We start from the raw sequence: 54,773 nt of genomic DNA, 5'->3' as shown, positions 1-54,773 counted from the left end.
TACGGCGACGAGGCCGACATCGGACTCACGGTGGTCGGCTCGAAGAACCGTTCGGGCGAGTACCGACGGCTGCTCGGGAGTGTTCGAAAATCCGTTGGATTTTCGAGCCAGTCAGAACGCGTCGCGTTCTGACGACGTGGCCGAACGGGTCGTGAACCTATCCGAACGCCCGGTGACGGTTGTCAAGTCCCCGGTCGACGAGTAGCGGGCCCCGATCAAGTCGCACGTCGATTCTCTACGCGGCGCTCGCAAATCGCGGAGCGAACACGGCACTCACCGTTCCGACTCGGTTACGCCGAGCATGCTGGCGACCGGTCTCGCGAAGCCCGCTTCGACGACGACAGTGACGAGAATAACGAGAAAGACGGTGCCGAGCAGCAAGTGCGCTCCCGAAGGGTCGGACGGAGGCGCCTCCGTCCGCAGCCGGACGGCGAACAGCGTCGCGACCGACGCCGGGATGATCCCCCGCGGACCGACGAAGCTCATAAACGCCCGTTCGCTCGTCGTGAAGCTGACCCCGGCCGTCGAGACGAAGACGGCCAGCGGACGGATCACGACCATCAGGACCGCGACGACCGCGAGCCCGGCGACACCCAGTGCGAGGAGCTCCGCGAACTCGAGCAACGCCGCGAGCGTGATGAAGACGAACGAGAGGACCAGAAACGTCACATCCCGTATGAACTGCAGGATCTCCTCCTGATCGGGCAGTTCGAGGCTTCCAAGGGTGAATCCCGCAGTGGCGGCGGCCACGATCCCGGCCTCCGAGAACACCGAGTCAGCGGCGGCGAACGCGACGACGGCACCGGCCAGCGCGAGCAACCGGGCCGTCTGCGGCGCGGTCTCCGGTGGGTGTTCGACCTGTGTGAGGAGGTACCAGACGACCCCAGCGACCACGAGTCCGACGATCACTCCCGTCGCGAGACGCTGGACGAAGAGCCACACGTACCCGCCCGGCGAGAGGTGCCGGGCCGTCATGGCTTTGAAGAGGACGACCGCCAGCACCGCGGCCGTGACGTCGTTTACGATCCCTTCGACTTCGAGCGTCGTGGCGACCTCCTCGCGGACGGGAACCACCGCGAGAATCGGCGCGATGACCGTCGGCCCGGTGGCGACCAGCAGCGCGCCGACGAGAAACGCGATGTCCCAGCTCGCTCCCAGCAGGAGGCCCACGGTCAGACTCGTCCCGACGAACGCGATGACCGCTCCGATCGTGATCATCCGGCTGACCACCTTCGACGCCTCCCGGATGGCCCCGTACTCGAGGCGAAACGTACCCTCGAAGATGATGATGGCGACGCTCACGCCGACGATGGTCGAGAGCGCATCGCCGACGACGTCGGGCGGTATCAACTCGAGGCCCTCGGGACCGATGGCGACGCCCGTGAAGATGAAAAACAACACGCTCGGCACGCGGTACTTCGCGGCGAGAAACTGCGCCGCCACACCGAGGCCGACGATGGCCGCGATAAGGGCGACGACGTCGAGGCTGACGTGAATGGACACCGGTTCATCGACCTCCGGGACGGGGAGGACAACCATCCGTACGCCACGCGCCGGACAAGCTACGGTTCCACGGGTAGTTCCCGACCCAGACGACTTCCATGCAACGTGCTCCCACACCCAGTCACAAATATCCGCAGACTCGGCGGCAGCTGACTGCTCTCGAGTGTCGCCGGTGTCGGACCGAGAGTCGGTCGGACCCACATCGGTCCGTAACAGGCAGGAGAAGTGGATACCGACTGCTTCGACTGAATCGCCTCGCACTCGCGGTGGCGTGTACTGGCTGGCGGCGAGCAACGAGCGAGCCGTCAGCTAACACTGTGCGAGGTCTTCGAGAGTAGCGCGGGACCGACAGTCCCGCGTACCCTGCGAACGGGCACTCCGTGCCCGTGAGCAAATAACACGAGCGAACGGCTTGGCAGAGCGTGCTCTGCCAGTGGATGAACGAGCGACTGAAAGGAGTGAGTGAATCGGCTGGGGAGGGCGTGGCAATCCCGCGTGTTCGTGTAAGCAGGACTGCTCCCGTGAGAACTCTCGCGAAATCCCCCGCCCTTTCAGTCCCACCCAGTGGCGGTTGACCGGTGCTGCAGACTCGAGGCCGGACGCTCCATACGCACTCTGTACGTAACGAACCGGGCGATTCGTATTCACGACCCCACACTGAGTGTCGACCGAGGACGGGTCACGAGAGCGACCCCGTTTTCGCGTTCGGTCGTCGAGCCGAACGCTTAGGGGTCGGCGAACCGACGGTATCGCTATGGACCACGAACGGCTCCGGGCGGACATTCCGGCCCTCGAGCGCGCCAGCTACTTCAACACGGGCGCGGGCGGACCGAGCCCCCGGCGCGTCGTCGAGGCCGCCGAGTCGGCCCTCGAGGACCACGAGTACGAGGCGCCCGTCGAGGACGGGATGTACGTCGCGGCCGGGGAGAGCCACGAGGCGACGAAACCCGCCGTCGCCGACCTGCTGGGCGCGAGCGAGGACGAGATCGCGCTCACCCAGAGCACGACCGACGGGATCAACCGCGTCGCCGGGGCGGTCGACTGGGACGAGGGCGACGTCGTCGTTCGGACCGACCTCGAGCACCCCGCCGGGATCCTCCCCTGGCGCCGGCTCGAGCGCGAGTGCGGCGTCGAGGTTCGCGTCCTCGAGACCGAGGACGGGCGGGTCGACCTCGACGACGTCAAGCGAGCCGTCGCGGACGCGACGCTGTTCGAGTTCAGCTCGATCACCTGGACCCACGGGACCCGGCTTCCGGTCGGCGAACTCGTCGGGATCGCCCGGGACGCGGGCGCGACGGCGCTGGTCGACGCCGTCCAGTCGCCCGGCCAGACCGCAGTCGACGTCCGCGAGTGGGGCGCCGACCTCGTCGTCGGCGCGGGCCACAAGTGGCTGCTGGGACCGTTCGGCGCGGGATTTCTGTACGTCCGCGAGGGGGTCGAGGACGACTACGTCCCGAGCGCGATCGGGTATCGCAGCGTCGTCGACCCGGGCGAACCCGACTACGAATACGCCCCCGGCGCGGGACGGTTCGAGGTCGGGACGACCAGTCCGGCGACCGACGCCGGGCTCCGGGAGGCGATCGCCCTCCACCGGGAACTGGGCGCCGACGCGATCGAGTCCCGCATCGAGACGCTTACCGACCGCCTCAAGGACGGGCTGGCCGAGGACCGACTGCTGAGTCCGCGTTCCTTCGAGTCCGGGCTCGTCACCGTCGACGTCGACGACCCCGAGGCGACGGTCGAACGACTCGCCGACCGGGACATCGTCGTCCGCTCGCTCCCCTATCCGGAGGCGATCAGGATCTCGGTCCACGCGTTCAACACGCGCGATGAGATCGACGGCCTGCTCGAGGCGCTGTAGCGGTCACTCGAGGGCGGCGTCGTCGGGGTCGCGAGCGACGACGACGGGCGTCGGCGAGCGACGGACGACGTTCTCGGCGACGCTGCCGAGCAACACCCGGGAGATCCCCTCGCGGCCGTGGCTGCCCATGACGATCACGTCGTACCCCTCCTTCTCGGCGTACTCGACGATCCGATCTTCCGGCTGTCCGGTGCGGATCTCGGTGTCGATCTCGCGGTCGCGCTCCGCAGCGAGTTCGCGGGCGCCCTCGAGGATCTCCTCGGCGTACTCGCGGGCCTTCTCGGTGGTCGGCAGCCGGACCTCGGGGCCTTCGAAGGCCTCCCAGTACCCCTCCGGGATCTGGATGACGTGGAGCGCGGTGACGTCGGCGTCGGGGAACGTCTCGAGGGCGAACTCGAGGGCGGTCGCCGAGGGCGGCGAGCCGTCGTAGGGGACGAGGATGCGGTCGTTCATGTCGAGCGTCGACGCTACGCCGTCCCGCCGCATAGTGGTATCTACCGGTATCGATACCGACACGTTCGATCACGGCCGGCGGCGCGGTCGCCGACCGATCGGCGCCGGAGTCGACACGAGTCTTCCGGGCGGGACCGAAGGGGTACCGTTTTCCCGTCGGCTACGGACGGTGTTGGTCCCCGACGCCGGCCCGTCCCACCGAGCTACCGAACGATCGTCACCGGAACCGGCGCCCGGCGGGCGACCGTCTCCGCCACGCTGCCGAGCAGGATTCGGGAGACCCCCTCTCGGCCGTGACTCCCGACGACGACGTGATCGACGTCTTCAGTCTCCGCGTACTCGAGGATCGTCCGGGAGACGCCACCGACCTCGACGGCGGTCTCGAACGCGATCGACTCGAGGACGCCGGCCTCCCGGAGGCGTTCGCGGGCGTCCTCGCAGAGTTCCTCGCCGCGTTCGCGGGCGCGGTCGAGCGCCTTGGGGTCGTAGTAGTAGCCGCCGCCCGCGTACGATCCCGGATCGGGATCGACGACGTGGAGCACGGAGATCCGGTCGCCCGCGTAGTTCTCGGCGGCGTGATCGAGCGCGGCCCACGACGACTCCGACCCGTCCAGCGGAACAAGCACGTGTTTCATGCTCGAAGCGACGGGGGCCGAACGGAAATGAGTCCGTGACGGTTCCCGGGGAGAAGGAACCGCTGGAGCCGAGTTCGCGCGCGCGTCGGACCGTCCGTCGCAGATTTCGGCCGCCAGCGGATCGTTCGCTCCCCCGAACCGTCACCGACCGGTGAACTACGATTATGTGTCTCTCCGGCGTAGGTTCGGCGATGTTCGACAGGATCCTGGTTCCGGTGGACGGCTCCAAGCACTCCAGACGAGCGCTGTCGGTCGCCGCGACCGAGTTCGAGACGGACGAGATCGTCGTCCTGCACGTCCTCGACCCGTTCCGAGTCGCCTCGACGACCGAGGAGGCGGTCTGGAACAGCGACTACATGGACGAGCGCGAACGGGAGGCCGAGGACCTCCTCGAGGAGTACGCCGCGCTCGGTCGGGAGTACGACGTCCCGGTCCGGACCGAACTCGCGCGGGGTTCCCCGGCGCGGGCGATCGTCGGTATGATCGACGAGTTCGACGTCGATCACGTCGTCGTCGGCAGCCGCGGCCGATCGGGAATCGGCCGCGTGCTGTTGGGAAGCGTCGCCGAGACCGTCGCGAAGCGGTCGCCGGTCTCGGTGACGATCGTTCGCCCCGAGGAGTAGCGCCGCGCCGGACTACGGCTCCGAGGGAACCTCCGTGCGCCCCGACAGCGTCTCGGGCTCGAGCTGGAAGTCCCGGAACCGCAGCTCCTCGCGGGGTTGCTCGAAGACGTCGATCTCGGGGATCGAGATCCCCCACATCCCCTGCACCGTCGTCGACTCGTACGACGCCTCCTCGACCGCCTCGAGCCGCCCCGTCGCGACGGCGCTGCGCCAGCCGTCGTCGGTTTCCCGGTACGTGACGAACGACACCGGACGGTCGACGAGCTCGGCCTTTCTGCCCTCCGGTGGCAGCGAGAGGCGAAAGTAGAAGGCCTCGAGGTCCTCGTTGTAGCCGTAGGAGACGGGGATCGAGGCCGGCGCGGCGTCGGCGCCGAACGAGAGGACGCCCGTCCCGCCCCGTCCGAGAAATCGGTTCAGCTCGGACTCGCTCAGCTCGAGCCAGCGTTCGTCTGCCATACACGACCGCACGGCTCGTGTGGAGAAAATACCCCACCACGACGACCCGAACGGTTCGCTCGCGGAGAACGCGGTCGATTCCGGCGGCGGCCGACCGCCCCTCGAGTTTATCGTCTGGGCCGTGGACGGGCGGGTATGACGTTCGTCGTCCCGTTCGACGGATCGGAACTCGCGGCAGCCGCGCTCGTCCGCGCGCTCGAGTACGGACGCGCCCTCGGCGAGGAGGTCGTCGCGGTCAGCGTCGTCCCCGAGCGGAAACGCTACGCGGTGGAGAAGGGATGGATCGACGACGACGAGCCGTTCGACCCCGAGCGGATCGTCGCCGACCTCCGGGAGCGCGTCCGCGAACTGGCGCCGGAGGCGTCGTTCGAGGCCGAGCGCATCCGGGAGTTTCCGCCCGAGGACCGCCTGGCGACCCACATCGAACGACTCGTGCTCGAGCACGACCCCGGGGTCGTCTTCCTCGGCAGCGACAACGTCGGCCGCGTCGTGACGCCGCTGACCAGCGTCGGCGTGCACCTCGCGGCCGAGGACGCCTACGACGTGTTCGTCGTCCGCCACCCCTCGCCGCCGACGGTCGCGGGGATCGAGCCCCACGAAGCGTTCTACGAGACGGAAGAGTGATCGCGATGCGCCAGCGCGACGTGGGGCCGTCGGTGGTCCAGTTCGGCGACCGCGCCGCGGTCGCCGTCACCTGACGGTCAGGACCGGTCGCGTGGTCCGTCGCAGGACGCGGGCGGTCGTGCTCCCGAGCAGGTCGCCCGTCGCGCCGCCGCGACCCCGCGTCCCCATCGCGATCAGGTCGGCCTCGACCCCCGCGGCGTACTCGAGGAGTTCCTCGTCGGGCGCGCCCCGGAGGACGTCGGTCTTCGCCGTCAACCCCCGCTCGCGGGCGTCCTCGGCGACGGCCTCGACGGCGTTTTGGCCGCCCTCCTTCAACAGCCCGACCACGCTCCGGGAGGTCTCCTCGAGATCGTAGCTGGTCGTGTCGACCACGTAGGGGACGTAGACGGACGCGCCGTAGATCTCGGCGAACTTGAGGCCGCGCTCGGCGGCGCGTTCGGCGGCGTCGCTGCCGTCGGTGGGAATCACGACGCGGTCGTACGAGATCGCGTCGACGGACTGGCCGTCCTCGGACGGAACGGCTATCACGGGGACGTCCGCCCGCTCGATCACGCGCCCGACGGTGCTCCCGAGCCGGACGTCGGGTCGATCGCGGGTGGCCATCACGATCAGGTCGACGTCCTCGGCGGTCGCGTACTCGAGGACGGACCGGTGCGGCGCCCCCTCACGGACGGCGCGGGTCGCCTCCAGGCCGAGATCGGTGGCGTGGCCCCTGACCCGGGCGGTCGCCTGCCGACTCCGCTTTTCGGCCCGTCGGCGGAGTTCGTCGCGGCGCTTCCGATCGAGGCCGACGGGTTCGTCGCCGGTGTCGACGACCGAGAGGACGTGGATCGTCGCGCCGAAGCGTCGGGCGAACTCGAGTGCGCGATCGACCGCGCGTTCGGAGCCTGAACTGCCGTCGATCGGGAGAAGGATCGTCGAGTACATCCGAACCGTCACGTCCTACGTCGCCAGGATACAAGAAACGCTACCGGCCGAGCGACGGTCCGGTCCCCGTCCGCGCCCCGACCTATTTGCTCCGCGGCCGCGTCGGGGAGCACCATGTCCGCCCCCAGGTTCGGCCACGTCGGTCCCGCCGATCTCGCGCTGTTTACCGATCGGTACGAGCTGACCATGATGCAGGGGTACCACGAGACGGATCACGACCCGCTCGCGACGTTCTCGGTGTACTTCCGATCGTTGCCGTCGGATCGTGGCTACGCCGTCGCCGCGGGCCTCGAGCAGGTGCTGGCGGCCCTCGACGCACTCGCGTTCGGCGACGACGCGCTCGCCTTCCTCGCCGAGCAGGGGTTCGACGACGACTTCCTCGCCGAACTGGAGTCGTTCTCCTTTCCCGGCGAGATCCGCGCGCTGCCCGAGGGGACGCTCGTCTTCCCGAACGAACCACTCCTCGAGGTGACCGCGCCGCTTTTCGAGGCCCAGTTGCTCGAGACGCTGGTGCTCAACCAGGTCGGCTACCAGACGCTCGTGGCGACGAAGGCCGCGCGGATGGCCGACGTCGTCGCCCGTCACGGCGACGATCAGGATCTGGTCGACTTCGGCTCCCGGCGGGCACACGGCGTCGATGCGGGGCTCAAAGCCGCCAGGGCCGCCTACGTCGGCGGCTTCGACGGCACCTCGAACGTGCTGGCCGGCGAGCGGTTCGGGGTGCCGACGTACGGGACGATGGCCCACTCCTGGGTCCAGAGCTTCGAGACCGAACGCGAGTCGTTCGAGGCGTTCGCCGACAGCTACGGCGACGACGCGATCTACCTCGTCGACACCTACGACACGGTGACGGGAGCCGAGCGCGCGGTCGCCGTCGCCGACGAACGCGACGTCCGGCTGGGCGGGGTGCGCCTCGACTCGGGGGATCTAGTCGAACTCTCGAAGGCGGTCGACGACATCGTCGGCGACGCGGGCATCGTCGTCTCCTCGAGCGTCGACGAGTTCTTCCTTCGCGAGTTCTTCGACGCGGGCGGCGTCGCGACCGCGTTCGGTCCCGGGACGGCCCTGACGACGAGCAAGGACGCCCCCAGCAGCGGCGTCGTCTACAAACTCACCGCCGTCGAGCGCGACGGCACCCTCGAGCCGAGCATGAAGCTCTCGCCGGGGAAGGTGACCTACCCCGGGCAGAAGGAGACCTACCGGGTCGAGCGGGACGGCTCGTTCGTTCGGGACGTCCTCGCGACGCGCGACGAGTCGGTCGAGGGGCGACCGCTGCTCGAGACGGTCGTCGAGGACGGCTCGCTCGTCGCCGATCCGCCGACCCTCTCCGAGGCCCGCGAGCGAACGCGGCGTCAGCTGGAGTCCCTCCCCAAGCGCTATCGACGCGTCACCGACCCCGATACCTACGAGGTCCGGATCAGCGACGGGCTCGAGGCGCTCGAACGGCGCACGAAACGGGATCTTATCGACCGTGAACGGTGAGAAGCGACGGGACCCGCCCCCGCACCGCTCCCGCGGTGACGGTCGGCACGGGAGCTCCCGGCGGTCTCACCCGCCCGTCTTTCGGCCGGTGAGCTCGTCGATCTCGAGTTCGTACACCGACCACTCGAGCGCGTCGAGGTCCTCGTCGAAGATCCGCGGCTTTCCGAACCGCTCGCGCACCGTCGCCTCGTCGAACGCCTCGAGTTCCGCGTCGGACAGCTCGCGCATCGGTCCGACGGCGACGACGCTCCAGGACTCGTCGGGCGGGTCGTCGGCGTACAGCAGCACGCAGGCCTCGGTCGTGTCGTCGACGTAGGAGAGCTTCTTGCTCTCCCCGTCGTCAGTGAGCCGAACGAATACCGCCCCGTCCTCGTAGTGGATCCCGACCGGAACCGCGTAGGCGGCTCCCGCACTCGCCAGCGCGAGCACCCCGGTCTCGGTCGTCTCGAGGGCCTCGCGGACCTCCGAGTCGGTCATCCCGAACGTGTACACGTACCCGATTCTATCGAACGACATACGGGACGTACGCGTCGCTACCGCATGAATGACTCCCGCGTCGCGGGTTCCTCGCTCGGTTCGCTTCGATCCCCGGTCAGATATCCGCGCGTCGGAACAGCAGCTGGCTCGCGACCAGCAACGCGACGGTCATCCCGACGAGGACGACGACGCCGACGGGGTCGAACGTCCCGTCGAGCAGGATCTCGTTGGGGTCGTAGTACCGCATCGGAGCGACCGCGCCGAGCTCCGCGTAGTCGGTTTCGACCAGCAGCGACTCGACGAGAAACAGCGCGAACGTCGCGCCCAGGGCGGCTCGCTGGGCGACCCCCACGCGGTCGAAGACGACCGAGCACACCAGCCCGATCCCGGCGCAGGCGAAGAGGTAGGGGATCGACAGCAGGTGGACGGCGACGACGTCGGCGACGGCCAGGGGTTCGTCGATCAGCCGACTCCCGACGAGGAGGACGATCGGGGTGAGGAGGTTGACGACGACGATCGGGACGCCGACGGCGAGGAACTTCTCGGCGACGAGCCGGGCCCGGGAGATCGGCATCGCCAGCAGCGTGTCCATCCGCCCCCGGTCGACGTCGTCGGCGATCGTCCCCGCGGCGACGTAGGCGACGTACAGCCCCAGCAGGACGATCCAGCCGAACGTGTACAGCTCGAACGCGAGAAAGCCCTCGAGCGACGTCATCGTCTCGATGCGAAACACCCGGAGCATCTCCTCGGGGTAGGCCTCGAGCAGTTCGTCCCCGCCGAAGGCGCCGCTGAACGAGGGGTAGACCCAGACGACCATCGCCGCCAGCAACGCCATCCCGATCGAGAGGTAGACGCTCCCCTTGAGCCGGTTGCGCCCCTCGTAGCGGGCGATCTCAAACACCGTCCGCCCCCCCGTAGAACCGCATGAAGACGTCCTCGAGGGGCGCCTCCTCGATCGAGAGGTCGATCAACTCGTACTCGCCGAGCCGATCGAGGACGGCGTTGATGTCGCCGGTAAAGGTAAAGAGACACTCCGTGAAGGCGGTCGACGGGTCGACGCCGTCGACGTCGTCTGCGACGCTCGTCTCGAGGTCGTGGACTCCCTCGATCCCGAGCGCGTCGGTCGGGATCGGCTCGGCGCTGCGGATCCGGATCACCTTCCCGCTGCGTCGCAACAGGGCGTCGACGGGCTCGATCGTGACGAGTGCGCCCTCGCGGATGATCCCAACCCGATCGCACAGGCGTCGGACCTCGCTCAGGTTGTGCGAGGAGAAAAACACCGTCGCGCCCCGCTGGCGTTCCGCGCGGAGGAAGTCGGCGAAGCGCTGGCGCATCAGCGGATCGAGCCCGTTGGTCGGCTCGTCGAGGATCGCCAGGTCCGGGTCGTGCATGAACGCCGTCACGATGCCGAGCTTCCGGGCGTTGCCCTGGGAGTACTCGCGGACGCGGCGATCGAGTGGCGGGTCGAACAGCTCGAGCAGTTCCGCGCGTCTGCTGTCGCCTTTGATGGCGGCGTGCAGATCGAGGACGTCGGCGCCCGTCCGCTGCTCGTCGAACCCGGGCTCGTCCGAGAGGTAGCCGATCCGCCGCTTGGCCTCGAGCAGCGCGGACTCCTCGGCGACGTCGCGGCCGAGCACCCGCGCCGTCCCGGCGGTCGGCGAGACGAACCCGAGGAGCGTCCGGATCGTCGTCGTCTTCCCCGCGCCGTTCGGACCGAGGAACCCGAAGATCTCACCCGTCTCGACGGTAAACGTCAGCGAGTCGTTCGCCACGACGTCGCCGTACTCCTTGGTCAGCCCCTCGAGTTCGATCGCGGCCATACCTGACGGTACAGCGGGGCGAGATATAGTAGTCGGTGAACTATCTCGGCAACCGACACTACCGGACGGACCGTCGTCGGCTCCTCGCGCGAAACCCGTCGCTCTCGGCGCAACGGCCGCGAAGCGAAAACGACGCTACTCGAGGGCGACGCGGCCGTCCGAGCGGACCGTCACGTCGTAGCCGCAGTACGTGAACGACAGCGAGCCGTTCCGTCGGGCGGAGCCGGCCGTCGGCACGAACAGCTCGTCGAGCGCGGCGGCGTCGACGGCCTCGTGGAGCGAGGGCTCGAGGTCGGTCGGGTCGACGCCCTCGGCGTCGGCGACCGCCTCGACGACGCGGACGCTGGGAGGACGGGGGACGATCCCGCCGGAGGCGGTGTCGGATTCGGACATTAGACGAGGAGCTGGACGTCCGACTCGGCCATGTGTTGCAGCGCCGTCGCCGCGCCGACGCCGGTCGTTACGCCGTCGTAGAAGTCGTCCTCGTCGTAGTCCATCAGTTCGACGGTCATCTGGCAGGCCTGCAGCTCGACGCCGCTTTCCAGGGAGAGCTCGATCAGCTCCTCGATCGTCGCGGTGCCGTTGTCGTCGATCTTCTTTCGCATCATCTTCGTGGCCATCGAGTCCATCCCCGGCAGCGCGGCCAGCGCGTTCGGCATCGGCATGTTGGGGTTGCCGACCGCGCTCAGCTTCAGGTTCTTCGAGTTCTCCTCGTGGAGGATATCCAGCCCCCAGAACGTGTGGAAGACGATCACGTCCCAGCCGAAGGCGGCTGCCGTGCTCGCGAGGATCAGGGGCGGGTACGCCATGTCGAAGCTGCCCTTGGTCGCGACGATCGTCATCTTCTTCTGATCGTCCTCGACCGCGGTCTCGAGGCCCGCGACCTGCTCTTCGAGCTCCGCGATGCGGGCCTCGAGTTCGGCCTCGGTCGTCGGATCGGCGTCCTCGGTCGGCGCGGATGATTCCGTGCTCATCTCAGGCCGTTTTCTCCACGTAGTGGGTGTACAGGTCGTCGTCCTCGATCTGCTCGAGGAGTTCGACGCCGTCGGTTCCTTCGGCCCAGCCCTGAATGTCGCTCACGCTGCCGGAGTCGGTCGCGAGGACCTCGAGGACGTCGCCCGCCTCGAGGTCGTCGATCGCCTGCTTGGTCTTCACGATGGGCATCGGGCAGGACTGTCCTTTCACGTCGAGCGTCTCGGTTGCGGTTGGTGTCGAGCTCATGGTGATCTTTGTGCTCTGTATTGGAGCTATCACACAATATCCGCTGCGACCATAAAAGGGTATCGATTATTGCGCAACTCTCGAACAGCCGCCCGGTGCGGAACTCCGCTATACTATCTGTTTCACCGTGTGTACGCGTTACTCCCTGGTGTCGCTCGAGAGTGGGTCGGTTTCCGCTCCCCCTATATTGTGAGTTGTGGGAAATACTATGCAAACCCTTATGTGAGTGCGGCCGGTACTGATGGGTGTAGAAATGGACGACATGGACTTTCCCACACCGGACGCCGAGGTCGAGTCGATCGCCCCGAGCGAGTTGAAGGCTCGCATCGACGGGGGCGAAGCGGTGACGCTTCTGGACGCCCGCATGGGCAGCGACTACGAGGAGTGGCGCATCGACGGCGAGAACGTCGAGTCGATCAACGTCCCCTACTTCGAGTTCCTCGACGAGGAGATCGACGAGGACGTTCTCGCGAAGATCCCCGACGACCGCGAGGTGACGGTCCTCTGTGCGAAAGGCGGCGCCAGCGAGTTCGTCGCGGGCGCGCTGAAGGATCACGGCTACGACGTGAACCACCTCAAGGACGGGATGAACGGCTGGGCGCGCATCTACGAGGCCGTCGAGGTCGAGCGCTACGACGGCGCGGGAACGCTGGTCCAGTACCAGCGCCCCTCGAGTGGCTGTCTGGGCTACCTCGTCTACGACGACGGCGAGGCGGCCGTGATCGACCCGCTGCGTGCGTTCACCGACCGCTACCTCGAGGACGCCGACGAACTCGGCGTCGACCTGAAGTACGCGATCGACACGCACGTCCACGCGGACCACATCTCGGGCGTGCGCACCCTCGCCGCGGAGGGCGTCGAGGGCGTCGAGGGCGTCGTTCCCGAGGCCGCCGTCGACCGCGGGGTCACCTACGCCGACGAGCTGACCCTGGCCGAGGACGGCGACGAGTTCCGGGTCGGCGACGCCACCGTCGAGACGGTCTCCACGCCCGGCCACACCTCCGGGATGACCTCCTATCTGATCGACGGCGAGTTGCTCGCGACCGGGGACGGCCTGTTCGTCGAGAGCGTCGCTCGCCCCGACCTCGAGGAGGGCGACGAGGGCGCCGAGGACGCCGCCCGACAGCTCTACGAGTCGCTGCAAGAGCGCGTGCTCGCGCTGCCCGACGACACCCTCGTCGGCGGCGCCCACTTCAGCGATTCGGCCGTCCCAGCCGAGGACGGCACCTACACGGCACCGATCGGCGAGCTTCGAGAAGAGATGGCCGCGCTGACGATGGACGAAGACGAGTTCGTCGAGCTGATCCTCTCGGACATGCCGCCCCGTCCGGCCAACTACGAGGACATCATCGCGACGAACCTCGGCCAGCAGGAGGCCGACGACGAGGAGGCGTTCGAACTCGAGCTCGGCCCGAACAACTGCGCCGCCAGCCAGGAGTCGCTGGCCGGTGACTAACTCCCACGATCACCCGAATGGTACCTGAACTCATCGCACCCGCGCTGTACGAGACCCTGTTTCCCGTCGGGATCAGTCGCTACGCCGTCGGGGGACTGCTCGTCGGCCTCGGCGCCGTCGTCATCTACCTCGGAACCGGCATCCCGGCCGGCGCGAGCACGTTCCTCGAGTCGACGCTGTCGTACGTCTCGGGCCAGTCGCGGTTCCAGCGCTACGTCTCCTCGCGGGACTGGCGGGTCGTCTTCACGCTCGGAATCGTCGGCGGCGCGGCGCTTTACGCGCTGACCTTCCAGTCCGGACTCGTCTCGAGCGGACTGTACGAGGCCGGATCGACCGGCCAGCTCCGCGACGTCGGGGGCGTCACGATCTGGCTGACCGAGGTCCAGCCCTGGCGGCTGTTCCTGGGCGGGATCCTCGTCGGGGTCGGCACCCGGATCGGCAAGGGCTGTACCTCCGGACACGGCGTCTGCGGCGTCGGCTCGGCATCGAAGACGTCGATCGTCGGCGTGATCACGTTCCTGACCGTCGCGATCGGAACGGCCCAGCTCGTGATGGCACTGGGGGTGAGCCCGTAACCATGACCGACCGACACCCGCTGTTCATGCCGCTGATCTTCGTCGGCGGCCTGATCTTCGGCTTCGGGCTCGGCTTCAGCCACATGGCCCGCCCCGAGGTCGTCCTGAACTTCCTGCAGTTCGAGGACTTCGGACTGCTGTTCGTGATGGGCGGCGCGGCGGTCGTCTCCGGGATCGCCTTCGCGCTGGCGCCGAGACTGTTCGACCGCGCGCCGTTGACCGGCGACACCTACGGCCGACGGCTGAAGTCGTTCGACCGCAACGTCCTGATCGGCGGTGCGATCTTCGGCGTCGGCTGGGGGCTGTCGGGGATCTGTCCCGGCGCTGCCTACGCCAGCCTCGGCGTCGGCAACGTCACGATCCTGTGGGCGATCGCCGGGATGTTCGTCGGCGCCTACGCGCAGGGGTACTGGCGCAGCCAGCGCGCCGCGTCCGAGACCGCAACGGCCGCCGACTAACCGTTTTCACGCTCCAACTATGGACCCCGCAACGATACTGCTGTTCGTCGTCGCGGCCGTCTCGAGCCTGTTTATGGCCTGGGTCATCGGCGCCGGCTCGAGCGGCGCGACGCCGTTCGCCCCCGCGGTCGGCGCCAACGCGATCGGAACGATGCGGGCCGCCTTCATCGTCGGCATCCTCGGCTTCGCCGGGGCCGTCACGCAGGGGGCGAGCGTCTCCGAGGCCGTCGGTCTGGATCTGATTCAGGGCGTCACGCTACCCGTCTCGAGCGTCATCGTCGTTCTGCTGATCGGTGCGGGGCTGATGGCGATCGGGATCTCCACCGGCTACCCGATCGCAACGGCGTTTACCGTCACCGGCTCGGTGATCGGCGTCGGGCTCGCGCTGGGCGGCGATCCCGCCTGGGCGAAGTACGTCGAGGTCGGCGCCGTCTGGCTGCTGACCCCGTTCGTCGGCGGCGGACTCGCCTACGCCATCGCCAGCGTCCTCCCGCGTCCCGACGTCGCCGAGCGCGACAGCGTCCCGGTACTCGCGGGCTTCGTCGGCGCCGTCGTCGCGAACCTCGAGTTCGCGTTCTTCGAGCGGGGGACCCTCGTCGCCACGAGCGCCGGCGCCCTCCCGCTCGAGGGTCCCGTCGTCGCGGGCGCGCTCACGCTCGGCGCCGGCGTCCTCGCCGCGCTCGTCGTCCGGTGGGACGTCACCCGCGACGAGGCGGGCGGGCTGCGGCGATTCCTGCTCGTCCTCGGGGGGCTCGTCGCGTTCTCCGCGGGGGCGAGCCAGGTCGGACTCGCCGTCGGCCCGCTGCTTCCGTTGCTCGACGAGGCCTCGATGGTGTCGCCGATCGTCGTCCTGCTCGGCGGCGGGGTCGGAATCCTCGTCGGCTCCTGGACGGGCGCACCGCGGATGATCAAGTCGATTTCCCAGGAGTACGCCTCGCTGGGGCCGCGCCGGTCGATCGCGACGCTCGTCCCCTCCTTTCTGATCGCCCAGACGGCGGTCCTGCTGGGCGTTCCGGTCTCGTTCAACGAGATCATCGTCAGCGCCGTCATCGGCGCCGGGCTGGCCGTGGGCGGCGGCGCCGGCGTCAGCCCCCGAAAACTTGGGGTCACGGTGTTCGCCTGGATCGGCTCGTTCGCGCTCGCGTTCGGCCTCGGGTACGGGACGATACTCCTCTCGAACGCGTGACGTCGGCCCGGAACACGGACGCCGCGTCGTTCCACGAACGGGTTCGTGCGGCCGGTTTCGCAACTATTAGGCGCGCGAGCAACCAACTCGAGGCTATGGAAGATCGATTTCTCCGGGCGGCCCGCGGCGAGCGAACCGACCGGCCACCGGTGTGGATGATGCGACAGGCGGGCCGGTACCTCCCGGAGTATCGCGAGTTGCGCGAGGACTACTCCTTCCTCGAGGCGATCTCGACCCCCGAGATCGCGACCGAGATCACCCTTCAACCCTGGGAGCGGTTCCGGCCCGACGGCGTCGTCATGTACTCCGACATCCTCACCGTTCTCGAGCCGCTGGCCTTTTCCTACCACCTCGAGTCCGGCGTCGGCCCGGTCGTCGAGAACCCCGTCGAGTCGCCGGCCGACACTCGCCGGGAACGAGGCGACGTCGAGGAGGAGCTGTGGTACGTCGGCGAGCTGCTCGAGCGACTGGCCGACGAGCTCGGCGAGCGGGCGGCCGTCCTCGGCTTTACGGGCGGGCCGTTCACGCTCGCGGCCTACGTCTGTGAGGGAACTCCCTCGCGGACGTTCATGGACGTCCGCCGTCTGCGCGCGGAACACCCCGAGGCGTTCGAGCGACTGCTGCGGGCGTTCACCGACGTGATCGTCGACTACGTCCGCTACCAGGTCGAGTCGGGCGCCGACGCGATCCAGCTGTTCGACACCTACGCCGGGCTGCTCTCGTCCGCCGACTACCGGCGCTTCCTGCTGCCGCTGCACCGGGAGATCGTCGACGCCGTCGATGTCCCGACGATCGTCTTCGTTCGCAACGTCAGCGGCAACCTCGACCTGCTCGCCGACACCGGCGCCGAGGTCGTCGGCCTGGACTGGACGGTCGACCTCGAGGACGCCCGCGAGGAGCTCGGGGAGCGGGCGATTCAGGGCAACCTCGATCCCGCCTTGCTGTACGGCGACCCCGAGACCGTCCGGGAGCGAACCCGCGAGGTCGTCGCGAGCGCGGGCGAGGCGGGCCACATTCTGAATCTGGGCCACGGCGTCGACCGAAACGTCCCCGTCGAGAACGTCGCGGCCTTCTTCGAGGCGGCGAAGTCGGTCTCGCGGACGGAGTAGCCCGTCCGACGAGCGCTCCCGGCTCAGGCCCGGTCCGGGCCGGCGGCGGAGTCGATCTCCGCCTCGACGACGTCGCTGGCGCGGCCGACGAGGACCGCGTTGACCACCGCGCCCAACAGCAGGACGACGCCGCTGAAGTACAGCCAGGTGACCAGCAGGAGGATGCTCGCGATGAGGTTGCTCTCGTCCCCGGCGAGGGAGGCGTACATCTGGAACAGCACCTGCAGGAGCGCCCAGCCGACGGCCCCGACGAGCGTCCCCGGGAGCACGTCCCGCGGTTCGACGTCGATCTCCGGGAAGAGGTAGTACATCGGGAAGAAGGCGATCACGAGACAGGCGACGAGCAGCAGGGGAACCACGAGCCCGACGAACGGAACGAACGAGAAGAAAGCGACGACGCTGGTGGCGACGACCATCGCGAGGATCCCCAGCGTGAGCGTCAGGAGCATCACCAGGCCGTTTTTGACCTGACCGACGAACGACTCGCGGGCGGTCGTCTCGTAGATCTCCGAGAAGGCGGTGTCGATGCCGCGAAACACCTTGAGCGCGCCCCAGACGAGCGTGAGTATCCCGATGATCGACGCGCTCACCGTCGAGCCGGCGCCGGCGTCGGACTGCTGTTCGATCATCACCTCGATGACCCCGCCGACCGACTGGGAGACGTTGCTGGTCGCGACCTCGATGACTCGCTGCTGGAGACTCGGATCGACGAACGACACCGCGAGCAGGACGAACATGAGCAGCGGAACGAGCGAGACGAACGCGCTGTAGGCGATGCTTCCGGCCAGGAAGGTGACGTTCTTCTCGCTGAAGACCGCCTTGACCAGCTTCGCCTGCGCGAGAGCGGACTGCGTATCCATACCTACCGCCTCTCTGCCCGGACAATTAATCGGTCCCCCTGATTCGTCCGCGGTCTTCGGCCCGCACCGCCGGCGGGCGATCCGTCGGCTGCCGCGGGGCCCCGATCCGCGCCCGAAACGAGAGGAGCGAGCGGGTCGGTCGCGTTACCGCGGCGCCAGTCCGGCGTTGTAGCAGTACGTGCCCGGCTCGGGCCGACACTCGCACTGGCGGAGCTGGTAGTACGACGGCTCGAACCCCGAGAGGAACGGCTCGACGGCGTCGGCGAGCAGCGTCGCGAACCGCGGGTCGTCGTGGGGGATCGGCACCCGGTGGAGCTCGAGGCCGACCTCGGCGGCGTCCTCGCGCAGGTCGACGTCGAGTTCGACCAGCGTCTCGGACTGCTCGTGCATGAAGCTCATCGGCTCGACGACGACCCGTTCAGCCTCGCCCTCGAGGCCCTCGACGACGTCCTCGGTGTCGGGTTCGGTCCACTCGATCCCGCGGTTGGCGTGGTTCTGGTAGCCGATCTCGTAGTCGTCGATCCCGAGGATGCTGGCGATCGCCGAGGCGTGTTCCTCGACGTACTTGTCGTACCGACTGTTGCCCTCCAGGTACTTCGTCGGCGTCCCGTGGGCCGAAAAGACGAACGCGGTGTCGGGGTCCTCGAGGTCGACGCCCTCCCCGTCGACGAACTCGCGGATCCCCTCGGCCCGGAGCCGGTTGTAGGCGGGCACCCGGTGCCAGCCGGTGATCGACGCGAACTCGGGGTCGTACCCCTCGCGATCCTCGATCGCGGCCTCGAGGGAGTCGATCGCGGCGACCGTCGTCGAGGGGCCACACAGCGGGTAGATCGGGACGGCGATCACCGAGTCGATCCCGTCCGCGGCCAGCGTCGCCGGGAGGTCGGTTATCAGCGGCTCCATGAACTGCATCGCGTGGTAGAGTTCGACCTCGTGGCCCCGCTCGGTCAAGGCGTCCTCGAGGGCCTCGGCCTGGGCGGTCGCCTGCTCCTGCAGCGGCGACCCCCCGATCTCCTCGTACTCCTCCATCAGACTCGGCAGCCGTCGCTCGGCCAGCTCGCGGGAGCGCTCCCAGGCCGCCTCCTCGGAGTCGGCCTCCTCGAGGTCGGCGTTGTCGAAGAAGATCCGAGTGAGGTAGTCGCGGACCGTCTCGCGGTCCGGCTCGGCCGGTTCGCCGAAGTTCAACAGCACGACGCCGGTGGTCATGCGCGGCCGTTAGGACGGGGGTGGTATAGGTACTTCGGAGCCGGAAGTCGGGTCAGCTCACGCGCCGCCCGAGGACCTGTCGGCCAGTTCGTCGGCCAATCGCGCCGCGTTCCGGAGCCGTCCCGGAATCCCGGGGCGGCCGACGAAGTTCGCACAGAGGTGAATCCCGTCGGGGAGCTCGAGGTCGTCGGTCGCCGTCCACGAGCGGTCGTACGCCGGCATCCCCGGCTCCCAGCGGTGGACGTGGATCGGCGTCGCCGGCGTGCCGGTGATGCGCTCGAACTCGGCGGCCCCGACCCGTCCCAGCTCCGTCTCGGAGGCCTCGGTCAACGCCGGGTAGCTCAGCGGGTCGACGTAGCAGGTGAACAGTCCGTCCCGATCGAGGAAGCTCGAGTTCCAGGTGAGCCCGCTGATCTGCGCGTCCGATCCCGGGGGGATGAGCGTGCCGATCCCGGTGCCGTCGAACGCCGACTCGAGAAAGACCATCCCGATCGGGTTGTAGTTGAACCGCCGCAGCGTCGCCTCGAGGTCGGCGTCGATCGGTGCGAGCAGGTCCGCACACGTCGGCGCCGGCGCCGTCAGGACGACCTCGTCGACCCGCTCCGTCCCCTCGACCGTCTCGAGTTCGTACCCGCCCTCGCCCTCGCGGACCGACTCGACGGGCGTCTCGAGGCTGATCGCGTCCGCGTGGGCCTCGTACAGTCCGTCGGTCAGCTCGCCGAGGCCGTCCTCGAAGGTGCAGATCGGCGGCGACTCCCCGCCCTCCCAGAGCGTTCGGACGACCCACAGGAGGACGCTCCGGTCGACCCCGGCCTTCTCGAGGACGCGACCTAGCGAGTACTCGACGAGCATGTCCCGGGGATCGGTCCCGTACAGCCCGCTGTACAGCGGGCCGAGGTACCGGCGGGCCGCCTGGGTCCCCAGCTTTCGAACGAGGAAGTCGTCGACCGTCTCGTCGGGCCTGGCGGGCCCGGTCAGCGGCTCGAGGAGCATCCGGAGCTTTCCCAGCGGGCCGAGCAGGTCGGTCGTCACCGCCTCCCGGACCGACAGCGGCGCCACCCGTAACTCGCCGTCGTGGTAGACGTAGATCGGCTGGTCGTCGTCGCCGAACGCCAGTCGGTCGCGGAGTCCGAGGTCGTCGACGATCGACTCGAGCCCCGCCGTCAGCCGGAGCCGCTGCGGGCCCAGCTCGACGACGCGCCCGTCGACGCGCCTGCTCTGTACGACCCCGCCGGGCACCTCGCGCGCCTCGAACGCGGCGACGTCGACGTCCCGTTCGGCGAGCGAGTGCACCAGCGCGAGCCCCGAAATTCCTGCTCCGACGACACCGACCTTCATCGTCCGTCCTTTCGAGCGGAGCCTTTTCGGTGTATCGTCACGCGGCCGTCGCCGCCCTCAGATACGGGGTCGGTCGCGAGCGCTCGATCGCGCTGGTCGGCGTACAGCACCGAGGTCGGAACGCAGACACCGGGCTGCCGGGCCGGCGGCCGTCGACCTCGACGTTCGCGACGGCGGCCAGCGACTCGATCGTCGACTCGACGGCGTCGCTGCGGGTCCCTTTCCGTTCAGGATTCGATCGCGTTCGTCCGCAGTGTTCTCATCGTGCGAGGAGACGCGCTCGTCCGGCAGAATAGCTGTGCGTAAATAGAACAATACGTTTGTCACAGTTGTCCGTCGCCGCCCGTACGGAGTTCTCGGAATTACTCCACCCTAAACGTCAATAGTCGCCAGTCTTGCATTCAAGTCGTATATCTCTTTCGTCCGTTCCAGCCGGATAGAATTTTGTAGCAGTGCCTATACCGTACAATAGAGTATGTCCGACTGTGATCGAACAATGACGACCGCACGTGAACGGCTCGGACGGTCCGTACCGGCGCTTGCGGTGACCGGTGTGGTCTTTCTCGTCGGTGCGGCGGCGACGGGCGCTGCACAGAGCCACGGCGGCGGATCGATGGGCGGCTGGGGCGGCTGGGGCGGCGGCTGGCTGTTCTGGCCGCTGGTACTGGTCGGCCTGCTCGCGCTCGCGGCCGTCTGGGTTGGGAGCCGCGACGGGGGGTCGACCGCACGCGCACGGACCGGGGAACCGGACCGGGCGCTCGAGGAGCTCCGCGAGCGCTACGCTCGCGGCGATCTCTCCGACGAGGAGTTCGAGCGACGACGGCGGAAACTGCAAACTCGAGGCGAACGACAATGACAGAGACTACCGAACCAGACGTGACGATCGACTCGCGCGACGCAACGTGTCCCGGCCCGCTGATGGACCTCATTGGGCGGGTGAAGACGCTCGACCCGGGTACCGTGGTCGAGTTGCAGACGACCGAACGCAACTCCACGACGGACGTACCAGAGTGGCTCGAGGAGGCCGGCCACGACCTGCTCGAGATCGACGAGTGCGACGACCACTGGAACATCTACGTGGAGGTAAACTGAGATGCATCGCATCGCGATCGTCGGCGCCGGAACGGGCGGGACGGTCCTCGCGAACCGGCTCGCCGAGGAGCTACAGACGGAGATCGAGGCCGGCGACGTCGAGGTCCGGCTGATCACGGCCGACCCGGAGCACGTCTACAAACCGACCTTCCTGTACGTGCCCTTCGGGAAGAAGACGGTCGAGGACGCCAAACGCCCCGTCGAAGAGCTGATCGACCGCCGCGTGACGCTCTCGATCGGGCGGGTGATCGACGTCGACACCGACCGCAAGAAGCTGTCGTTCGCCGACAGCTCGGTGCTCGCGTACGACCAGCTCGTGCTGGCGACCGGTGCGAACCTCGAGCCCGACGCCGTCCCCGGCCTCGCGGAGGGCGGGCACCACTTCTACGGCCCCGACGGTGCGGAACGGCTCCGGGACGAACTCGCCGAGTTCACCGAGGGCCACCTCGTGTTGAGCGTCGTCGGCGTCCCCCACATGTGCCCGGCCGCGCCCGTCGAGTTCGTGCTGATGGTCGACGACTGGCTGCGCGAGCGCGGCCTGCGCGAGGACGTCGACCTCACCTACACGTACCCGATCAACCGCGCCCACGGTCTCGAGTCGATCGCCGACTGGGCGACCGACCTCTTCGAGCAGCGGGACATCGCCCTCGAGACGTTCTTCAACGTCGAGGAGATCGACCCCGACGCCGAGGTCATCGAGACCATCGAGGGCAACGAGCTCGGGTACGACCTGCTCGTGGCCATCCCGCCTCACGCGGGCAGCGACCTCGTGACCGACGCGGGGCTGGGCGAGGACGGCTGGGTCGACGTCGACAGACACACCCTCGAGGCGACCAACGCCGAGGACGTCTACGCGGTCGGCGACGTCGCGGACGTTCCCACCAGTAAAGCCGGAAGCGTCGCCCACTACGAGGCGGGCGTCGTCGCCGACCGCCTCGCCAGCCGCGTCCGCGGACAGACGCCGACGGCGACCTACGACGGCAAGACCGTCTGCTTCCTCGAGGCCGGGATGAGCGAGGCGACGTTCATCGAGTTCACGTACGGCGAGGAGCCGTTCGTTCGTGAGCCGTCGAAACCGCTTCACTGGGCGAAACTGGGGTACAATGAATCCTACTGGCTCACCGCACGGGGGCTGCTCTGATGTCTGACGCCGAATCCGCTTCCGATGCTACGGAGCCGGACCTCGAGGAACTGGTCGCCGAGAACCCCGAGGCGGTCGCCCGGTTCCTCGAGCGCCTCGATGTGGTCAACGACCTGCTCGACACCGCGGATCTGGCGACGGCCGCGATGGACGACCGAATGGTCCAGGAGCTGTCGGGCACCGCGACGAACCTCGGCGCCGCCGCGGACGGCCTGGCGACCGACGAGGTCGCCGCCCTCGGCGAGGCGACCGGGGAGAACGCCGACGACCTGGCCGCGGCCCTCGAGACGGTCGCGCGAATGCAGCGGTCGGGCACCCTCGACGACCTCGCGGCGCTTGCCGACCTCGCCGCGCTCGCCTCGGACGCCATGGACGACGGGATGGTGACCGACCTCGCGGCCACCGGCACCCGTCTTGGCGAACTGGCCGACACTGCGGCCGACGACGACGTCGCGCGCACGCTCGCGGCGCTGCTCGAGGCCGTCGGCGAAGCGGGTTCCGAACCCGCCGAGCCCGTCGGCCCGCGGGGAATCGTCGGAGCGATCCGAGACGCGGACCTCCGGGCCGGGTTGGGGTTTTTCCTCTCGCTCGCGAAGGCGGTCGGGCGGGCGATCCGGTAACCGCCCGATTTCGCTCTCGCCCCGCAGCAGACCGGCCAGGGCCAGGCACGCCGCGCTCAGGACCTCGGCGCGGGCGAACGAACCGACCGCCGGTGGCCGACGATTCTGACCAGGTAGTACCCCCAGACCCCGAGCAGGACGGCGTACCCCGGCCCGCGCAACAGCGCCGACCACGACTGATCCTGGTAGAAGAAGCCGATTCCGACGACCAGTACCGCAAGGTTCCAGGCGAGGACGGTCCGCGTGCCGACGACCGAGGGAACGCCCGCTACGGGAACGAATCCGTGAGTGCGGTCGCCAGCGTCGGAACGCACGTCGGTTCCGGGCCACTCGAGGGAGCGCGCGACGAGCAGCGAGCCCGCGAGCGCGATCGGGAGCGCCCAGCCCAGGAAGAAAAAGTGCAACGCGCCCGTCTCGAGCCGCGGCTCGGGAATCCCGAGCGGAACGCCGAACAGGACGAACGGGGCGAAGCCGGCCGGCCCGAGGATCCACGCCTGGGCGGCGAGCACAGAGAGGGCCGTTCCGTTCGTCGTGCCGGCGCGGTAGGTCCGGAAGAGCGTGTAGACGTACAGGAGGTAGCCGGCGGCGTACAGCGCCAGCCCGGCCGCGGTTACGGTCCGTCCCATCTCGAGGACCGGCCCGACGACGAGCGGGACGATGCCGAGTGCGAACAGGGGAAACGAGTACCGTTTCAGACGCTTGCTGTACAGCTCCGCGTCGACGAGCCGCGGAAAGAGGTCGTACAGCGTGCCGATCGCCGCGAGTCCCAGAAAGCCCCACGCGTTGGCGTGGACGTGGGCCTCGCGGAGCCCCAACCAACCCCCGGGGACGTCCAAACTGCGGCTGAACAGCCCGAACGCGAGCCCGAGTCCGAGCAGGTAGACGAGCGGCGAGAGCAGGTAGAAGCCGACGGTCGGATCCCGAACTCGCTCGCCGTCGCTGCGGCGTGCCATCGCGACCAGAGCGGCGAACAGCCAGCCCGTCAGCAGCCAGATCGTCGCGAGACCGACTTCGAACCACAGCGGTTCGCCGAACGCGCGGCCGTACCACGCGAGCACGAGCGCGCCGTTTAGCCCGAGAAAGGCCGCGCCCGTCGTTCGCGACGACGGCGCCGGGCGTCCGAGTTTTCGGGCCGCCAGCTGCGGCAACGTCCCGAAGAGCAACTGGGTGAACGCGCCGACCGTGACGAAGTGGATGTGCGTCCACGTGATCCACGACGCCGCGGGAACGAGGCCGAACTCCTGGAGCCCCTGGTAGAGCGCGAGCAGGAGCCCGACGATCAGAAAGCCGACGCCAGCGGCGTGAAACGGCGTCAGCGAGAGCGACGGCCCGTCGTCGGGTCGACGGACGCGGTCGGCGGTGGCGTGACGTGTATCGCTGGACTGCGCGGTCGGTCCGGACATACGCGTTCGATCGAACGGCGCTCGGATAGCGCTTCCCGCGAACGGCTCCGACACCTTCGAACATGTTCGAAGTCGCGCTAACGGCGATGGCCCGCCAAGCGGCGGACGAATGCCCCGCGCGAAACTCACCGTTCGGATTCCCGACGGCCACTGGATCCGCGACGTCTCGACGACGTACCCCGACGCCGCGTTCCGGGTCAGCTCCGTGCTGCCAGGCCCGGACGTCGTCGTCGGCGTGCTCGAGCTGACGGCGCCGAAGCCGGTTCCGATACTCGCGGCCATCGACGAGCGAGAGGCCGTTCGGAACCTCGAGTTGCTGTGGACCCGCGAGGGGACCGCCCTGTTCCAGGTCGAGACGTCGAACCCGTCGCTGCTGGCGCCGATACGGCGGGCGGGCGTCCCGATGGAGACGCCGTTCGCGGTCGAAGACGGGGCGGTGACCTGGGAGCTGACGACGAGCGCGGATCGGCTGTCGGCGCTCAGCGACACCCTCGAGGAGAACGCGATCGCGTACCGCATCGAGTACGTTCACGACGTCGGCGCGGGCCCGGCGGGGCGGCTGTTGACCGATCGGCAACGCGAGGTGTTTCTGACCGCGCTCGAGCGCGGCTACTACGACGTCCCGCGGGAGACGACGCTGACGGCCATCTCCTCGCACCTCGAGATCTCGAAATCGACGTGCAGCGACGTCTTGCACCGCGCCGAGGGGTCAATCGCGCGCTGGTTCGCCGCGGAGTACGTCGGCCGACGCGAGCGGTGAGCGCGGACTAGTCCGCGCCCGTCGCGATCCCCGACGAAAAGCTGGCACGCTCGCGACCTCGACGAATCGGGTCGCTAAGCGCGGCTCGCGACGGTCCCGGTTCGTTCTTGCGCACGGCCGGATCACGGGGCCCGTCGGCTCGAGAACGGAGCGACGGTCGCCCGGAACGGTCAGATCGACTCGACGGCGACCGCGAGCGGCGTCTCGTTTTCCACGTTGTCGGTGACCGGACAGCGGTCCTCGACGGCCTCGAGCCACGACTCGAGCGCCTCCTCGTCCGCGCCCGCCTCCACCGCGATCGTAACCTCGAGGCCCTGGAGTCCGGACCGTGCGTCGGAGGGCTCGCCGCGGTAGCTGGCGTAGTCGACGTCGCCCTCGATCTGCAGCTCCATCTCCTCGATGGACAGCTCCATGTCGCGGGCGACCATCGTCGCCGTCGAGTTCAGACAGCCCAGGACCGCACCCAGGAAGTACTCGACGGGGTTGACGTCCTTGCCGACGACGAACTCCGCGTCGCCGGTGTCGATCCGTGTCCGTCTCGGGCTGAGCCGTTCGCCCGTTAGTTCATACGTCGTCGGTTCGCTCGGTGGTGTCATGAGTGCGGACCCTGCTACCAGATCGTCCGTCTCATCGAATAAGTCTTGGTCGGATTCTACAATTCCAAGAATCGGTCTCTCGGGACGTCACCGAGTCGTTCGACGAGACGGCGATGCCCAGACGAGGACACTCGTGTGCCGTCGACGGTCGCTTTTCGACCGTCTTCTCGGAAGGGAGACACTTTGATCTCGCTCGCTTCCGCGACCGGGCTCGAGGGGGAACGCGACCACGCTTTCGACGATGATCGGCCCGAGTACTGCGTTTCGGCCGGAGCTCGACGGGGCGCGAAACGGTTCATCGACTTTGTACAATATTCGCACAACCCTTATACCGACGGGGCTCCTACCCCGAGCTAGTAATGGCAAACTCGATGGCGGAACAACTCCAGCAGGACATGCAGTGCGAGGGTCTGCTCGAGTGTATCCACGGACTGAAACAGCTCGACAAGGACTGCTTCCGGGCGCTGGTCGAGAGCGAGGAGCCGCTGACGATCGACGAGGTCGCCGAGCGGGTCGACCGCGAGCGCTCGACTGCCTACCGAGCGATCCAGCGGCTACTCCAGAGCGGCTTCATCCAGAAGGAGCAGATCAACTACGACCAGGGCGGGTACTACCACGTCTACTACCCGACCGATCCGACCCAGATCGCGAGCGACATGCAGCGGATGTTGAACGACTGGTACGCGAAGATGGGCCAGCTCATCCAGGAGTTCGAGGACAAGTACGAGGGCGTCGAGAACGAGACGCCGGCCGTCGAAGACACGCGAGCCTGATCCTCACCGACCCGTATCGTACTTGTACGTCGCCGTCTCCGGATCGATACCGAAGTCCTCGGCGCTCTCGTCGTCGCCTTCCTCTTCGGCCCGCTCGGTCGCTCGCTTGAACGCCTCTCGGAGCCGTTCGGGCATCCGGAACCGGTCGACCTCGATCGCTAACGGTACCGCGTCGGGGTCGATTCGCTCGCGCTTCTCGACGCGGCGTTTCTCGAGCGGTGCGGGCAACTGCTCGGCGTCGATCCGGCGGAAGCCGAACCGGGCGAGGTAGGCGCTCTCGCCGGTCAGCGCGTAGACCGTGTCGAACCCCTCGTCGCCGGCGTACTCGAGCAGCCGCTCGACGACGTGGGCGCCGACGCCCTGGTCGCGCCATCCCTTGAGGACGCCGATGCTGGTCAGCTCGCAGACCTCGTCCGGGCCGTCCTCGTCGGGGTCGGTTCTGTGGATCCGAATCCGTCCGAACCCCGCCTTCTCGCCGGAGACCTCGTCGACCGCGACCACGTAATCGCGGGAGCGAAACGCCGTGTCGTCGAGTCCCATCGACTCGATGTGGTCGAGCAGCCAGACCTCCTCCCTGTTTTTGGCGTCTCGGACGTACATGTGCGGACCTAGGCCAGCTGCTACCAAAAGGGTTTGCGGGCTGTCGAAACCGGTCGCGAACCGACGCTTCGAGGTCGCTCGAGCCGACCGTGCACGCTATAATAGGTAACTCAGCTACCTCACCTATTGGAGCTATGTGAACTACCGTTCCGAAGTCGGCAGGATTATGTGGTTCTCGTCATCTGTGTGCAGTATCCGCTGAGAGAGACGTTCACGGAAGGATAGGGAGCTATCGTTCAGTGGATGGGATACACCATGTCAGACGAGCCACGCGCGGTAAGCGTAGTCATCTTGAAAGGCGGTGTCGGAAAGTCGACGACTTCGATCAACCTCGCACGGCAGCTGGCCGAGCGCGGATCGACCCTGTTCGTCGATCTGGACCCCAACGGCCACGCGACGAACGGTCTCGGTTTCGAGGACGCCTACCACGCCGAGACGGATCTGGGCGACGTTATCCTCGAGGGGGCGGCCACGCCCGGGGACGTGATCCGGGAGACGGAGTACGGGTTCGACCTGCTTCCCTCCTCGGACTCCCTCGAGGACGTTGAGACCGAGCTGGCGGGTGCGATGCAGGGATCGGCCCGAGTCAAGTCCAAGGTCGTCGACCCGCTGCTCGGGGAGGTCTACGACTACGTCGTCTTCGACTGCCCGGCCTACCCCGGGATGCTCAACAACAACGCCCTGGTCGCGACGGGCAACGTCGTGATCCCGATCGAGCCCGGCTCGAGCGCCATCGGCGGCTACAAGCGGACGATGGAGCGACTGATCGAGCCCGCCCGCGAGTACATCGACGTTGAGGTCCTCGCGATCGTCCCGAACAAACTCGAGGACCGCATCGACCAGCGCACCGAGGCCCGGGAGCTGCTCGAGAGCCTGAACACGGCCGAACACGAGGTCAACCCCGGCCAGCCCCTCCCCGAGGTCGTTCCCAAGTTCGCCCGGATCACCGCCGGCGAGTTCGAGCGCATCGACGCCGGCGAGCTCGAGCCCCCGAAGCCGGGTATCCGCCACCGGGCGGCGCTGTCCCGATCGCTGAGCCACGAGCAACCCCTGCAGGACTACGCGCCCGACTCCGATCAGATCGCGCCCTACGAGGAGCTCGCCGAGATCGTCGCGAACGGAGGGATCCAGCGATGAGCAACCCGTTCGACGACCTCGAGGCCGAGACCGCCGAATCGCCGAACGTCGAGGACGATGCGGAGACGCCCGACGCCGCGTCCGCCGACAAGTCGGTCGAGCCCACGGCGGCGGAAGACGCGGACGCGGTCGAGTCGACGCCCGTTTCGCCCGCCGAGAGCGGCCCCGCCTTCGAGTACGACGCGGTCCGCCAGCGCCCGCTGTACGCCCGCGGCGAGACCTGGGACGCCTTCGAGAAGAAACTCCGGACGACGATCGCACCCGCACTGGCCCGGGAAGACGTCGTCGACGAGGAAACCCGCGAGATCCACGACGCGGTGCTCCGGCTGGCGACCGAGGAGCCCGAACGGATCGCCGAGCTGGTGCTCGAGGCCCGGCGCGAAAAGTAGCGGGTCACAACGCGCGTTCGTCCGTCGGCTCGAGGGCTGTATCAGCCGTCGAGGGTCTCGAGGGACGGACCGATTCGAAACCCGCCGGCGTCAGCTGAAGGAATTATCCCGCTCGCCCGCCGAGGACCGATATGCAGCGGTGGACCCAGCAGACGAGATCGTCCGGGGACGAGGGTGCGAGGGCTCGGACTCCGAACTCGAAGGGGGAGGCGGCGTGACCGACGAGCCCCTCCCGGCCGAACGCCTCTCGCCGCTCGCCGCGCTCGTCGACGAGGTGCTCGCGGGCGTCGGCTACGAGGTGGCGGCCGCCACCGACGCGGTCGACGACGCCGTCCCCGGCTACGGCGGGCTGTTCGACCCCGACACCACCCCGACCGAGTTGCGCTCCGCGCTCGAGGAGCTACTGGCCTCGGGACTCGCCCGGCCACCCATTCCCGAGCCGACGGACGACGCCTTCGTCCTCTACGTCGACGGCAGTTCGCGCGGCAACCCCGGCCCCGCGGGTGCGGGCGCCGTCATCGAGGACGTTTCGGGGGATCAACTCGCCCGTCTCGGCCGTCCCGTCGGCTCCCGGGCGGGGAACAACACCGCCGAGTACGTCGCCCTCCAGCTCGGACTCTCGGAACTGCTGGCTCGCTACGAGCCGCGCAGCCTCGAGGTGCGCATCGACTCGATGACGGTTATCCGGGACGTCTGGGGCGGTGAGGACCCGACGGAGCCCGGCGTCGAGACCTACAGCGAGGCCGTCGCGGCGGCGCTGTCGCGGGTGCCGGAACACCGGTACACGCACCTGGCCGACAGCGACCCGAACCCCGCCGACGCGCTGGCGACGGTGGGAGCCGATATCGCAGCCTTCGGACCCGGATAACAGCGCGACGCCGCTTACGGCGGCTTCCGCGAGTACGACGGCGATACGCGGGTCACTCGCCCTCGAGCCCGGGCGTCGGCCTCGAGCGCTCGTCTCGAGCCCGGTCGGAGTCGTCGGTGTAGACCCCGTGTTCCCGCGGGTAGTCGGCGTGGAGAGCCTCGCTGTAGACGTGGACCATCTCGGTGTCGGGGCCCTCGTCCATCGACTGGCTGGTCGGGGGCGTCGTCTCGCCCGGCGCGGGTCGACCCTCGGGTTTCGGGATCTCGATGCGCTCGCGGAGCTCCGCTTCGACGTCCATCGCCAGCGTCGTCCCGAGTCGCAGCCCCTCGAGCAGTCGCCGCGAGGTGTCCTCGGTGAGGAACTCGCAAGCCGCCCGCTCCTCGCCGGCCTCGAGGAGCTTCCGGGCCGTCGCCTCGACGGCGTCGCGGTCCGCGAGCAGCTCCCGTTCGAAGCCCTCGATGGCGCCCACCACGTCGGCGTAGAACGCCTCGGGGTCCGCGGAGGTGAAGTACAGCAGGCGCTTGAACTCCCGGGTGGCGTACCGGGTCGCCTCCTGAAGCTTCCACCCGTCGTCGAGGAAGTTCGCGGCCGCGTTCGCGGTGAGATACCGGTGTTGCCGGAACTCGGGCGGGACCGCCTCGACGCCGACGGGGATCGGGACGAACGGCGTCGTCGCGGCGCTGGTGACGGCGGTCCACAGCGTCTGGAGCTCCTCGCAGGTATCGGGCCGCAGGTGGGCGACCTGGCCGTAGCCCGCGTGGTCGGTCGCCCAGCGTGGGTCCCGCACCAGCGCGAGCATGTCCTCGAGACTGACCGGGGCTAGCTCCCGGAGTTCCTCCTCGCGGGCGGGCGGGTACCGCGCGTCCTGGTAGAACTTGGGGGCGACGTACTCGTCGGCCTCGGCGGGGAACTCCCCGATCCCGTACACCTCGAACAGGTCGAGAGTATCGCCCTCGCCGTCCCACCACCCCCGCTCCTCCGCGAACTCGACCAGTCGATCCGAACCCACGAAGTCCGGATGGTCCTCGTGGTCGACGGGGAACTCGCGGATGTACCCGAAATAGGACACCCGGACCTCGTCGGCGCCGAGGCGTTCGGCCGCCCAGAGGTCGCCGTCGGGGTGGGCGAAGTTGACGAACACCCACCCCTCTTCCTCGTCGGCGAACAGGTGGGAGTTCCCGCCGTAGGTCGAGTAGCCGTGCTCGTCCATCAGCCCGCCGACGACCTCGATGGCCTCGCGGGCGCTCGAGGCCCGCTCCATCGCCGCCTTCGCGAGGTCGGAGTACTGCGGGCCCGTCTGGGGAGCCTCCTCCTCGGCCAGTTCGACGAGCTCCGGCCGCGAGGGCGACCAGATGTCGCGGGCGGCGACGCCGTGTTCGTTGAGTCCGCCGTTGGTCAGCGGCGGGGGAAAGCCCGCCCACTCCGAGTACATCGAGGCGACGTACTTGTTCGTCTCCGGGGCCTGCGGGATCTCGGTCAGCTCGCCCGGGATGTCGGCCTCGTCGGTGACGCCGACGGTCACCGTCGCGTCCTCGGGGTGGTCCTGGCGGGAGACGATCTCGAGCCAGTGGCTCGAGGGCTCGTGGCCGAACCCGCCCAGCAGCGTCGAGCCGTCCGCGGTGAGCTCGCTGCCGACGTAGAAGCCGATGCTCTTCCCGTCGAGCGAGCGGGGATCGCTCGGGTCCTCGAGGCCCGTGTCGGCGCCGAACCCGTCGACACCCCGCCCGACGCCGGCGAACAGCGCCGCGCTCGCGCCCAGTGCTCCGAAGCCGCGTCTCGAGAGTCGTCTTTTAGCCACGTACTGTCACTCCGTCGAGTACGTTCGACGAATCGTTTGATAATAGTTAGCAATAATAACACAGAGAGAACGTAACGGATTCGAACCGATCGGAGTTCCCGATCCCAGCCCCGGCCGGAGCGTAAAACTATAAACTACCACACACTAATGCCGGAATCGTCAAAGTCGCGACTATTCGGCCGCTGGGGCAAATATCGCGGTTTTCGATGAACCATTACGATCGTTCGTCTCGAATTAACGATAATCCTTATGCGCGCCGAGTTGGTTGGGTGAGACAGGATGGCACGTGAGAGCTGGGCGAGCCGCATCGGATTCATCATGGCCGCGGTCGGGAGCGCGATCGGACTGGGGAACATCTGGCGATTCCCGTGGATGACCGCGGAGAACGGCGGGAGCGCCTTTCTACTGTTGTATCTGCTCATCGTCCTCGTCGTCGGGGTACCGGGGCTGCTGGCCGCGTTCGTGATCGGCCGACGGTCGAACCGGAACCCGGTGGGGGCGTTCGAATCGCTCGCGGGATCGCGCGCCTGGACGGCGCTCGGCGCGCTCTGTGTCCTCACCTCGATCATGCTGATGTCGTTTTACAGCGTCGTCGGCGGCTGGATCCTCCGGTACTTCCTCGAGAGCGCGACGGGCGCGTACTTCGCGGACCCGGGGGCCCACTTCGCGGCGATCAGCTACGGCGCCGAGGCCTTCGGCTACCAGCTCGCCGTCCTCGCGGCCACGGCCCTGATCGTCGCCGCGGGGATCAGACGCGGTATCGAGGCGACGACGAAGGTGATGATGCCCGGCATCGTCGTGTTGCTCGTCGGGCTCGCGGTCTGGGCGTTCCGACAGCCTGGCGCCGCGCAGGGGTACGAGTTCTACCTCGGGTTCGACGGCGCCTACCTCGCGGAGAACTTCCTGTCGGTGCTGGGCTCGGCTGCCGGCCAGGCGCTGTTCACCCTCTCGATCGGCAGCGGGACGATGATCACCTACGCCTCCTACGTCGACGACGACCGTTCGCTGCCGCTGGACGCCTCGGTCATCGCCGTACTGAACCTCGGCATCGGCGTTCTGGCCGGACTCGTGGTGTTCCCGCTGCTGTTTTCGTTCGCCGCGGGTCCGACCGAGGGCGGCCCTGGCGCCCTGTTCGTCGGCATCGCCGGCGCCTTCGCGAGCCTGCCCGGCGGGCGGCTCCTCGGCGTGGTCTTCTTCCTCGTCGTTCTCCTCGCGGCCCTGACGAGCCTGATCAGCATGCTCGAGATCCCGGTCTCGCTGCTGGTCGACGAGTTCGACCTCGAGCGCTCGACGGCGACCCGAGGGCTGTTCGCCCTGGTCGCGGTCACCGGCGGCGTGAACGCGTTCAGTCCCGCGGTCTTTACCCTGTTCGCGGACCACCTCGTCGACCTGCTCCTGGTGCTTGGCCTGACCGGGTTCATGGTGTACACCGCCTGGGTACTCGGTCCGGCCGCGCTCGAGGAGTACCGCGACGGCGCGGGACCGATCTCGCGCCCGCTGGCGATCCCGTGGCGGTACGCGATCGGGACCGTCTTCCCGGCGTTCCTGCTGTTTACGTTCTACGCGGACGCTACGGCCCTGATCGGACTCTCGGCAGGAACGGGGCCGCTGCTGGTCGCGACGCTGCTGACGGTGGTGCCGTTCGTGCTGGTGGCCCGCCGCTCCGTCTCCCGGAACCGGCCGCAGCCGACCGAGAGCGCGGACTGACCGTCAGTCGCTTGCCTCGGCGAGCTGAACCGTTCGCTCCGGTTCGACCACGCGGCGATCGGGGAGGTCGGTCTCCGGCTCCCGGCCGACGGTGAAAAAGCGCTCGGTGCGGGTCAGCTCCTCCGTCGCCGGACTCGGTTTCGCCATGCGCTCGTACTCGACGGCCACGCCCTCGGGCTCGGCGGCGATGCGAACCACCGGCAACTGGTAGGAGGGGTAGAATACGGGCGGCAGGATCCCGATGACCCCGCTCCGGCGGTGGAGCCGCTTGAGCCACGTTCCGGAGTTGACCAACAGCCCGCCCTCGATCTCGCGGACCCCGGGACGGTGGGTGTGGCCGTAGCAGTAGATCGTCGTCGCGGGCTGCTCGGAGAAGATCTCGCGGGCCGCCTCCTCGTAGGGTTCCTGAGGGTCGACGGTGAGTTCGGTCTCGAAGACGCCGAAGCGGTCGACGGTCTTCCTGATGTCGCGTCGAATGAAGTACAGCGGGACCCCGATCAACAGGAGGAGCCCGCCGATGGCGACGTTGAGCGCGAGGAAGAACCAGGCCGCGGTTCCGGCCCTGCCGAACTGCCCGAGAAACGCCTCCGTTTGGTCGACCGGCGCCGACCAGATTCCCGCGAGGTCAAGCCCCGCGAGCACCGCGAGGACGACGCTGACGTTGAACAACAGCAAAAAGGGGACCATCGAGTACCGCAACAGCGGGTTCATCTCCCGGTAGAAGTACTTCGAGAGGATCCAGACGGGCATCCGCTCGGTCGGCGTCACCGCCTGAACGTCCTTCAACCAGTTGTACCGCCCCCGATCCGAGAGCTGTCCCGCACGGCTGGTCACGAGCGTGTTGTAGTAGTACCCGAGCGGGGTCGCGTGGGGGTTGCCCCAGTCCTCGATCCGATTGTTGGCGTCGTGTTGGTGACCGTGCTCGAAGTGGATCGCCTGGTCGCCGACCTCCCGGGAGAGCCACTTCTCCTGGATCAACTCGACGTTGTACTCGGCGAACCGGTCGACGTACTCGTCGTAGGCCGCGAGTTCGTGGTCGTGGTTGCCCGGCAACAGCGTGATCGGGACGTTCTCGCCGGTCGCACGGAGCTGTTCGAACAGCTCCGGGTACGTCCGCTCGAGCACGTCGAACTTCTCGATCCCCTCGACGGTGGTAAACTCCCAGAGCCCGAACGCGTCGCCGTTGATGATCAACTCGGCGTTCTCGTCGGTCGCCTCGAGCCGTTCGAGGAACGCGAGCAACTCCTCGAGGAACTCGACGTGCTCGAGTTGCTCGTCGCCGCCGATGTGGAGGTCGCTGATGACGTAGTAGACCCGATCATCGGAGTCGGTGTCCATTATCCACACACTCCCGGCGGATCCCAAAAGGTGTTGTCTTCCGTACCGCGGACTGGAACTGGACTGCGAGATCGCAAGCCCAACCGCTACCCCGCGGCGGGCGGTGAATGGGGTATGGTCAGAATCTCGACGATCGTCATCGTGGTCGCGATCGTGCTCGGTATCGGCCTCCTCCCGATCCCCGTCATCCCCGGCGTGGGAATCCTCGTCGGCCTCACGGGCGTGATCCTGGGAATTATTCTGCGGTTACTCGGGTACTAGCGACGGTATCGCGGCGGAGCCGTTTTCGACCCGAACGACGACGGCACAGCCACGGCGTCTCCGAGGCTGCGTCCTCGACGTCGCTCCGAGAGCACCTCGCTTCGGCGGGCACGCGGCTCGTCGACCGGGATCGGTCGTCCCGAGGTCGGAGTGAACATTTGCGCTCCACAAAACACTCTTGACGGGGTGCGTTCATGATGGTTTATAATGAGCGAGCGCGCCGACGAGGGACCGGCCAGCATCGACGACGTGCGATCGAACCCGATCCAAACCCGCGACGACTGGGAGCGGTACCGCGAGCGGGCCCGCGAGGACCCGGGCGCGTTCCACGGCTCGATCGCGAAACGGGAGATCCACTGGTACCACGACGACGAGGGCGCCTGGCTCTCCTGGGACGACGAGGACGGCGCGTGGGACGGGTTCGACGCCGAGACGGGCACTCGAGCGAGCCGCGACTTCCCCGAGTTCAGCGAGCCCTGGGACGTCGCCTTCGACGACTCGGAGGCCCCCCTGTACGAGTGGTTCGCGGGCGGGCTGACCAACGCCTGCTTCAACGAGGTCGACCGCCACGTCCTCGCGGGCCACGGCGACGAGACCGCCTTCCACTTCGAGGGCGACCGCTGGGATCAGTCGAAAAACGACGGCCGGGGCGGTCCGGTCGTCTCCGAGGACGTCTCGAGGCGGGAGCTGCTGGTTCGAGTCGCGGAGGCCGCCCAGGTCCTCCAAAATCTCGGCCTCGAGACGGGCGATCGCATCGCCCTGAACATGCCCAACATCATGGAGCAGCTCTACTACACCGAGGCCGCCAAGCGGCTCGGGATCGTCTACACGCCGGTGTTCGGCGGCTTCAGCGACAAGACGCTCTCCGATCGGATCGCCCGGCTGGGCGCCGACGTGTTGATCACCAGCGACGGCGGCTACCGCAACGCCGAGATCGTCCCCTACAAGGAACGGTACGCCGACCCCGCACTCGAGGACTACCTGCCCGTCGAAACGGTGACCGAGATCGTCGACGACACCCTCGAGGAACTCGACCTCCGCGAGCGCCACGCCGAGACGATCCGGGAACGGGTCGCGCGGGCGATCGAGGGCGAGGCCACCGTCGATCGGGGGCAGGCGATGCGGGGGGTCGGCAACGCCCTCGAGACGTTCGCCGACCTCTCGGGCGAGGCGCTCTCGGAGATCCGGACCGAGATCGCACGCGCCCTGGTCGACTCCGAGGAACGGCTCGAACGGGTGGTCGTCGTCGAGCACACCGGCCAGGAGATCCAGACCCACGAACGGGACGACTGGTCGGCCGACCTGATCGCCGACGCCCGGGAGGATATTCTCGCGCAGGCGCGCGAGGCGGGGTTCGACCTCGAGCGCTACGACGATCTGCTCGCACTGGAGGACCGCGACCTCGTGCGGGCGCTGTGGGCCAGCTCCCGGCCCGTTCCCGTCGACGCGGAGTATCCGCTCTTCGTGATCTTCACGAGCGGGTCGACGGGCAAGCCGAAGGGCGTCGTCCACGACCACGGCGGCTACACCGCCGGGATCGCGAACACGATGAAGGTCTCGTTCGACGTCGTCCCCGGCGAGGATACGATCTTCGTCGTCGCCGACCCGGGCTGGATCACGGGCCAGTCCTACCTCGTCAGCGCCTCGCTGACGACCCGGACGACGAGCATCTTACTCGAGGGTGCGCCCGTCTACCCCGACGCGGGTCGATTTAGCTCGGTGATCGAGCGCTACGGCGCGACCGTCTTCAAGGCCGGCGTCACCTTCCTGAAGGGGATCATGGAGGACGACGAGAGCGTCGCCGACGTGCGCGAGTGGAGCACGGACTCCCTGCGGGTCGCGACCTTCTGTGCCGAACCCGTAAGCCCCGCAGTTCAGGCGTTCGGGATGGAGGAGGTCTGCGAGCGCTACATCAACTCCTACTGGGCGACCGAGCACGGCGGGATCGTCTGGAGCCACTTCTTCGGCAACGACGACTTCGAGCTCCGGGCGGACGCCCACACCTACCCCCTGCCGTGGGTGTTCGGCAACGTCTGGGTCGAGGAGGAAGCGGACGCCGACGGCACCAGCGAGTGGCGCGAGGCCGACCTCGAGGAACGGGGCGAGATCATCGTCGAGGAGCCGTATCCCTACCTGATGCGGTACGTCTGGGGCGACCTCGAGGGGTGGGACGGCGCCGACTGGTCGGGCGAGTGGACGGGCGACGACGAGCGCTTCGAGGACGTCTACTGGGTCGAGAACGAGGGCGAGTACGCCTACCTCCAGGGCGACGTCGCCAAGAAGTACGCGGATGACTCCTTCAGCCTCCACGGACGCTCCGACGAGGTCATCAACGTCTCGGGCCACCGGATGGGAACCGAGGAGATCGAGGGCGCAATCTTGCAGGACAAGCGGATCAACCCCGACTCGCCGGTGGCCAACGCCGTCGTCGTCGGCGCCGACCACCACGAGAAGGGGCTGACGCCCGTGGCCTTCGTCCAGACCAAACCCGACGACCGCCTCACCAACGAGGTCGAGGCTCGCCTCTCCCGGCTGGTCCGCGAGGAGAAAGGCGTCACCGCGGTTCCCGAGGCGTTCATCGAGGTCGAGGCGTTCCCCGAAACGCGGTCGGGGAAGTACATGCGCCGGATGCTGACCGCGATGTTGAACCGGGAACCGATCGGCGACACGAGCACGCTTAAAAATCCCGCCGTCGTCGAGTCGATCCGGCCGAAGTGCGAGCGCTGGCGCCGCCGCCAGGACCTCGCCGCCGAGCAGGAACTCCTCGAGCAGTACCGCAACGTCACGGTCCAGTACAACGACGTTCGGGGCGCGGAGGGAGAACGGATCGCGACGGTCACGGTCGACAGCCCGCCCGTCAACGCGCTCACCGAGCGGGCGTTAGACGAGCTCAACACCGTCCTCGAGCACCTCGATCGCCGCGAGGACGTCGGCGCCGTCGTCGTGACGGGTGCGGGCCCGTCGAACTTCGTCGCCGGGGCGGACGTCGAGCAGTTCTTGGAGGAGGTCCACGAGTTCGAGGACGCCGTCGCCTTCCCGAACACGGCCCACGAGGCCTTCCGCCGGATCGAGGAGCTTTCCGTCCCCGTGGTCGCCGCGATAAACGGCGCGGCGCTGGGCGGTGGCAACGAGCTCCAGCTCGCGGCCCACTACTCCGTCGCCGAGCGAAGCGCCGAGTTCGGCCAGCCCGAGCTCAACCTCAACCTGATCCCGGGGTACGGCGGCACCCAACGGCTTCCCCGCGTGCTCGGCGAACGGCGGGGAACGGAGGGGATTCGCGACGCGGTGACGATGATCACGAACGGCCGAACCGTCGACGCCGAGGAGGCCCTCGAGCTCGGCCTCGTCGACGAACTCGAGACCGAGCGAACGGCTCGGATTCGGGCGTCGGAACTCGCCCGCGAACACATGACTGGGGCGGACGATACCCTGGCCGAGGCCCGCGAACGGCGCCTCGAGAACCGCTCGGCGTGGGCCGAGGCCGGCGAGTTCCCGACCGAGGTGCTCGAGGATCCGACCGTCGAGCGGAACCGAACGCAGTGCGAACACGCGAGCGAGGGTCGTGCGAAGGCGTTCGAGCGGGCGATCTCGGCGATTCGGACGGGATTCGAGGAGGGCCTCGACGCGGGTCTCGAGCGCGAGGCGACACACTTCGCCGAGGCCGTCGTCGACCCCGAGGGCGGGAAGGCCGGGATCGAGAAGTTCCTCGAGCGGGCCAGCGAACCGCTGCCGACCCGCGAGCGCTTCTCGCCCTCGCTCGAGGAGGAACGCGAGTTGCGCGAGTCGGGACGGCTGCTCCCGCCGGGCGAGCCGTTCTACCCGGGCGTCGACGAGATCCCCGACTACCAGTACGCCCAGCTGGTTCGCAAGGACGACGAGACCGGCGAGGCCGACCACGGCGACCCCGAGGAGGCCGAGGTCGAGGAGGTCGTCCCCGTCGAGGAGCCCGGCCCGAACGAGGTGCTCGTCTATGTCCTGGCGAGCGAGGTCAACTTCAATGACATCTGGGCGATCACGGGGGTTCCGGTCAGCCAGTTCGACAGCCACGACCAGGACTACCACGTCACCGGCAGCGGCGGGGTCGCGCTGATCGTCGACGCCGGCGAGGCGGTCGTCCGCGAGGGACGGGTATCGGTCGGCGACCTGGTCACCATCTACTCGGGCCAGAGCGACGTGCTCTCCCCGCGGATGGGGCTGGATCCGATGTACGCCGGATTCTCGATCCAGGGCTACGAGGGCCCGAACGGCAGCCACCAGCAGTTCATGCTCGCCCAGGGTCCGCAGGTGTTGCCGATCCCCGAGGAGGCGACGATCGAGCAGGCCGGCGCCTACGTCCTCGCGACGGGCACCGTCTGGCGCGCGCTGTTTACCACGCTGGACATCGAGCCCGAGACGTCGATGTTCGTCGAGGGTGCCTCGACCGGGACGGGCTGGGAGACGACGAAACTCGCCGCCCGCAACGACGTCGACGTGACTGGACTATGCTCGAGCGCCGAGCGCGCCGCGCGGATCGAGGGCCTCGGCGCCGACGCGATCGATCGCACCGCCGATCCGTACGACGACATCTGGGGGCGGATCCCCCGCGAGGAGGACGCGTGGGACGACTGGAAGGAGGCGGGCCGGGAGTTCGTCGAGGCCTACGAGGCCCACCACGACGGCCAGCGGGCCGACTACGCCGTCAGCCACGCGGGCGAGCTCTCCTTCCCACGGAGCTTCCAGCTGCTCGAGGAGGGCGGGAAGCTCGCCTTCTACGGCGCCTCGACGGGGTACTACCTGACCTTCCTCGGCAAGCCCGGCGCGTCGACCCCCGACGCGATGTTCGAACGGGCCGACGTCCGGGCCGGCGACGGCGTCCTGCTCTACTACGGGACCGACACCGGTCCCGACGGGGTCGTCGACGAGACCGGGCTGCGAGCGATCGAGGACGCCCGCGAGGCCGGCGCCCGGATCGCGGTCGTCGCCTACACCGACGAGCAGGCGGAGTTCGTCGAGTCGCTGGGCTTCGGCGACGCCGTCGAGGGCACCGTGAGCCTCGAGGGACTGCAACGCCGCGAGGACGACTTCCGCTGGCCCGAGACGCTGCCGGATCTGCCCGACGCCCAGGCCGACCCCGAGGCGTTCAGGGCGGTCGTCCAGTCGATCACCGACGAGGTGTTCAAGCCCCTGGGGAAGGCGGTCGGCGACCTCCTCGGGACGCCGAAGAATCCGCGGGGCTACCCCGACGTAGTCTTCGAGCGGGCCGGCCACGACGCGCTGTACGTCAGCACGATGCTCGCGAAACCCCACACCGGACGGGTCGTCTACAGCGAGGACCTCGAGGACCGACGGTACTCGATGTACGCCCCGCAGGTGTGGATGCGCCAGCGCGAGGTGTTGATGCCGACCGCCGAGATCCTCGGCACCCACCTCAGCAACGCCTACGAGGTCGAGCAACTCAACGAGGCCGTCGACGCCGGCGAGATCGACCTCACCGATCCCGAAGTCGTCGACTGGGACGACCTCCCCGAGGCCCACCAGGCGATGTGGGATAACGAACACGAGGCCAGCAGCTACGTCCTCGAGCACGCCCTCCCGGACGAGGGGCTGGCCTCGAAGGAAGAACTGTTCCTCGCCTGGGCCGACCGCGGGAACTGAGCCCTCGAGACCGCGGCCACTCCGCATCGTGGTTGCGACGGAACGAATCCGAGACGAGCGAATTGCGGAGCGTATCTATCCCACTCGTTTGGAATGAAAATAGGCCGGCGGAGCGCGCCTCTGACACGCCTCGCGATCCTCCGGCCTGCTCCCATCGCTACTCGTTCGGCGCCCTCGAAATCGAGCGAACGGGTGGCGACGCCGTCGGACGGCGCGATTTGAACTATGTTTAGCCATTTTCCACCCCTTCTTATTATAGTTAAAAGATAAAAAGATTATTATAACTTGCTTAGGTAGAATCACGTGGTCGGTGGGGGAGTTATTCGAACTGCCCTAACGGTCAGAGGTCATGCCTTCACCCTCGATCCCACCGACCTCGCACCACGAACTACTACACGGACCACGCGGCGAGCCGGAGCGCGATCTCACTCGGCTCGCCTTTCGGGATGTCGCTTCCTCGAGGCCGGGGACTCGCGCCCGTCGGCGTCCGCGCCGACCGACCGAAGCGGATCCGAGCCGTTGTCACGACCGTAGTGACGACCGCGTGACTATCCTCGCACTCGCGGCCCGCTTATCCCGCGGGACGACGAGGGAAACGTATGGCGTTCGACTCCAAAACCCGTGCCGCCGGAACGTGCACGCAGTGTGGAAGCGTCTTCGCGGTCCGACAGTCGGACGGCGGGGCGATCGAACCGATCGGCGTCCGCCGCTGTTCCTGCGGAGGGTCGTCGTTCGACGTCCTCGAGAGCGAACCGACCGATCCGTGCGCGGCGAGCGACTGAGCGCGTCGGCACAGCCGTTCGAGCGCTGACCGTTCGGGAAGCTGAGACGAACTCGTTCGTCGTACTGTTTCTACTTTGATATGACGTGGTATCCCTCGAGCGGTCGGTTCGACGATAACGCCGGCCGAGAGGTAGCGATTCAGGGTTCTGTTCGATTCCGATATCGTATTATACCAATAGCTCAATCGGGGAAACATGTATGATTTAACCGGTTTCCAGCGAGACCTGTTGTACGTCATCGAGGGTCAGGACGAGCCCCACGGGTTGGCGGTCCAGGAGGAACTCGAGGACTACTACGAGAAGGACATCCACCACGGTCGGCTGTACCCGAACCTGGACACCCTCGTCGACAAGGGGCTCGTCGAGAAAGGACAGGTCGACCGCCGCACGAACTTCTACACCGTCACGCGCCGTGGCAAACGCGAACTCGAGGCCCGCCGGGAGTGGGAACAGCAGTACGTCGAGGATCTGCTCTCGGAGTAACTCGCGAGCTCTTCTGACGAGCCGATCGGACCGAAAGCGACCGCGGCGGTCGCGTCCTCGGCGTCCCCGACGCCGGCTGTTCGGAGTCCGTAACCCGACGCACGGAGCCCGTAACTAAGGGACGGCCGCCGAAGGAGTCGACCATGGCAGGATCCGGTCCCGAGCGAATCGGCGTGTTGGCCGATCCGTACCTCAACGAGTGGCAGGTACACGCTCTCGAACGGCTGCAGGCCGACCACGACGTGACGGTGCCGCTGATCGTCACCAACGAGGAGAAAGCCGACAGCGATCACGAAGCGTGGAACACGCGAGAGCGGATCGGACTCGCGGACGTTCGACAGTTCTTCGCGCTCCTCGAGCGACAGCGGGCGTGGGCGCTCGTGCTCGCGGAGCGAAACCTCGCGAAGCTGATCGGTGAGGAGCGACCGCTCTGGCGGCGCCACCCCGTCGACACCGTCGACTTCCTCGCCGGGGCCGACCGCGTCCGGTGCGATCCGGTAACCGACGGCGCCTGGTACGAGTTTCCCGACGAGGTCGTCGACCGCGTCGCCCGAGACTGCGACGCCGTGATCCTGTTCGGCTTCGGGCTCGTCCGCGGGCCGATCCTCGAGGCCACCGAGTTCGGCGTGTTGAGCTTCCACCCCGCCGACATTCGTTCCTACCGTGGAATGGGTCCGCCGGCGGTGTTTCGCGACGGCCGAGACCGGTGCGGCGCGACTCTCCAGCGGCTGACCGAGTCGATCGACGGGGGCGAAATCGTCGCGTACGACGACGTTTCGATCGAGGACTGTTCCACGCTGTGGGACGTCTTCGACCGCACCGTCGCCCGCCAGATCTCGCTGCTGAGCGAGGGCGTCGCCAACCTGCGGGATCCCGACTTCGAGCCGACGACCGTTCCCGAGGATGAACTCGGCGAGGTGTACTACCGAAAGCGGCGCCGCGAGCTCTCCTTCTCCGGGGGGATCCTGCTGAAGAACCTCGTCGGTCGCGCCGAACGGCGACTGCGGCGCGGCGGTGGACCCAGGGGATCGCCGACCGAACCGTCCGTCTCGAGTCCCGGTCGCCCGCGGTCGGGAGATTAGTCCTCGAGTCCGTCGGCGGCTCCGTCCGACGATCTCTCGCTACCTGTGTCGACGCCGTCGCTTGAGGCGATCGAACGCCGCCACCGTCCTCGAGTTCCCGGTCCGGCGGTAACCGATCAGGACGGAGTCAGCCGGTCCCAGAGGGACTTCATCTCCGACGCCGTCGATAGCGTGTTGAGCTCGCGGTAGGCCGATTTCTCCTCGTCGTAGTTCGACTCGAGGGGCGCCTGCGCGTCGTCGGAGAGTTCGAGTTCGGTCGCCAGCATCGACAGCCCCTCGTAGGTCGTCATCTCGAACCGCTCGGTCATCATCCCGGCGTTGAGATAGACCATATCGAGCAGGTCCTCGTCGTCGATCTGGCGCTCGAGGGTGCGGCGCTCTTCCTCGAGGGCGTCGAGGACCGGCGCGTCCTCGGTCTCCGGGCGAACGTCGAGGGCGTCGAAGACGTCCTCGAGTCGCTGGACCTGGGTTCGGGTTTCGTCGCGATGATCGGCGAACCCCTGGCTCAGTCGGTCGTTGCCGGTGTTTCTCGACATCTCATCGAGCGCGTCGACGAGTTCCTGCTCGACGTAGTACTGCTGGCGGAGCTTGTAGACGAACAGGTCGTGAAGGCCAGTGATACTCATTCCGTTTCATCCGCCACCGACCACGTCCATAATCATCGCCCCCGAACACGCAGGGGAGACGGCCGCCCGGTCCGACTCGACGGCGTCCGCGTCGCTACTCCGACTCGAGGGAGGGGACGTCCGCGGGCGTGTCGAAGTCGTGGTAGTGTTCGCCCTTCTCGGTGCTGAGGATGTCGAGCGCCGCGGCGCCGCCGTCGCCGGCGGCGATGACGGCCTGCCACTCCTCGGCCCGGACCATCGCGCCAGTCGCGTAGCAGCCCTCGACGCTCGTCTCCATGCTGAGGTTCACGTCGACGGTGTCCTCGTCGTCGAACTCGCAGCCGACCTCTTCGGCGATCGAGCGGTCGGCGCCGGTCGCGAGCACGACGTACGTCGCCTCGTACTCGCCGTCGTCGGTCTCGATCCGGAACCCGTCGTTGGTCTCCTCGACGGCGGTCACCTCCTCGTCGCCGTGGAGCTCGGCGCCGCGGTCCTCGACCTGGCCACGGGTCACCGCCATGAACTCGCTGCCACTGATGCTGCGGATGCCGGGGTAGTTGAACAGGTGAGCCTTGTGCATCCAGGTCTCGTCGGTGTCGAAGACGATCGTCTCGAGGCCGTTTTTCGCGGTAAACAGCGCCGCGCTCAGTCCGGCCGTGCCGCCGCCGACGATGGCCACGTCTGACATGTTCGCACCTACGACGACACGCCAGTAAACGGTTGCGCAAGGGGCGTACAGTTCCGATACTCAGTACTCGAGGGCGTCGGGATCGACGCGTTCGGCTTCGGGTGCGGGGTCGCTCGAGACGGCGACGTCGCCGCGAGCCCCGTCCTCGCCGTCCGTGGACAGCACGATCGTCGCCTCGACCAGCAGCGGCGCGAGCACGCCCGCGATCACGGTCCCGGGGTTCGAAAGGGGCGCGCGGACGACGACCCGGTCGTCGGCTGCGAGTTCGCGATCGGCGACGACGCCGCGGGCCGCCTCGAGGGCCTCGCCGTGGGTCAGCGTCCGCTCGCCGTCGGTGACGAGGTCCGTTCCGGGATCGACCGAAAGCGGCGGGAACGAGGGGTTCTCGCTCCAGAGCCCGGCGTCGAAGTGGTGGACCCCCGGCTCCGTCGGCGGGTCGCCGTAGGAGACCCGCTGGGCCCCCGGCGGTAGCTCGTAGGCGTCGCCCTCGGCGGTCGGCGCGACGAGGGCGCGGAACGCGTCCGCCTCGGCGAGGTCGGTCGGCGGATCGAACCGGGTGGTCCCCTCGAGCAGGGTCGTGCCGAAGAAGGCGAGCAGGGCGAGGGGACCCTCGCCGACGACGCCGACGGTGACGTCCTCCCGAACGCCCGAGTGGCGCAGGAAGTTGCCGGCCTTCCAGGCGGAGGTACAGAGCCAGTGGCGGTCGTACTCGCGCTCGGTCGCGTCGACCAGCGCGGTCCGGTCGCCGCGTCGCTCCCGCGCGAGCAGGTCGTCGACTGTCGCGGCGTTCATACGGGTCACTGGGAACCGATCCCAAAAAAGCGCGCCGACTCGCGGGCGTCGGTCGTCAGTCGTCGGCCGCCTCCGCCGGCTGCTCGAGGTCGGTCCCCACCAGATCGAGGAACGCCGCGAGCCACTCGGGGTGGTCGGGCCAGGCCTGGGCGGTCACGAGGTTGCCGTCCCGCGTTACGGTCTCCGCCCACTCCGCGCCGGCCTGGCGCATGTCGACCTCGAGCGCGGGGTAGGCCGTGCAGGTCCGGCCCTCGAGGACGTCCGCGGCCGCGAGGATCTGCAGGCCGTGACACAGCGAGGCGACGGGTTTGTCCTCCTCGAAGAAGTGCCGGACCGTCTCGAGGACCGCATCGTACGTGCGGAGGTACTCGGGGGCCCGTCCGCCGGGAACGACGAGCGCGTCGTAGTCGCTCGGGTCGATCGCCTCGAAATCGTGGGTCAGCTCGAAGTTGTGGCCCGGCTTCTCGGTGTAGGTCTGGTCGCCCTCGAAGTCGTGGATCGCCGTCGGGCACTGGTCGCCCGCCTCCTTCTCGGGACAGACCGCGTGGACGTCGTGACCGACCGCCTGGAGCGCCTGAAACGGCACCATTACCTCGTAGTCCTCGACGAAGTCGCCCGCCAGCAGGAGTATCCGTTCGGACATGGCGCGTTCACGTACGACGCGGCTCGGGAAAACTCGCGTTGCTACCCGTCGTGACTGTCACCCGAAGCGATACCTCGGCGTGCGCTCTCGAGCGGCGTGTCGTTCAGAACGCCCGCTTGATCTTCTCGAAGAAGCCCTCGTTGACCTCGATCTCGTCGCCGCCGGCCTCGGCGAACGCCTCAAGGGCGTCGCGCTGTTCCTCGTTGAGCGAGTCGGGCGTGACGACCTGGACCTTGACGTAGAGGTCGCCCTGGCCGCGCCCGCGCAGGCGGGGCATCCCCTTGCCCTGCAGGCGGAACGTCTCCCCGCTCTGGGTCCCCTCGGGGACCTCGAACTCGACGCTGCCGTCGAGCGTCGGCACCTGCACCGTGTCGCCGAAGGTCGCCTGCGGGAACGAGATCGGGAGCCGGTAGCGGAGGTCGTCGCCCTCGCGCTCGAACTCGTCGTGCTCGGCGACCGCGACATCGATCAGCAGGTCCCCGCGCGGGCCGCCCTCGGGGCTGGGCGAGCCCTCCCGTTCCATCCGCAGGGTCTGGCCGCTCTGGATCCCGGCGGGCACCTCGACCGTCAGGGTCGCCTCGCCGCGGACGTACCCCTCGCCGCGACACTCGCCGCAGGTCTCGGAGTAGATCGTCCCCTCGCCCTCACAGCGCGGGCAGGCGGTCGTCTGCTGGACGCGGCCCAGCGGGGTCTGCTGGACCTGCGTGACCTGACCGCGTCCCTGACACTCCGGACAGGTCCGGGCGTCGGCCTCGGGCGGGTGGCCCTCGCCGTCGCAGACGTCGCAGGCCTCGGGTCGCTCGACGCTAAACTGCTTCTCGACGCCCTCGTAGGCCTCCTCGAGCGTGATCTCGAGGTCGGTCCGAAGGTCCCGTCCCTTGCGCGGGCGCTGGCGACCGCGGCCGCCTCCGCCGCCGAAGACCTGCTCGAAGATGTCGCCGAGGCCGCCACCGCCCATGCCGCCGCCCATCCCGCCGAACGGGTCGCCGCCCATCCCGCCGGCGCCGGCGTCACCGGCGTCGTAGCCGTGCTTTTCGGCCTGTTCGTAGCGGTCGTGGCCCATTCGGTCGTAGGCCTCTCGCTTCTCTTCGTCGGTCAGGACCTGCTTCGCCTTCTGGATCTTCTTGAACTTCTCTTCGGCGTCGGGGTCGTCGCTGACGTCCGGGTGGTACTCCGTGGCCTTCTCCCGGTAGGCGCTTTTGATCTCGTCGGCCGAGGCGTCGGGACTCACGCCGAGAACGTCGTAGAAATCCTCGCTCATTCGTTGTTGGCGGTACTCGGTTGAGACACTTGAAACGACCGTTCGCCTCCGAACCTCTCGTTCGGATCGGCCGTCAACTCCGTCGCTTCTCGTCCAGGTACCCCTGCATCTTCCGAAGTGCGGCCTCCGCTTCACTTCGGTTTTGCTCCAGTCGCTCTACGACCGAGGCGGGAAGATCGAGGCTCTCTGCGAGGAGGATCAAGCGGTCGAGAAGCGTGATTTCGATCCGTTCGTTTATCGTTCCGACCCCGATCACGTCTAGGTCGCGAAGGTCGCCGTCTTCGACCTCACTGACGAACTCGTCCTTCTCGGCGAGCAACCCCTCCATAATCGGACTCCCCCGCTCTTTCTGTGGCCTGTCGACCGTTTCGAATATCTCCTCGATCCGGTCGATCTGCGTCACCGTATCCTTTCGATGGTCGGCAAATAGTTCGCTGATCTCCTCGCTGGCTGCTGCCTCCGAAAGATCGCCGTTGAGATCGAGGATTTCGACCTCCGCGTGGTACAGTTTCTGTAACTCCCGCTCGAACATATCCGATTCCGTTTTGATGCTCATTGGTTCTCTCACGTCGATTCACTGCAGTTCCTTCGCGCGCTGAACCGCAACTCGCTACTCATCGTCGAAAACTATCCCTTTGATGCAGTCCTGGACCTCTGCAGTGTCTATTTTATCGCTCTCCATCAGCAGGCGTAGTCCCGCCGGGGAGAGGTCGTTTCCAACTTTCAGGTCCTCCAGAAGCGCCGCTATCGGTGCGGGGCTTGCCTCGATCGTGAGATCGACGTCCTCGACGAGGAACTCGTCCCGCTTTCCGGCCGCGTATATCGCGTCTTCCAGGAACTGTTCCGCTACGACGGCCGACCGTTCGGAGTCGTCTCGAACCATCGCTTCCGTGATTCCCGTGTTGTACAGCACGAAGGCGAGACCGTCTCGAAGTCCGCTTGCGAACTCGTCGTCTTCGTACTCCACCCCGCTCCCGGAGAGGTGCTCGAAGAGCTTTTCGCGCTCTGCTTCTTCGAGATGCTCGAAGAGGATCCCGAAGTCGAGGATCGCATTATAGACTCGCTGGCGGATATCGCGACGGCGTTGATACCGCTGCTGCTTCGCGTGCTCACCCTCGTACGATTTCTCCCCGGTAAGCCACCGACGGTCCTCGGTCGTCAACATCGCGTTCTTCCGTTCGTTCATTGTTCTGGATCTCGCTCGAGCGACGTTAGCAGCCCATCGTATAGTGTGTTTGATTTACTACAAATGGATATCTATTTACTCCGTTGAGGTGCCGTCTACCCATGAGTCGACGTGGCACTCGTAGGGTGAAGAATATTTTCCCGTCTCCGTACGCCAGACGTCCGAGATCTACGGATTTGAGCACCAGAGGGCGATGACTGACTCGACGGTCGACGCGGCGAAGACGGAGTATGCCGGTCGGTCAACTCCCGGAAAGCTCGTCGAGATCGCGAGGTACTTCCTGTTTATCGGTATCGTCGGCTTCGGCGGGCCGATGGTTCACATCGCGATGATGGAGGACGATCTCGTCGGAGACGAGAGCAAGGAGTGGACCGAACAATCGGTCTTCATGGAGGGGCTCGCGATCTGTAACATGCTTCCGGGTCCGGCGTCGACTCAGCTCGGAATCTTCATGGGATGGATCTACGCCGGTACGAAGGGAGCACTCGTCGCCGGATTTTTCTTCATGCTCCCGACGTTCGTTCTGGTCGTCTTCTTCTCCTGGCTGTATTTTGCCTACCAGCAAGTTCCAGCCGTCGAAGCGGTGTTTTACGGGATCAACCCCGTCGTGATCGGGCTCATCGTCGGCGCCTGTTACTCGATGACTCGGAGCGCCCTCGAGGAAGGGAGAACCGACGTAGCGTTCGAGATTCGCGGTAACTCCTGGAACGTCGACTACCTGCTCGTCGTCTTGCTGGTCGCGACGACGCTCGTCCAGGCCGTGTTTGGCCCTAACCCGGTGCTTCTGTTCGTCCTGTCCGGCCTCCTCGGCGTCGCGGTGTACCGGTCCGACTGGGTTCGGTCGAACGCGCGCCGGATAGCGCCGTGGGCCATCGTCGGTGCCCTGTTCGCGTTTCGCGACCGGCTTCTCGAGACGGCCGGTCCTGCCGTGCGCACTGTCGTCGAGGCGAGTCCGATCTGGGGAGCGCTGCTCGTCCTCTGGACGAACCCGTGGGTCCAGCTGTTCGCGTTTATGATCTACACCGGGTCGTTCATCTACGGTGGCGGGCTCGTGTTGATCCCGTTTATCGAGACCTACGTGGTCAGCGAGTTCGGCTGGATGACTGGTCGGGAGTTCGTCGACGGGATCGCGATCGGGCAGTTGTCGCCGGGGCCAGTGGTGATGACGACGGCGTTCGTGGGCTACAAGCTGATACTCGACGTCACCGGAGGGGTCGTCGCTCTCGCCGTGGTCGGCGCACTCGTCGCGACGATCGGCGCCTTCGGACCGTCGTTTGCCTTCATCATCGGGTTCTTCCCGTACTTCGCGAGGATCCGGGAGAACGAGATCGTCAGAACCGCCCTGACCGCGGTCAACGCCGCCGTTATCGGCGCGATTCTCGGTGCCACGGTTCTCCTCGCCGAGGAATCGTTTATCGTCGAACAGCCGGCCCTTCCCGTTCCGATCGCGGGGACGGTCTTCGATCTGTTCGCCGTCGTTCTGGGTGTCGCGACCTACTGGCTGTTCGTCCGCGGCGTTCACGCTGCGTATCTCATCGCCGGCGGTGGTGCGATCGGCGTCGGGGCGTTCTTCCTTCTTTAGCCGCTCCACACGAGGGGCCGTATTGCGAATTTCGTCGGTGGTATAGGAAATTGTATTTACCTCTGGTCGTAACAGGCCAGTCAATGACTACCGAACGCGAATCAGTCGACGTACTCGGCCCGTTTCGACAGTTCTTCTCACTGCAACGCGACGTCTTGGTGCTCTCGCTGGCGATGTTCGCTTTCAGTTTAAGGTTCTAGATGACCAACCGGTTTCTGCCCAACTACCTCGTGTACCTCGGCGCCGGCGGGTTCGTCGTCGGGCTGTTCGCCATGCTCGGAAACGTCATCGGAGCGGTGTACCCGTACTACGGCGGCGTCATCTCGGATCGAGTCGGGTCGAGATACGCGCTCACTGTCTTCGGCCTCCTCTCGACGTTCGGCTTCGTCATCTAGCTGGCCTCCGCGTACGTTCCCGCGATCGACCTCGGCGTCGTCGTCCTCGAGCCGCTCTCCCCCACTGCTTTCTTCGGTGTCCTCCTGAGTATCGAAATGGCAGTTGCGCTGCTGACGATGGCCCCGGCCGCCAAAGTCGCCGAGCACGTCGGCCTCAAACCCGTCGTCGGGCTCGGCTTTCTGGTGTACGCGATCTTCCCGATCCTGCTGATCTTCGCGCCGGAGAACGTCTGGATCCTGGCCGCGCTCTTTGCCTTCTCCGGGCTGCGATTTGCGGGACTGCCGGGCCCACAAGGCCCTCGTGTCGGTCCCGCCGAACGCGGTGCCGGCGGTCGCGTAACGGGTTCGTACTACCTCGTTCGGGGCGCGATCGTGATTCCCAGTGACGCACTCGGCGGGTTCCTCTGGCAGTTCGTGAATCCGGAGACCGCCTTCGTGATCGCGTCGGCTATCGGCACGATCGGCGTCGTCTACTTCGGCCTCTTCGGGGAGGAGTTCGAGGCCTACCGGTAAGCGATCCGCTTTTTCGGGTGCTCGAGCCCCGGAACGGCAGCCAAACTCGAGGAGCGATCCGGTCGTCGACGGGCTCGAACGCGATGCTCGAGGCAGGTGGGCTACGTCTATCCGACGCCCGCAAAAGGTGATTACTCATCGGGCGTTTCGGACACTGCGAATCGGAGGGTCGCTGACGGGCGAAGACCCGTCCTTCCAGCCGTCGTCCTCGTCAATGCCACCGGAACGCGAAGCGTTCCGATCGCCTCGGCGATCGTCGTCTTCGAGTTCGAAACGCTCGCTCCGCTCACGTTTCGAAACGACGATTGACTCGTTTCACTCGCCCATCGAGCCCAAGAGGACGACGACGAGTAACACGAGGCGTCGTCCTCTTGGACAGCCCGAATCGAAGATTCGCGGGCAGACGAAAACGACTCAGTCTTCGTCGTTTTCGTCAACGTCGTCAGACTACGCCTGACGGGCTGAAGACGACAACTTACTCGTCGTCGTCTTCAACGTCCTCGAAGTCGGCGTCGACGTACTCCTCGTCGTCGTCGCCAGCAGCGCCACCGGGACCGGCAGCGCCGCCCATGTCGCCCATTCCGCCGGGTCCGGCACCGGCCGCACCGCCTGCACCGGCACCCGCGGCGCCAGCGCCGCCGGCGCCCGCCGCGCCGGCCTGTTGCTGGTACATCTGCTTGCCGATCTCCTGCAGTTCGGTGCTCAGTTCCTGGGTTGCGTCCTCGAGGTCCTCGGCGTCGGCATCCTCGTCGTCGACGGTCTCCTCGAGATCCTCGATCGCCGCCTCGATGTCGGCACGAACGTCGTCGTCGATCTGGTCGTCGTTCTCCTCTAAGAGCTTCTCGGCGCGCTGGATCGTCGCCTCGGCCTCGTTGCGGGCCTCGATACGCTGGCGTTTCTTCTCGTCTTCCTCGGCGTGTTGCTCGGCTTCCTCCTGCATCTCCTCGATCTGCTCGTCGGAGAGGCCGGCGCCGCCCTCGATGGTGATCTCCTCGCTCTCGCCGGAGCCCTGGTCCTCGGCGGAGACGTTGACGATCCCGTTCTCGTCGATCGAGAACGTAACCTCGATCTGGGGCGTCCCCGCGGGGGCCGGCGGAATCCCGCTCAGGTGGAACTCGCCGAGCAGTTCGTTCTCCTCGGCGATCTCGCGTTCACCCTGGAAGACCCGGACCTGAACGGTGGTCTGGTTGTCCGCCGCGGTGGTGAACACCTTCGACTCCTCGGTCGGGATCGTCGTGTTCTTCTCGATCAGCCGTTCGAAGAGGCCGCCCTTGACCTCGATGCCGAGCGAGAGCGGCGTGACGTCGAGCAGGACGATGTCGTCGACGTCGCCCGAGAGGACCCCGCCCTGGATCGCCGCGCCCAGCGCGACGGCCTCGTCGGGGTTGACGTTCTTCTGGGGTTCCTGCCCGGTGAGGTCCTCGACCTTCTCGCTGACCTGGGGCATCCGGGTCGAACCGCCCACGAGCAACACCTCGTCGATGTCGCCCTTGTCGTAGCCGGCGTCCGCCAGCGCCTGCTCGGTCGGCTCGACGGTGCGCTCGATGAGGTCCTCCGTAAGCGACTCGAACTTCGCGCGGGTCAGAGAGTCCTCGAGGTGGACCGGGCCGTCGTCGGTCGCGGTGATAAACGGCAGGTTGATGTCGGTCTCCTTGCGCGAGGAGAGTTCGATCTTGGCCTCCTCGGCGGCGTCTTTCAGCCGCTGGAGGGCCTGGCGGTCCTCGCGGAGGTCGATGCCGTGTTCGGCCTCGAACTCCTCGGCGAGGTAGTCGATGATCGCCTCGTCCCAGTCGTCGCCCCCGAGGTCGTTGTCCCCGTTGGTCGCGACGACCTCGTAGACGCCCCCGCCGAGGTCGAGGATGGAGACGTCGAACGTGCCGCCCCCGAGGTCGTAGACGAGGACGGTCTGGTCGGACTCGTCGTCGAGGCCGTAGGCCATCGACGCCGCGGTCGGCTCGTTGACGATGCGCTCGACCTCGAAGCCGGCGATCTCGCCGGCGTCCTTGGTCGCCTGGCGCTGCTTGTCGTTGAAGTACGCCGGGACGGTGATGACCGCCTTCTCGACGTCGTCGCCGAGGTACTCCTCGGCGTCGCGCTTGATCTTCTGGAGGATCATCGCCGAGATCTCCTCGGGCGTGTACTCCTCGTCGTCTACTTCGACCGTGTAATCCTCCTCGCCCATGTGGCGCTTGATCGACTGGATCGTCCGGTCGGGGTTCTGGACGGCCTGGTTCTTGGCCGGCTTGCCGACGAGGCGCTCATCGTCGTTGAACGCGACGACCGACGGCGTCGTCCGCTCGCCCTCCGCGTTGGCGATGATCTCCGGATCGCCTCCCTCCATGACCGCGAACGCGCTGTTCGTGGTACCGAGGTCGATACCGAGAATCTTGTTGCTCGTCATTACGAGACGGGTAATGCTCACTTTGGTTTAAAGCTTATCACAGCGATCGACTGCACTTTGGATTATAGCTCACAGGGTGAGAGAGGGTCTCTCGAGCAGGATATCGACCCACCGTGCGAGGAGACCCGATCCTCGAAGCGAATCCGCGCGAGAGATCGGGGGGCGCTCGGTCCGCGATCCAGTTCGAGACCCGCACCGCTGCGGCGAAGGGGACGGTGAAAGCGAGTCGCCGGTACCGGCCGCGAACGTCGGTAGGTGGCGGTTACGGCGGGGTAGCCGCCGTATACTGAATCGCTGTTACCGAATCCGAACGGACATGGATCGACGAACGTTCCTGTCCGGGATCGCCTGCGGGGGGGCGCTGGGCGGGTACGTCCTCACACGCGACGAGCGGGAAGAATCGGGGGATCCCCAGGGGTCGGGGGAGCCGCGCGATCGGCGCGACGAACGGACGGACGATCCGAACGGCCGCGACGACGCGTCGGCTGGGGATTCCGACGACCCGTCGGACGAGGACTCGGTCGGTGACGAGGACGCCGAATCGGTGGTCGACCGCGTCGCGGACGCCGAGGGAATAGTCGTGTTCACGTACGACGACAGCCCGCTCGAGGACTACACGCTCACCTATGAGGTCCACCGGGAGTACGGCGTTCCCGGCTGTACGGCGGCCTGCCCCGGCTACATGGAGGAGCGAGACACGTCCCTCGATCCCGGACAGCTCCGGGAGATGCAAGACGACGGCTGGGGGGTCCTGTCCCACACCTACCGCCATCGAGCGCTCGGTCACATCGAACTGACCGAACCCGCCCGCGAGGGCGACGACCGCCTCTACGTCCAGGCGAACCGCCACGGCGCTATCGCGGACGACCCGCTCGTAGTCTTCGACGAGGGGACCGAGACGACCGCGACGGTCGCCGGACGGGGCAGCGATTCGGTCGGGCAGTACGTCGAACTCGCGGAACCGATCGCCGAGACCGTCGGCCAGTCGGGGTACGTCAGGTATCCCGGGTCGTTCATGCGGGAGATCCTCGAGAAGACCGACGCCCGCCTCGAGTCGTGGGGACTGGAGGTGACGGGGTTCGTCTACCCGTACGGACGGTACGACGGCCTCGCCGAGGAGATCGTCCGCGATCACTACGACGCGGTCGCGAACCACCGCTACGGAGGCGGGCACAATGACCTCGAGGGCCTGGACCCGACGGCGATGCGGCGGATGTACGTCGAGACCGACAAGGCCACCGAGGACGACGTCGACGCGTTCATGCGCACTGCGGCGGACGAAGAGGTCCTCGCGATCGTCGGCGGTCACTCCCAGTACGACACCCTCACCGAGGACCGGATCCGCTACACCATCGAGGCCGCCCTCGAGCGAGACCTCGCGATCGTCACGATGGGGGAGGCGCTGACCGTCCTCGAGCACCTGGACGGGTGATCGGCGTTCGGCCGCGCTCGACGGTCTCGGCCGTCAGCGAACGATCGTTACGGAGACGGGGGAGCGACGCGTCACCGTCTCCGCGACGCTTCCGAGCAGCAACCTCGGGACGCCGGACCGCCCGGTGCTCCCCATGACGACGCGATCGACGTCGTTCTCCCGGACGAACTCGAGGATCTCCCGTCCGGCGTTGCCCTCCGTGAGCACCGTCTCGAGCGTTCGCCCGCGCTCGGCGGCGATCTCGGTCGCGTCCTCGAGGACGTTCTCCCCCTCCGCTCGCGCGAGTTCGTACGGCGTTCGCTCCCGATCCGCGGGGAACGACGTGACCTGTGCGACGTGTAACGCGACGATTTCGGCGTCGGGGAACAGCTCGAGGGCCTCCTCGAGCGCCCGCTCGGCCTGCGACGAGCCGTCGATCGGGACGAGAACGCGATCCATACGCCGTCGACGCCGTCCACCTCGAAATTCCTTGCTCCGTTGAACGGCCCTTCCTTCTGCGGATTGTATCGTTGATTTCAGGGGATTTGGACGCCGTCTGGCG

The 54,773-nt window shown here is 67.5% G+C and carries 54 protein-coding genes and 2 pseudogenes (1 of these 56 running past the window's edge); 28 read left to right on the top strand and 28 right to left on the bottom strand.

The annotated features are described in order from the left end of the window. A pseudogene (locus GWG54_RS12515) lies at window positions 1–205 on the top strand (universal stress protein); it begins 294 nt to the left of the window's first position. Between the two features lie 68 nt (window positions 206–273). On the opposite strand, the gene GWG54_RS12510 reads toward GWG54_RS12515, so the two are convergent. Continuing rightward, window positions 274–1,503 carry a sodium:proton antiporter gene (locus GWG54_RS12510; protein WP_167938089.1) on the bottom strand — a complete coding sequence of 410 codons (1,230 nt, stop codon included), beginning with the start codon at window positions 1,501–1,503 and terminating at the stop codon, window positions 274–276. Window positions 1,504–2,257: 754 nt separating this feature from the next. On the opposite strand from GWG54_RS12510, the gene GWG54_RS12505 reads away from it, so the two are divergent. Continuing rightward, on the top strand, window positions 2,258–3,364 hold the full coding sequence (locus tag GWG54_RS12505) for an aminotransferase class V-fold PLP-dependent enzyme (protein ID WP_167938088.1): 1,107 nt from the start codon (window positions 2,258–2,260) through the stop codon (window positions 3,362–3,364). Between the two features lie 3 nt (window positions 3,365–3,367). Here the strand turns inward: GWG54_RS12505 and GWG54_RS12500 are convergent, their stop codons facing one another. Continuing rightward, the gene (locus GWG54_RS12500) at window positions 3,368–3,817 is read right to left on the bottom strand and encodes a universal stress protein (protein ID WP_167938087.1); all 450 of its coding nucleotides are present in this window, start codon (window positions 3,815–3,817) and stop codon (window positions 3,368–3,370) included. A gap of 203 nt (window positions 3,818–4,020) precedes the next feature. After that, window positions 4,021–4,452: a universal stress protein gene (locus GWG54_RS12495; protein ID WP_167938086.1), complete on the bottom strand. Its 432-nt coding sequence runs from the start codon at window positions 4,450–4,452 to the stop codon at window positions 4,021–4,023. Between the two features lie 191 nt (window positions 4,453–4,643). Between GWG54_RS12495 and GWG54_RS12490 the strand changes: the two genes are divergently transcribed. Continuing rightward, a complete protein-coding gene (locus GWG54_RS12490; RefSeq protein ID WP_167938085.1) occupies window positions 4,644–5,075 on the top strand; it encodes a universal stress protein in 432 nt (143 codons plus the stop codon). Between the two features lie 12 nt (window positions 5,076–5,087). Here the strand turns inward: GWG54_RS12490 and GWG54_RS12485 are convergent, their stop codons facing one another. Then, window positions 5,088–5,531 carry a pyridoxamine 5'-phosphate oxidase family protein gene (locus GWG54_RS12485; protein WP_167938084.1) on the bottom strand — a complete coding sequence of 148 codons (444 nt, stop codon included), beginning with the start codon at window positions 5,529–5,531 and terminating at the stop codon, window positions 5,088–5,090. Window positions 5,532–5,666: 135 nt separating this feature from the next. On the opposite strand from GWG54_RS12485, the gene GWG54_RS12480 reads away from it, so the two are divergent. Continuing rightward, window positions 5,667–6,155, top strand: a complete 489-nt coding sequence (locus GWG54_RS12480; protein ID WP_167938083.1) for a universal stress protein — start codon at window positions 5,667–5,669, stop codon at window positions 6,153–6,155. Window positions 6,156–6,221: 66 nt separating this feature from the next. Here the strand turns inward: GWG54_RS12480 and GWG54_RS12475 are convergent, their stop codons facing one another. Next, window positions 6,222–7,082, bottom strand: a complete 861-nt coding sequence (locus tag GWG54_RS12475; protein WP_167938104.1) for a universal stress protein — start codon at window positions 7,080–7,082, stop codon at window positions 6,222–6,224. Between the two features lie 114 nt (window positions 7,083–7,196). Here GWG54_RS12475 and GWG54_RS12470 point away from each other — a divergent pair, with 114 nt between their 5' ends. After that, the gene (locus GWG54_RS12470) at window positions 7,197–8,564 is read left to right on the top strand and encodes a nicotinate phosphoribosyltransferase (RefSeq protein ID WP_167938082.1); all 1,368 of its coding nucleotides are present in this window, start codon (window positions 7,197–7,199) and stop codon (window positions 8,562–8,564) included. 66 nt (window positions 8,565–8,630) lie between these two features. Here the strand turns inward: GWG54_RS12470 and GWG54_RS12465 are convergent, their stop codons facing one another. The 6 genes from GWG54_RS12465 to GWG54_RS12440 all read right to left on the bottom strand — a co-directional run bounded on the left by GWG54_RS12465 (window position 8,631) and on the right by GWG54_RS12440 (window position 12,082). After that, window positions 8,631–9,080 (bottom strand): pyridoxamine 5'-phosphate oxidase family protein, encoded by a 450-nt coding sequence (locus tag GWG54_RS12465; RefSeq protein WP_167938081.1) that lies wholly within the window; start codon window positions 9,078–9,080, stop codon window positions 8,631–8,633. Window positions 9,081–9,156: 76 nt separating this feature from the next. Next, window positions 9,157–9,942, bottom strand: a complete 786-nt coding sequence (locus GWG54_RS12460; protein WP_167938080.1) for an ABC transporter permease subunit — start codon at window positions 9,940–9,942, stop codon at window positions 9,157–9,159. Continuing rightward, window positions 9,935–10,861 (bottom strand): ABC transporter ATP-binding protein, encoded by a 927-nt coding sequence (locus GWG54_RS12455; protein ID WP_167938079.1) that lies wholly within the window; start codon window positions 10,859–10,861, stop codon window positions 9,935–9,937. The genes GWG54_RS12460 and GWG54_RS12455 overlap by 8 nt, the downstream gene beginning before the upstream one ends. Window positions 10,862–10,996: 135 nt before the next feature. Next, entirely contained in the window at window positions 10,997–11,254 is a 258-nt protein-coding gene (locus GWG54_RS12450) for a HalOD1 output domain-containing protein (RefSeq protein WP_167938078.1), read from the bottom strand. Continuing rightward, window positions 11,254–11,835 carry a DsrE/DsrF/DrsH-like family protein gene (locus GWG54_RS12445; RefSeq protein WP_167938077.1) on the bottom strand — a complete coding sequence of 194 codons (582 nt, stop codon included), beginning with the start codon at window positions 11,833–11,835 and terminating at the stop codon, window positions 11,254–11,256. Before GWG54_RS12445 ends, GWG54_RS12450 begins: the two co-directional genes overlap by 1 nt. A 1-nt stretch (window position 11,836) precedes the next feature. Beyond that, entirely contained in the window at window positions 11,837–12,082 is a 246-nt protein-coding gene (locus GWG54_RS12440; RefSeq protein WP_167938076.1) for a sulfurtransferase TusA family protein, read from the bottom strand. Between the two features lie 253 nt (window positions 12,083–12,335). On the opposite strand from GWG54_RS12440, the gene GWG54_RS12435 reads away from it, so the two are divergent. The 5 genes from GWG54_RS12435 to hemE all read left to right on the top strand — a co-directional run bounded on the left by GWG54_RS12435 (window position 12,336) and on the right by hemE (window position 16,866). Then, window positions 12,336–13,538 carry an MBL fold metallo-hydrolase gene (locus tag GWG54_RS12435; protein WP_167938103.1) on the top strand — a complete coding sequence of 401 codons (1,203 nt, stop codon included), beginning with the start codon at window positions 12,336–12,338 and terminating at the stop codon, window positions 13,536–13,538. A gap of 17 nt (window positions 13,539–13,555) precedes the next feature. Further along, window positions 13,556–14,113, top strand: a complete 558-nt coding sequence (locus tag GWG54_RS12430) for a YeeE/YedE family protein (protein ID WP_167938075.1) — start codon at window positions 13,556–13,558, stop codon at window positions 14,111–14,113. Between the two features lie 26 nt (window positions 14,114–14,139). Further along, window positions 14,140–14,571 carry a YeeE/YedE family protein gene (locus GWG54_RS12425; protein WP_167938102.1) on the top strand — a complete coding sequence of 144 codons (432 nt, stop codon included), beginning with the start codon at window positions 14,140–14,142 and terminating at the stop codon, window positions 14,569–14,571. Between the two features lie 19 nt (window positions 14,572–14,590). Continuing rightward, window positions 14,591–15,757 (top strand): inorganic phosphate transporter, encoded by a 1,167-nt coding sequence (locus GWG54_RS12420; protein WP_167938074.1) that lies wholly within the window; start codon window positions 14,591–14,593, stop codon window positions 15,755–15,757. 95 nt (window positions 15,758–15,852) lie between these two features. Next, window positions 15,853–16,866, top strand: coding sequence for a uroporphyrinogen decarboxylase (hemE, locus tag GWG54_RS12415; RefSeq protein ID WP_167938073.1), 1,014 nt, complete (start codon window positions 15,853–15,855; stop codon window positions 16,864–16,866). Window positions 16,867–16,889: 23 nt separating this feature from the next. On the opposite strand, the gene GWG54_RS12410 is transcribed toward hemE, so the two are convergent. The 3 genes from GWG54_RS12410 to hemG form a co-directional block, all read right to left on the bottom strand. After that, a complete protein-coding gene (locus tag GWG54_RS12410) occupies window positions 16,890–17,726 on the bottom strand; it encodes a YihY/virulence factor BrkB family protein (RefSeq protein ID WP_167938072.1) in 837 nt (278 codons plus the stop codon). A gap of 144 nt (window positions 17,727–17,870) precedes the next feature. Next, a complete protein-coding gene (gene hemH, locus GWG54_RS12405; RefSeq protein WP_167938071.1) occupies window positions 17,871–18,932 on the bottom strand; it encodes a ferrochelatase in 1,062 nt (353 codons plus the stop codon). 57 nt (window positions 18,933–18,989) lie between these two features. After that, a complete protein-coding gene (gene hemG, locus GWG54_RS12400) occupies window positions 18,990–20,270 on the bottom strand; it encodes a protoporphyrinogen oxidase (RefSeq protein ID WP_167938070.1) in 1,281 nt (426 codons plus the stop codon). A 496-nt stretch (window positions 20,271–20,766) separates the two neighbouring features. On the opposite strand from hemG, the gene GWG54_RS12395 reads away from it, so the two are divergent. From GWG54_RS12395 to GWG54_RS12380, 4 genes are read left to right on the top strand one after another with little or no spacing between them, the layout of a single operon-like run. Continuing rightward, complete coding sequence (locus GWG54_RS12395) at window positions 20,767–21,126, top strand: SHOCT domain-containing protein (RefSeq protein ID WP_167938069.1); 360 nt, start codon at window positions 20,767–20,769, stop codon at window positions 21,124–21,126. After that, entirely contained in the window at window positions 21,123–21,362 is a 240-nt protein-coding gene (locus GWG54_RS12390; RefSeq protein ID WP_167938068.1) for a sulfurtransferase TusA family protein, read from the top strand. The genes GWG54_RS12395 and GWG54_RS12390 overlap by 4 nt, the downstream gene beginning before the upstream one ends. Before the next feature lies 1 nt (window position 21,363). Beyond that, the gene (locus GWG54_RS12385; protein WP_167938067.1) at window positions 21,364–22,503 is read left to right on the top strand and encodes an NAD(P)/FAD-dependent oxidoreductase; all 1,140 of its coding nucleotides are present in this window, start codon (window positions 21,364–21,366) and stop codon (window positions 22,501–22,503) included. Further along, window positions 22,503–23,123 (top strand): DUF1641 domain-containing protein, encoded by a 621-nt coding sequence (locus GWG54_RS12380; protein WP_167938066.1) that lies wholly within the window; start codon window positions 22,503–22,505, stop codon window positions 23,121–23,123. Before GWG54_RS12385 ends, GWG54_RS12380 begins: the two co-directional genes overlap by 1 nt. A 56-nt stretch (window positions 23,124–23,179) precedes the next feature. Here GWG54_RS12380 and GWG54_RS12375 read toward each other — a convergent pair whose 3' ends face one another. Then, window positions 23,180–24,526 carry a hypothetical protein gene (locus tag GWG54_RS12375; protein ID WP_167938065.1) on the bottom strand — a complete coding sequence of 449 codons (1,347 nt, stop codon included), beginning with the start codon at window positions 24,524–24,526 and terminating at the stop codon, window positions 23,180–23,182. Between the two features lie 109 nt (window positions 24,527–24,635). Between GWG54_RS12375 and GWG54_RS12370 the strand changes: the two genes are divergently transcribed. Then, complete coding sequence (locus GWG54_RS12370; RefSeq protein WP_167938064.1) at window positions 24,636–25,286, top strand: helix-turn-helix domain-containing protein; 651 nt, start codon at window positions 24,636–24,638, stop codon at window positions 25,284–25,286. A 170-nt stretch (window positions 25,287–25,456) separates the two neighbouring features. Here the strand turns inward: GWG54_RS12370 and GWG54_RS12365 are convergent, their stop codons facing one another. Further along, on the bottom strand, window positions 25,457–25,882 hold the full coding sequence (locus tag GWG54_RS12365; protein ID WP_167938063.1) for an OsmC family protein: 426 nt from the start codon (window positions 25,880–25,882) through the stop codon (window positions 25,457–25,459). Between the two features lie 359 nt (window positions 25,883–26,241). On the opposite strand from GWG54_RS12365, the gene GWG54_RS12360 reads away from it, so the two are divergent. Continuing rightward, complete coding sequence (locus tag GWG54_RS12360; protein ID WP_167938062.1) at window positions 26,242–26,655, top strand: helix-turn-helix domain-containing protein; 414 nt, start codon at window positions 26,242–26,244, stop codon at window positions 26,653–26,655. A 3-nt stretch (window positions 26,656–26,658) separates the two neighbouring features. Here GWG54_RS12360 and GWG54_RS12355 read toward each other — a convergent pair whose 3' ends face one another. Continuing rightward, window positions 26,659–27,255 (bottom strand): GNAT family N-acetyltransferase, encoded by a 597-nt coding sequence (locus tag GWG54_RS12355; protein WP_167938061.1) that lies wholly within the window; start codon window positions 27,253–27,255, stop codon window positions 26,659–26,661. 255 nt (window positions 27,256–27,510) lie between these two features. Here GWG54_RS12355 and GWG54_RS12350 point away from each other — a divergent pair, with 255 nt between their 5' ends. From GWG54_RS12350 to GWG54_RS12340, 3 genes are all read left to right on the top strand, one after another. Then, window positions 27,511–28,392: a ParA family protein gene (locus GWG54_RS12350; protein ID WP_209438421.1), complete on the top strand. Its 882-nt coding sequence runs from the start codon at window positions 27,511–27,513 to the stop codon at window positions 28,390–28,392. After that, window positions 28,389–28,781: a hypothetical protein gene (locus GWG54_RS12345; protein ID WP_167938059.1), complete on the top strand. Its 393-nt coding sequence runs from the start codon at window positions 28,389–28,391 to the stop codon at window positions 28,779–28,781. Before GWG54_RS12350 ends, GWG54_RS12345 begins: the two co-directional genes overlap by 4 nt. 214 nt (window positions 28,782–28,995) lie before the next feature. After that, window positions 28,996–29,649 carry a ribonuclease HI family protein gene (locus GWG54_RS12340; protein WP_167938101.1) on the top strand — a complete coding sequence of 218 codons (654 nt, stop codon included), beginning with the start codon at window positions 28,996–28,998 and terminating at the stop codon, window positions 29,647–29,649. Between the two features lie 52 nt (window positions 29,650–29,701). Here the strand turns inward: GWG54_RS12340 and GWG54_RS12335 are convergent, their stop codons facing one another. Then, complete coding sequence (locus GWG54_RS12335) at window positions 29,702–31,447, bottom strand: C69 family dipeptidase (protein WP_167938058.1); 1,746 nt, start codon at window positions 31,445–31,447, stop codon at window positions 29,702–29,704. Window positions 31,448–31,726: 279 nt separating this feature from the next. Here GWG54_RS12335 and GWG54_RS12330 point away from each other — a divergent pair, with 279 nt between their 5' ends. Continuing rightward, the gene (locus GWG54_RS12330) at window positions 31,727–33,154 is read left to right on the top strand and encodes a sodium-dependent transporter (RefSeq protein WP_167938057.1); all 1,428 of its coding nucleotides are present in this window, start codon (window positions 31,727–31,729) and stop codon (window positions 33,152–33,154) included. Window positions 33,155–33,157: 3 nt separating this feature from the next. Here the strand turns inward: GWG54_RS12330 and GWG54_RS12325 are convergent, their stop codons facing one another. Next, window positions 33,158–34,492: a metallophosphoesterase gene (locus GWG54_RS12325; RefSeq protein ID WP_167938056.1), complete on the bottom strand. Its 1,335-nt coding sequence runs from the start codon at window positions 34,490–34,492 to the stop codon at window positions 33,158–33,160. 114 nt (window positions 34,493–34,606) lie between these two features. Here GWG54_RS12325 and GWG54_RS12320 point away from each other — a divergent pair, with 114 nt between their 5' ends. From GWG54_RS12320 to GWG54_RS12300, 5 genes are all read left to right on the top strand, one after another. Further along, window positions 34,607–34,753, top strand: coding sequence for a hypothetical protein (locus GWG54_RS12320; RefSeq protein WP_167938055.1), 147 nt, complete (start codon window positions 34,607–34,609; stop codon window positions 34,751–34,753). A gap of 207 nt (window positions 34,754–34,960) precedes the next feature. After that, a complete protein-coding gene (locus tag GWG54_RS12315) occupies window positions 34,961–40,387 on the top strand; it encodes an AMP-binding protein (protein ID WP_167938054.1) in 5,427 nt (1,808 codons plus the stop codon). A gap of 599 nt (window positions 40,388–40,986) precedes the next feature. Then, window positions 40,987–41,169, top strand: a complete 183-nt coding sequence (locus GWG54_RS12310; protein ID WP_167938053.1) for a hypothetical protein — start codon at window positions 40,987–40,989, stop codon at window positions 41,167–41,169. Between the two features lie 195 nt (window positions 41,170–41,364). Then, the gene (locus GWG54_RS12305; protein ID WP_167938052.1) at window positions 41,365–41,652 is read left to right on the top strand and encodes a PadR family transcriptional regulator; all 288 of its coding nucleotides are present in this window, start codon (window positions 41,365–41,367) and stop codon (window positions 41,650–41,652) included. Between the two features lie 143 nt (window positions 41,653–41,795). After that, on the top strand, window positions 41,796–42,734 hold the full coding sequence (locus GWG54_RS12300; protein WP_167938051.1) for a formyltransferase family protein: 939 nt from the start codon (window positions 41,796–41,798) through the stop codon (window positions 42,732–42,734). Between the two features lie 116 nt (window positions 42,735–42,850). Here GWG54_RS12300 and GWG54_RS12295 read toward each other — a convergent pair whose 3' ends face one another. From GWG54_RS12295 to GWG54_RS12265, 7 genes are all read right to left on the bottom strand, one after another. Continuing rightward, the gene (locus GWG54_RS12295; RefSeq protein ID WP_167938050.1) at window positions 42,851–43,360 is read right to left on the bottom strand and encodes a ferritin-like domain-containing protein; all 510 of its coding nucleotides are present in this window, start codon (window positions 43,358–43,360) and stop codon (window positions 42,851–42,853) included. Between the two features lie 94 nt (window positions 43,361–43,454). Continuing rightward, window positions 43,455–44,027 carry an NAD(P)/FAD-dependent oxidoreductase gene (locus tag GWG54_RS12290; RefSeq protein WP_167938049.1) on the bottom strand — a complete coding sequence of 191 codons (573 nt, stop codon included), beginning with the start codon at window positions 44,025–44,027 and terminating at the stop codon, window positions 43,455–43,457. A gap of 60 nt (window positions 44,028–44,087) precedes the next feature. Further along, on the bottom strand, window positions 44,088–44,819 hold the full coding sequence (locus GWG54_RS12285) for a hypothetical protein (RefSeq protein ID WP_167938048.1): 732 nt from the start codon (window positions 44,817–44,819) through the stop codon (window positions 44,088–44,090). Window positions 44,820–44,874: 55 nt separating this feature from the next. Next, window positions 44,875–45,462 (bottom strand): DJ-1/PfpI family protein, encoded by a 588-nt coding sequence (locus GWG54_RS12280; RefSeq protein WP_167938047.1) that lies wholly within the window; start codon window positions 45,460–45,462, stop codon window positions 44,875–44,877. Window positions 45,463–45,565: 103 nt separating this feature from the next. Further along, on the bottom strand, window positions 45,566–46,723 hold the full coding sequence (gene dnaJ / locus GWG54_RS12275; RefSeq protein ID WP_167938046.1) for a molecular chaperone DnaJ: 1,158 nt from the start codon (window positions 46,721–46,723) through the stop codon (window positions 45,566–45,568). Window positions 46,724–46,796: 73 nt separating this feature from the next. Further along, window positions 46,797–47,255 (bottom strand): DUF892 family protein, encoded by a 459-nt coding sequence (locus tag GWG54_RS12270; protein WP_245242801.1) that lies wholly within the window; start codon window positions 47,253–47,255, stop codon window positions 46,797–46,799. A 78-nt stretch (window positions 47,256–47,333) separates the two neighbouring features. Next, entirely contained in the window at window positions 47,334–47,909 is a 576-nt protein-coding gene (locus tag GWG54_RS12265) for a hypothetical protein (protein ID WP_167938044.1), read from the bottom strand. A gap of 193 nt (window positions 47,910–48,102) precedes the next feature. Here GWG54_RS12265 and chrA point away from each other — a divergent pair, with 193 nt between their 5' ends. Both chrA and GWG54_RS12255 read left to right on the top strand, forming a co-directional pair. After that, window positions 48,103–49,491, top strand: coding sequence for a chromate efflux transporter (chrA, locus tag GWG54_RS12260; protein ID WP_167938043.1), 1,389 nt, complete (start codon window positions 48,103–48,105; stop codon window positions 49,489–49,491). 83 nt (window positions 49,492–49,574) lie between these two features. Beyond that, window positions 49,575–50,399 (top strand): annotated as a pseudogene (locus GWG54_RS12255) (hypothetical protein). 475 nt (window positions 50,400–50,874) lie between these two features. On the opposite strand, the gene dnaK reads toward GWG54_RS12255, so the two are convergent. Further along, window positions 50,875–52,800: a molecular chaperone DnaK gene (gene dnaK / locus GWG54_RS12250; protein WP_167938042.1), complete on the bottom strand. Its 1,926-nt coding sequence runs from the start codon at window positions 52,798–52,800 to the stop codon at window positions 50,875–50,877. Between the two features lie 316 nt (window positions 52,801–53,116). Here dnaK and GWG54_RS12245 point away from each other — a divergent pair, with 316 nt between their 5' ends. Continuing rightward, window positions 53,117–54,232 carry a polysaccharide deacetylase family protein gene (locus GWG54_RS12245; RefSeq protein ID WP_209438420.1) on the top strand — a complete coding sequence of 372 codons (1,116 nt, stop codon included), beginning with the start codon at window positions 53,117–53,119 and terminating at the stop codon, window positions 54,230–54,232. Between the two features lie 33 nt (window positions 54,233–54,265). On the opposite strand, the gene GWG54_RS12240 is transcribed toward GWG54_RS12245, so the two are convergent. Then, window positions 54,266–54,670, bottom strand: coding sequence for a universal stress protein (locus GWG54_RS12240; RefSeq protein ID WP_167938041.1), 405 nt, complete (start codon window positions 54,668–54,670; stop codon window positions 54,266–54,268). Window positions 54,671–54,773 lie beyond the last annotated feature (103 nt).

The organism is Natronococcus sp. JC468, assembly GCF_012163165.1.
Taxonomy (GTDB): Archaea; Halobacteriota; Halobacteria; order Halobacteriales; family Natrialbaceae; genus Natronococcus; species Natronococcus jeotgali.
Note: the sequence above shows the minus strand (reverse complement) of the source record. Positions and strands in the feature narration are given on the sequence as shown.

What these genes read in the sequence shown, in the direction of transcription:
- GWG54_RS12325 (WP_167938056.1), bottom strand. Translation starts at nt 34,492, where the DNA reads ATGGACACCGACTCCGATGATCGGGTCTACTACGTCATCAGCGACCTC.
- GWG54_RS12430 (WP_167938075.1), top strand. Translation starts at nt 13,556, where the DNA reads ATGGTACCTGAACTCATCGCACCCGCGCTGTACGAGACCCTGTTTCCC.
- GWG54_RS12395 (WP_167938069.1), top strand. Translation starts at nt 20,767, where the DNA reads ATGACGACCGCACGTGAACGGCTCGGACGGTCCGTACCGGCGCTTGCG.
- GWG54_RS12480 (WP_167938083.1), top strand. Translation starts at nt 5,667, where the DNA reads ATGACGTTCGTCGTCCCGTTCGACGGATCGGAACTCGCGGCAGCCGCG.
- dnaK (WP_167938042.1), bottom strand. Translation starts at nt 52,800, where the DNA reads ATGACGAGCAACAAGATTCTCGGTATCGACCTCGGTACCACGAACAGC.
- GWG54_RS12495 (WP_167938086.1), bottom strand. Translation starts at nt 4,452, where the DNA reads ATGAAACACGTGCTTGTTCCGCTGGACGGGTCGGAGTCGTCGTGGGCC.
- GWG54_RS12300 (WP_167938051.1), top strand. Translation starts at nt 41,796, where the DNA reads ATGGCAGGATCCGGTCCCGAGCGAATCGGCGTGTTGGCCGATCCGTAC.
- GWG54_RS12385 (WP_167938067.1), top strand. Translation starts at nt 21,364, where the DNA reads ATGCATCGCATCGCGATCGTCGGCGCCGGAACGGGCGGGACGGTCCTC.
- chrA (WP_167938043.1), top strand. Translation starts at nt 48,103, where the DNA reads ATGACTGACTCGACGGTCGACGCGGCGAAGACGGAGTATGCCGGTCGG.
- GWG54_RS12240 (WP_167938041.1), bottom strand. Translation starts at nt 54,670, where the DNA reads ATGGATCGCGTTCTCGTCCCGATCGACGGCTCGTCGCAGGCCGAGCGG.
- GWG54_RS12445 (WP_167938077.1), bottom strand. Translation starts at nt 11,835, where the DNA reads ATGAGCACGGAATCATCCGCGCCGACCGAGGACGCCGATCCGACGACC.
- GWG54_RS12370 (WP_167938064.1), top strand. Translation starts at nt 24,636, where the DNA reads ATGCCCCGCGCGAAACTCACCGTTCGGATTCCCGACGGCCACTGGATC.
- GWG54_RS12285 (WP_167938048.1), bottom strand. Translation starts at nt 44,819, where the DNA reads ATGAACGCCGCGACAGTCGACGACCTGCTCGCGCGGGAGCGACGCGGC.
- GWG54_RS12380 (WP_167938066.1), top strand. Translation starts at nt 22,503, where the DNA reads ATGTCTGACGCCGAATCCGCTTCCGATGCTACGGAGCCGGACCTCGAG.
- GWG54_RS12365 (WP_167938063.1), bottom strand. Translation starts at nt 25,882, where the DNA reads ATGACACCACCGAGCGAACCGACGACGTATGAACTAACGGGCGAACGG.
- GWG54_RS12470 (WP_167938082.1), top strand. Translation starts at nt 7,197, where the DNA reads ATGTCCGCCCCCAGGTTCGGCCACGTCGGTCCCGCCGATCTCGCGCTG.
- GWG54_RS12305 (WP_167938052.1), top strand. Translation starts at nt 41,365, where the DNA reads ATGTATGATTTAACCGGTTTCCAGCGAGACCTGTTGTACGTCATCGAG.
- GWG54_RS12435 (WP_167938103.1), top strand. Translation starts at nt 12,336, where the DNA reads ATGGACGACATGGACTTTCCCACACCGGACGCCGAGGTCGAGTCGATC.
- GWG54_RS12310 (WP_167938053.1), top strand. Translation starts at nt 40,987, where the DNA reads ATGGCGTTCGACTCCAAAACCCGTGCCGCCGGAACGTGCACGCAGTGT.
- GWG54_RS12350 (WP_209438421.1), top strand. Translation starts at nt 27,511, where the DNA reads ATGTCAGACGAGCCACGCGCGGTAAGCGTAGTCATCTTGAAAGGCGGT.
- GWG54_RS12475 (WP_167938104.1), bottom strand. Translation starts at nt 7,082, where the DNA reads ATGTACTCGACGATCCTTCTCCCGATCGACGGCAGTTCAGGCTCCGAA.
- GWG54_RS12465 (WP_167938081.1), bottom strand. Translation starts at nt 9,080, where the DNA reads ATGTCGTTCGATAGAATCGGGTACGTGTACACGTTCGGGATGACCGAC.
- GWG54_RS12270 (WP_245242801.1), bottom strand. Translation starts at nt 47,255, where the DNA reads ATGTTCGAGCGGGAGTTACAGAAACTGTACCACGCGGAGGTCGAAATC.
- GWG54_RS12320 (WP_167938055.1), top strand. Translation starts at nt 34,607, where the DNA reads ATGGTCAGAATCTCGACGATCGTCATCGTGGTCGCGATCGTGCTCGGT.
- dnaJ (WP_167938046.1), bottom strand. Translation starts at nt 46,723, where the DNA reads ATGAGCGAGGATTTCTACGACGTTCTCGGCGTGAGTCCCGACGCCTCG.
- GWG54_RS12500 (WP_167938087.1), bottom strand. Translation starts at nt 3,817, where the DNA reads ATGAACGACCGCATCCTCGTCCCCTACGACGGCTCGCCGCCCTCGGCG.
- hemH (WP_167938071.1), bottom strand. Translation starts at nt 18,932, where the DNA reads ATGACCACCGGCGTCGTGCTGTTGAACTTCGGCGAACCGGCCGAGCCG.
- GWG54_RS12450 (WP_167938078.1), bottom strand. Translation starts at nt 11,254, where the DNA reads ATGTCCGAATCCGACACCGCCTCCGGCGGGATCGTCCCCCGTCCTCCC.
- GWG54_RS12420 (WP_167938074.1), top strand. Translation starts at nt 14,591, where the DNA reads ATGGACCCCGCAACGATACTGCTGTTCGTCGTCGCGGCCGTCTCGAGC.
- GWG54_RS12425 (WP_167938102.1), top strand. Translation starts at nt 14,140, where the DNA reads ATGCCGCTGATCTTCGTCGGCGGCCTGATCTTCGGCTTCGGGCTCGGC.
- GWG54_RS12490 (WP_167938085.1), top strand. Translation starts at nt 4,644, where the DNA reads ATGTTCGACAGGATCCTGGTTCCGGTGGACGGCTCCAAGCACTCCAGA.
- GWG54_RS12485 (WP_167938084.1), bottom strand. Translation starts at nt 5,531, where the DNA reads ATGGCAGACGAACGCTGGCTCGAGCTGAGCGAGTCCGAGCTGAACCGA.
- GWG54_RS12390 (WP_167938068.1), top strand. Translation starts at nt 21,123, where the DNA reads ATGACAGAGACTACCGAACCAGACGTGACGATCGACTCGCGCGACGCA.
- GWG54_RS12355 (WP_167938061.1), bottom strand. Translation starts at nt 27,255, where the DNA reads ATGTACGTCCGAGACGCCAAAAACAGGGAGGAGGTCTGGCTGCTCGAC.
- GWG54_RS12280 (WP_167938047.1), bottom strand. Translation starts at nt 45,462, where the DNA reads ATGTCCGAACGGATACTCCTGCTGGCGGGCGACTTCGTCGAGGACTAC.
- GWG54_RS12505 (WP_167938088.1), top strand. Translation starts at nt 2,258, where the DNA reads ATGGACCACGAACGGCTCCGGGCGGACATTCCGGCCCTCGAGCGCGCC.
- GWG54_RS12455 (WP_167938079.1), bottom strand. Translation starts at nt 10,861, where the DNA reads ATGGCCGCGATCGAACTCGAGGGGCTGACCAAGGAGTACGGCGACGTC.
- GWG54_RS12410 (WP_167938072.1), bottom strand. Translation starts at nt 17,726, where the DNA reads ATGGATACGCAGTCCGCTCTCGCGCAGGCGAAGCTGGTCAAGGCGGTC.
- GWG54_RS12295 (WP_167938050.1), bottom strand. Translation starts at nt 43,360, where the DNA reads ATGAGTATCACTGGCCTTCACGACCTGTTCGTCTACAAGCTCCGCCAG.
- GWG54_RS12345 (WP_167938059.1), top strand. Translation starts at nt 28,389, where the DNA reads ATGAGCAACCCGTTCGACGACCTCGAGGCCGAGACCGCCGAATCGCCG.
- hemE (WP_167938073.1), top strand. Translation starts at nt 15,853, where the DNA reads ATGGAAGATCGATTTCTCCGGGCGGCCCGCGGCGAGCGAACCGACCGG.
- GWG54_RS12245 (WP_209438420.1), top strand. Translation starts at nt 53,117, where the DNA reads ATGGATCGACGAACGTTCCTGTCCGGGATCGCCTGCGGGGGGGCGCTG.
- hemG (WP_167938070.1), bottom strand. Translation starts at nt 20,270, where the DNA reads ATGAAGGTCGGTGTCGTCGGAGCAGGAATTTCGGGGCTCGCGCTGGTG.
- GWG54_RS12265 (WP_167938044.1), bottom strand. Translation starts at nt 47,909, where the DNA reads ATGAACGAACGGAAGAACGCGATGTTGACGACCGAGGACCGTCGGTGG.
- GWG54_RS12360 (WP_167938062.1), top strand. Translation starts at nt 26,242, where the DNA reads ATGGCAAACTCGATGGCGGAACAACTCCAGCAGGACATGCAGTGCGAG.
- GWG54_RS12375 (WP_167938065.1), bottom strand. Translation starts at nt 24,526, where the DNA reads ATGTCCGGACCGACCGCGCAGTCCAGCGATACACGTCACGCCACCGCC.
- GWG54_RS12440 (WP_167938076.1), bottom strand. Translation starts at nt 12,082, where the DNA reads ATGAGCTCGACACCAACCGCAACCGAGACGCTCGACGTGAAAGGACAG.
- GWG54_RS12290 (WP_167938049.1), bottom strand. Translation starts at nt 44,027, where the DNA reads ATGTCAGACGTGGCCATCGTCGGCGGCGGCACGGCCGGACTGAGCGCG.
- GWG54_RS12315 (WP_167938054.1), top strand. Translation starts at nt 34,961, where the DNA reads ATGAGCGAGCGCGCCGACGAGGGACCGGCCAGCATCGACGACGTGCGA.
- GWG54_RS12330 (WP_167938057.1), top strand. Translation starts at nt 31,727, where the DNA reads ATGGCACGTGAGAGCTGGGCGAGCCGCATCGGATTCATCATGGCCGCG.